The following is a 57,671-nucleotide window of genomic DNA, read 5'->3' as shown; positions in this document are numbered from 1 at the left end:
TTAGATTTGGTATCATTTAGTATAAACTCAATGCGTTCGTTTGGAAGAACATCATCGATTGGAACATATACGCAACCTGCCGCCAAAATACCCAATGCACATAATATGTATAGTTCAGACCTTTCTACTAAAAATGCAACATTATCCTGATTTTCAACACCGTTTTCTTTTAAACTCTTAGCAATTTTATCAGCAATAAATGCACCTTCGCCATAACTATAAACCATATCCTTATAGGATACAAGACTGCTATTCGGATATTTAGTCAGATTATCATTAAATGCATCCAATAAATCTTCATACATTAGAGGTTGCTCAGTATTATTATAACTGTTTAAAAGTTCTAAATCAGATTTTGAAAGATAATTAATTTCATTTAAATTATTAACTTTGATAAATTCGTGTAAAATCAATTTATATGATTCCATAAAGCGTTGAATCATGTCTTTGGAATATTTGTCAGAGTACATGATACTTAGGCCGTAATTTTCTCCTTTTTGAATAAGATTTACACTTAAATCTGTGATGAAATCTTCATTGTTTTCAATAAGCCCTCTAGTTGATGAAGGTTTATCATTTATTCCATTTTCACCACCACCCATCCAGTCAGGCAAGAATTGGAATAAAATACTTGAATCAACATCATACTCATTAGCTAAAACTCTAAATGGATAATAATTATACCTCATCACGTCATAAACCAAATCAGACATATACTCAACAAACGAAGATATTTTTTGGCATTTACAATCAACCAATAACGGCAAAGTATTTACAAACATACCTATGGCATTTAGATTATTGAATCTGTCACGACCATTTTCAATGATGTTAAATAGAACCTTATCACTGCCAACAAATCTAGATAATGTGTAAGCAAATACACTGGTGAACAATACATTCTCACTTATGCCTATTTTTTCTATGAATGATTTTAACAAATCAACATCCAAATTCATATCCATTACACTGATGCCCGGACCATCGGATTCTATGCTATCCAATAAAACACCAACATCCCCACAATCAACCAGCATTGACTCATAGAAGTTGCTTGCTTCACGATATTCATCAGTTTCACAAATTTGTTTTGTAAAGGCAGATACTTTTAAGAATGACTCATCAACATCCAATACATTACCTTCAAGGATAGAGAATAAATCTTGTTTAAAGATATCTTCAGACAATGCATCAAATACTATGTGATGGAAAACAGCTAATAATTCATAACCATCTTCATTTTCAACAATTAAGAATCTGCATAAACTTTCATAAAGATTAAATTGTTCAGTTAAAAATTCAAGTACAAATTCATCGTCAACATCTTTTTCAAGAATAATTTGCGGTTTAGATCCTTTTATTAAATATGGAACATCAAATTCGTCACTAACACACATGGATAAAATAGGATGAACGTTTAACATCTCATTTAATGCATCCAACAAATCATCGAATTCATAATCTTTAGGAATATCCAGCATATATGGAATGAGATATGAATCAACTTTATTGTTGGCTATAATGTCGAGATATACATTTAATTGAGATTCATTCAAAGGACAGCCACTTTCTAAAGTATAGATATCCAAATCGAGTGAAATAGCTTTAATGTTTTCTGCAATTGCTTTAGGAGTACGCAAGCTTAAAATATCTGCAGCAGAAATATTATAATCCCCAACATGAGATAATAATTTAATAGCAGTTAATGAATCTCCACCCAATCTGATGAAATCATCATGAATACTGATTTTTTCCTGATTAAATACTTTCTCAAAAGCTTCAACCAGTTCTTTTTCTTTTTCATTTGTTGGAGCAGCATATTCCATACGTAATAAATCCAAATCAACATCAGGCAATGCCCGTTTATCGATTTTACCATTGACTGTTAAAGGAATATCATCTATTTTAATTACAAATGATGGAACCATATAATCAGGTTTATTCTCATTTACATAATCACAAACAATGTCTTTAAGGTTATCATCATCCAAATCTCTAGACACGACAACATAGGCAATTAATTCGTTGTTTCCATCATTATTAACAGTCTGAACGGTTACATCATCTATTCCATCCATACTTCTAATTACAGATTCGACTTCAGACAGTTCAACACGGTTTCCTCTGATTTTAACTTGACTGTCACGACGTCCAACAATACCCAGTGTACCATCAGGTAAAAATCTTACCATATCTCCTGTACGATACAATATGTCATAATTTTCATCATGATTAAACGGATTTGCAATGAATGATTCATTAGTTTCATCATTCCTATTTACATAACCTTTAGACACCTGATAACCTGCCAGATACAATTCTCCAACAGCACCATAAGGTACACGTCTGCCCTCTGAATCCAAAATATATGCTTCAGAATTATAATTTAATTTACCTATTGAAGAGTAATCAATTTTATCTGAGTTATCAATTGAAGTGATGAAATTGTTTGTTTCTGTAGGTCCGTATTCATCAATTAAAGTATAATTATCCGGACTTTCAACTTCTCCCAGTTTCTCTCCACCGACAAACAGATATTTCAAGGAAGTTTCCCCAATGCTTTCCATGAACAGTTTACCTACCTGAGTAGTTATAATTGTATGAGTAACATTCTGACTAATGAAATACCTGTTTAATTCCTGCATGTTGAATCGAATATCATCAGGAACGATTGATAAACAGCATCCGGCATAAATAGCTTTGAACAGTGATTGACATCCTGCATCAAAACCGATGGAAGGATATAAAGCATAAACATCACTACGGGTTAATCCATATGTATCATAGTAATAGTCAGCTACATTAAGAATGGCTTTTCGGGTAATCATAACACCTTTAGGAACACCTGTACTACCACTAGTGTATAAAATACCCGCAACATCACCATAACAAACTTCCAACTTATCCAAAGTTCCGATTTCATCGGTAATGATGTCATATATATTTAAAACAATTGAATCTTCAAATAATTCTTTTGCCCGTTCATAGGTTTCATCAGTTACAATAACAGCCTTCACAGAAGCATTATTGACTATGAATTTTAAACGTTCATCAGGAAGCGTATCATCCAAAGGAACATATACTCCACCCATTGAAAGAATACCCAATACAGAGAACATGTAATTAGGTGAACGTTCAGTTAAAAATGCAACACCATCATTAACACCAATATCCAATTCGATTAGTTTTTTAGCAATTTTATCTGCAATATATGCTCCCTGACCATAAGTATAAACCTCATCATAACATGACACAAGATTGCTGTTAGGATACCTTCTTAAATTGTCATTAAATGCATCCAAAATATCATTATAAATCAAATCATGTTCTGTTTGATTATATTTATCTAAAAGTTTAATATCCTCATTGGAAATATAATTGATGTCTTTTAAATTTTCTTTATCTAAAAATTGCACCAGCACTTCATTGAATACTTTTACAAACCGCTCAGCAGTATTTTGACTGAATTTATCTGAATGACTAAGGCTTACAAGATATCCGTCATCCAAATCATTGACAACACATGAAAACTCAGAAACTACACTTACATCATCATTATATGATATTCCTTCATCAACATCAACATCATTTAAATCATAATTATACTCGAAACCGACATTATAACTTAAATCAAATTCTTTTGCAATAAATCTGAATGGATAAATGCTGTTGCTCATAGAATCCAAAATCAAATCAGACACATCAGTCAAATACTCTTTAACAGATTTATCCCGACAATCCACAATAATAGGAATGGTGCGTACAAACATGCCTAATGCATCTTGAGTGTAGGATTCGTGACGGCCATGTTCATTGAAATTATAGTAAACCTTATCATTGCCAGTGAAACGTGAATAGGTGTATGCAAAAATGGCATTAAGGAAATTACCCACAGTAATAGCATTTTCATGTGTGAATGCTTCAACAAGATCACGAACACCACGAATAGGAAGACTGACACTACCCCTAGAACCACCAATATCATTTAATAAATATTGAATATTATCAATATCTGCAAACTCCTGATTGAAGAATTCCCTTGCTAATTTATATTGTGTTTTGAATTTAGATTCGAATGAATCACGACTAGCATAAACAAAGCCCAAATCTAAATTATCATCCAATTTACCACTTAAAGCATCATTCAAGTCTTTGTTAATAATGGTAACACTTGTTGCATCATTAATAATATGATGCATATCATAGAATATGACCTTATTCTCATTATTTTCTATAATATAGAAACGAGCTAGAGATTTATTCAAATCAAATGGTCTAATTAAATCAGAATAATCATTTATAACTTTAATTGTTGGATAACTATCACATGCTAAAAGAGGAATTTCCTTATCAATAACACGGCCTTTCAAGATAGGATGTTTATCTATTAAACTATGAATTGCATTTTTAATCTCATCAATAGAATATTTGGAACCGCATTCAACAGTTCCTGGAGCAGAATAAGCTGTTCCCTTATCATTAACTTTTTCATCCAAATAAACACCCAATTGGGCTTCAGATAAAGCACAAACAATTGTATCGGATTCATAATCATTAAAGAAATCCAATTCCTCTTTAATGTTTTCAATAAATTCATCGAATTTATCTCCAATATAAGTATCCTTGGCATAATTACCACTGACAAAATAGGAATCTTCAATGCGAGATACATTCAAAGTAACACCATAAGCAACAGCATCACTTTCATTAATGCTGTCTTCATCATATTCAGACTTATCCAAATTATATGATTCAAATAATTCATTTTTAAATGAAAATTCAGTACTTAAAAAGTTGAAAGTAACGGGACTGTGTTTGAATTCCAGTTCACCGGTTGTATATATCAATGATTCATAATTCAAACCAAAGTTTTCAACATCTTTAAAGGCATTTTTAAGAGCATAGATATCATTCATTAATGATATTTCATCAGTTTCAGTACTGACATCAAGATAAATTGGGTATTGTGAAGTAAACCATCCTACAGTTCTATTTATATCAGCTAAACTTTCATCACGACCATGGGATTCGCGATTGAATATTATATCTTTACCATAAGTCTTTTTATAAGCTCTTGCAATTGCTAAAGCCCAATACTCCTCTTCGCTTAATCCCAGTAACTCATTTAAATCAGAAGAGGCATCCACAGCAAATCGATAATAATTTGCATATCCCTTAATGATAGAATCATCCAAGAACTTATCAATATCAATCCAATGTTGTTTTTCCTCACTGGAAATATTATCTACCAATTCTTTTACATTTTCTACCCAGTCTTTATAAGGATAAGGTCTTAAAAGATTAACTTCACCGTCGCCTTCCAATTGTCCATAAATATAGGTCAAATCATTGATTAAAATTGACCAACTTACACCATCAACGATTAAATGGTGAATTACCAATGCAACATAACATTCCCCATCATAACGGATTAAACTAACATCCATTAAATTATTCAGACTTAATGATTGAGTAGCTTGAGATATTATGGATTTAAGATTTTTGTTGAAATTATCTTCAATATTGAATTCATTTATTTCACAGATATGAGCGTTTAGAGGTAAAATTTCTTGAATTGGATTGCTGTTTTCATCAAATTTATAATTAGCACGCAGCATATCATGAGTTTTTACCAATTCATCTAATGCACTTTGTAAAATATCAATGTTTAAATCCTTATTTGCCTTTAAAATATAATACTGCATGAAATTATCAGCATTTATTTGATCAAAGAAATATTTTTGAATAGGAAGCAAATCAATGACACCTTCAACAGAACCATAAGAAATGTTTTCAAAGGATTTTACATTTTCTGCAATTAACATAGGTGTTTTATAATTTAATATATCTCTAGCACTGCAAGAAATGTTATTTTGCTCAAGCAATGAAATAACACGAATAGCCTTAATAGAATCTCCACCCAAACGGACAAAGTCATCATTTAATCCAATACCTTTTTGATTAAATACGCTTTCAAATGCATCTATGATTTGTCTTTCCACATCATTTGTAGGGGCAACAAATTCCTCATGTAAAATACTTGTATCAACTTCAGGTAAAGCACGTCTGTCTACCTTACCGTTAACAGTTAAAGGAATTGCGTCCAGAATAATGACAAATGAAGGCACCATATAATTCGGTTTACGTTCGGCCACATAAGAGCAAATTGAATCCTTAAGCTCATTTTCATCAAATTCTTTGTTTAAAACAACATAGGAAACTATTTCGTTATTATCGTCATGTTTTATGGTTTGAACAGTTACATCATCAACATAATCTATCTCACGAATAACATTTTCAACCTCAGGCAATTCCACACGGTTTCCTCTGATTTTAACTTGGTCGTCCTGACGACCGACAATACCTAATGAACCATCAGGCAATAGACGTACAACATCTCCTGTACTGTATAATCTGTCATAACCTTCCCTGTTGTCAAATGGATTGTCTGAAAATGATTTTGCGTTTTCTTCATAATCCAGGTATCCCTGTGCGACTTGATAACCTGCAATGTACAATTCACCGACTGCTCCGAATGGTACGCGCCTGCCCTCATTATCCAAAATATAAATTTTTACGTTGCAATTTAGAGATCCTACAGAGGAATAGTCTATTTTTTCTGATGTGATTACCGTATTGGTGAACATGAATGATTCTGTTGGTCCATAAACATCCACCAATATGAAATCTCTTGGATTTACATACTCACCTAACTTTTCACCACCCGTGAGTAAGACTTTAAGTGAAGTCTCATCATTATGATTTATAAATAGCTTGGCCACCTGAGTGGTCATAACGGTATGAGTGATGTTTTGTCTGATATAATACTTGTTTAATTCACCCATATTCAACCTAATATCACCCGGAACTACTGACAGACAGGCTCCGACATAAATTGCAGCAAATATTCCAAAAGTTGCCACATCAAAACCAATTGATGCATACAAACCATAGACATCATCACTGCATATATGATAAGTATCTTCATAATACTGTGAAATATTAACAATGGATTTTCTGGTGATTTTAACACCTTTAGGAATACCAGTAGTACCACTAGTATATAAAATACAAGCCAAATCGCCATAAACCACAGGCAAACTTGTCAAACTACCAATATCCGCATTAACAATATCAGAAATATTTAAAAGAACAGCATCATCAAACAAATTATCGGCACGTTCATAAGTCCCATCACTTACAATGACAATTTTAGAGTCTGTATCCCTTAACATGAATTCGATACGTTCATCCGGATGGTCATCATCTAAAGGAACATAAACAGCACCTATGGACATGATACCCAAAATACAGAACATGTATAAATCTGAACGGTCCACTAAAAAGCTGACACAATCCTGTGGAGCAATATTCAGTTCAGTTAATTTTTTGGCTACCCTATCTGAGATGAATGCTCCTTGTTCATAAGTATAAGAGACATCATTATAGGATACTAATTTATTGGAAGGATATCTCTCCAAGTTATAATTAAATGCATCCAGAATATCATCATATTTCAAAGGAAGTTCTGTATTATTAATACCATCCAAGATATCCAAATCAGATTCTGAAAGATAGTTGATATCCTCCAATTTATTAGCGCTGATAAAGTCATCTAAAATTAGTTTATATGATTCCATAAATCGTTGAATCATATCTTTAGAATACTTATCGGAATAGAGGATGCTTAATACATAATTATCACCTTTTTGAATAAGGTCAACACTTAAATCGGCTACAAGTCCGTTGATATTTCCAGAAATTCCACTATTTTGAGATTCCTCCTCTTCAAACCCTCCATTGTTATTAAACCATTCCGGCATGTACTGGAATAAAATGTTTGAATCAATATCATACTCATTAGCCAACTGTCTGAATGGATAATAGTTATACTGCATCGCACCATAAACCAAATTGGAGACATACTCAATAAATGATGAAATTTCCTGATTTTTACAGTCAACCAACAGTGGTAAAGTATTTACAAACATTCCTATAGCATTAAGATTATTGAATCTGTCACGACCATTTTCAATAATGTTAAATACTACCTTATCACTACCTACAAAGCGAGATAAAGCATATGCGAAAACACCAGTAAACAATACATTTTCACTAACACCAGATTTTTCCATGAATGATTTGAATAACTCTTTATTCAAATCTAAATTCATTGAACTGGCACCTGAACCATCAGATATCACACTATCCAATAAAACACCGGCAGATTCACTTTCAACCAACATTGATTCATAGAAGTTATGAGCTTCGGTATATTCTTCAGTTTCCTGCATTTGTTGGTTAAAGGAAGATACTTTTAAGAACGAATCATCTACATCCAATAATTTACCTTCAAGGATGGACAATAAATCCTGTTTAAATACATTATCAGACAATGCATCAAAGATAATGTGGTGGAAAACAGCAAATAAACTGTAATCATCGTCATTTTCAACTATTAAAAATCTACACAAACTATCATGCAAATCAAATTCTTTAGTTAAAAAGTCCGCAATATACTCATCATCAGCACTTGATTCGACAGTGATTTGTGCTTTAGATCCTTTAATTAAGTAAGGAACTTCGAATTCATCACTTACACACATTGACAAAATAGGATGAACTTCAAACATTATTTCTAAAGCATCGTATATCTCATCAATATAATATTTTTTAGAAATGACTATATCAAGAGGAATACGATAGGTATCCATTTTATTATTAGTGATAATATCTAGATATACGTTTAATTGTGATTCATTTAATGGACAACCGGATTCAATAGAATAAACATCCAAATCCAATGAAATATCTTTAATATTTCTTGCAATCGCATGGGCAGTATGTAATCTTAAAACATCGGCAACGGTGACATTATATTTCTCAAGATATGACAATAATTTAATTGCAGTTAAAGAATCACCACCCAAACGGACGAAATCATCATAAATACCTATGTTTTCTTGATTAAATACCTTTTCAAATGCTTCAACAATATCTTTTTCAACTTCATTTGTTGGAGCCACATATTCTGCACGTAAACTATCCAAATCTATTTTAGGTAAATCACTTTTATCCACTTTACCATTAACAGTTAGAGGAATTGCATCCACCTTAACAACAAATGAAGGAACCATATAATCAGGTTTAACCTCACCCACATAATCACAAATATGATTTTTTAAATTATTATTTCCCAGATATTCATTAATAACAACATAAGCCACCAGTTCATTATTTGTTCCATGTTTGACTGTTTGAACTGTGACATCTTCCACATAATCAATTTCACGAATAACAGATTCCACTTCTGATAGTTCTACACGGTTTCCTCTGATTTTTACTTGACCGTCACGACGACCGACAATACCTAAAGATCCGTCCGGCAATAGCCTTAGCATATCTCCTGTACGATATAATACACCATATTCTTCATCATCATCGAATGGATTGTCAATGAATGATTCTGCAGTTTCTTCATCCCTATTTAAGTATCCGTCAGCTATCTGAACACCTGCCAAGAATAATTCTCCGACAGCACCGATAGGAACACGTCTAAATTCATTGTCCAAAATATAGAATTTCATGTTTGGAATAATGCATCCAACTGATGATGTATCAATTTTTTCAGTGTTCTCTATTGTGGAGACAAATGCAAATGCTTCTGTAGGTCCAAATTCATCCATTAAACTAAAACTGTTAGGGTTTTCAAAGTCACCTAATTTCTCACCGCCCACAGATAAAACCCTTAATGAATCATTATCAACATTTTGAACGAATAGCTTACCAACTTGGGCAGTAATGGAAGTATGAGTTGCATCATGAGCTATTAAATATTTATTTAATTCGGACATGTCCAATTTGACATCTTCCGGAATAACAGCCAAAGATGCGCCCGAATATAAAACAACTGCCATTGATAATGATCCTATATCAAAACCAACTGATGCAAACATTGCATAAACATCATCAGTTCCAAATTCATATCTATTTGAATAAACACTTGATGCATTCAAAATAGCCTTTCGAGTAATTTTAACACCTTTAGGAAGACCTGTGGTACCGCTGGTGTATAATATACAAGCCAAATCACCATAAACAACAGGTAAAGTAGATAATGTACCTATATCTCCGGAAATTATATCAGAAATATTTAAAATTCTTTCTTTTGTTAATGTTTCAGCACGTTCATAAGTTTTATCACTAACAATGACAACTTTAGATTCAGTATCATCCAATATAAATTCTATACGTTCATCAGGCAAATTATCGTCGAGTGGAACATAAACTGCACCAGCAGAAAGGATACCCAAAACGCTTAACAAGTATAACTCTGACCTTTCAACTAAAAATGCAACATTATCCTGCTTGTCAACACCAACATCTATTAAGCGCTTAGATATTTCATTAGCAATAAACGCACCTTCAGCATAACTATAAACTATATCTTTATAAGATACAAGATTATTATCAGGATGTTTGGCGAGATTATCGCTAAATGCATCTAAAATGTCATCATACATTAAAGGATATTCATTTTCATTATAATTATTTAAAAGTTCCAAATCAGATTTTGAAAGATAATCGATATCCATTAAATTTTCAACACTGATAAATTCATGTAAAATTAATTTATATGATTCCATAAATCGTTGAATCATATCTTTAGAATATCTGTCAGTATACATGACATTTAAACTATAATTTTCTCCTTTTTGAATAAGATTAACGCTTAAATCAGTGATGAAATCATTAGTATCATCGATAATCTCATTGGAAGACTCTTCATTTTTATAGTCTTTTTGATTGTTATCAAACCATTCAGGTATGTATTGGAAGAGAATGCTTGAATCAATATCGTACTCATTGGCCAATAGTCTGAATGGATAGTAATTATACTTCATCACACCATAAACCAGACCGGACACATAATCCATAAATGAGGAAATATCCTGGTTTTTACAATCGACTAATAACGGTAAAGTATTTACAAACATTCCTATAGCATTAAGATTATTGAATCTGTCACGACCATTCTCAATTATGTTAAACAATACTTTTTCACTACCAACAAAACGAGATAATGTATATGCGAAAACACTGGTAAACAATGCATTCTCACTAACACCCGCCTCATCAATAAATGATTTAAATAAATCAGTATCCAAATCCAAATTCATAAAACTAATGCCCGGACCATCAGATTCTACGGAATCCAATAAAATGCCTACATCCTCATTATCAATCAACATTGATTCATAAAATTTAATTGCTCTATCATATTCTCCGGTTTCGCGTATCTGCTTGTTGAAAGCGGATACCCTCAAGAATGAATCATCAACATCCAATTCATTACCTTCAAGAATGGACAATAAATCATTTTTAAATACTTTATCAGATATTGCATCAAATATAATATGGTGGAAAACAGCAAATAAAGTATAATTGTCCTCATTTTCAACAATTAAAAATTTACATAAAGTGCTATACAAATCAAATGGATTATTTAAGAAGTCTAGTATATACTCTTCATCAGCATTTGATTCAACGACAACTGATGGTTTAGATCCATTAGTCAGATAAGGAACATCATGCTCATCACTAACACACATTCCCAAAATCGGATGAACCTTCATCATCTCATCTAAAGCGTCATTTATACTATCAATGCCATAATCTTTTGGAATTTCCATGGAAATAGGAATGATGTAAGAATTGATTTTATCATTTGCAACAATGTCAAGATATACATTTAATTGGCTTTCATTTAAAGGACAGCCACTTTCCAAAGTGTAGATATCCAAATCAAGTGAACTCTTTTTAATATCCTTGGCAATTTCATAAGGAGTGCGCAAATTCAAAATATCTGCTGCTGAAATATCATACTCCTCGAGATATGTCAATAATTGAATAGCAGTTAATGAATCACCGCCAAGACTTATGAAATCATCATAAACACCTACATCTTGATTGAATATCTCTTCAAATGCTTTTACAATGATTTTTTCATTTTCAGTCACAGGAGCAACATACTCTACACGTGAATCGTCAAAATCAACTTCAGGTAAAGAACTCTTATCCACTTTACCATTAACAGTTAAAGGAATAGAGTCTACCTGAATTACATGAGAAGGAATCATATAATCCGGTTTGTATTTAGCAACATAATCGCAAATATAATCATTAATGTTACCTATTTCTCCATATACTTCAACATAAGCCACCAATTCATTATTGCCATTATGGTTAATTGTTTGAACAGTTACATCTTCAACATGATCCATTTGAATAATAAGAGATTCTATTTCAGCCAGTTCTACACGGTTTCCTCTGATTTTAACCTGACTGTCACGACGACCTGCAATAGCTAAAGTTCCGTCAGGCAATACTCTGACCATATCTCCTGTTCTATACATTATGCTGTAGTCGTCATTTTTCTCAAATGGATTATTGATGAAAGCATCACTTGTTTGTGCTTCGTCATTTATATATCCATTAGCTATTTGATAACCTGACAGATATAATTCACCTATTGCTCCAATCGGCACTTGTCTTCTTTCGTTGTCTAAAATGTATGCTTTAGTATTGTAGTTTAATTTACCGATTGATGATGAATCAATCTTATTTTCCGCATTGATTGATGATATGTATGCGAATGTTTCTGTAGGACCGAATCCGTCGATTAATTCATAGTCATTTGAATTTTCAATTTCACCCAGTTTTTCTCCTCCGAGTGTTAGGACTTTTAGTGAGGTGTTTTTAATATTTTTCACAAATATCTTACCAACTTGGGCAGTCATCATAGTATGAGTAATGCCCTGATTAATCATGTATTCATTTAATTTATTCATATCAAGGCGAATATCTTCAGGAATTACTGACAAACAGGCCCCTGCATAAATTGTTTGACATATCGCTTGAGATGCTGCATCAAATGCAATTGATGCATATAATCCATAAACATCATCATTTCCAAAATTATTAGCATCAGCATAATCTTGTGAGAGATTAACAATAGCTTTACGAGTAATTTTAACACCTTTTGGAACACCAGTAGTACCACTAGTGTATAAGATACAAGCCAAATCATTATAAATCACTGGTAAATATGACAGGCTTCCAATATCTTCTTTAATGATATCCGAAATATTTAAAAGAGTTATATCTCCATCAGTTAAATCAGCAACGCGATTATAGGTTGCATCACTTACAACAATATGGGAAGCACTGCAATCCTTTATCATGAACATTATACGTTCATCAGGTAAATTATCATCCAGAGGAACAAATGTTGCCCCCAGAGACATGATTCCTAAAACAGAGAACATGTAATGCTGTGAACGTTCAGTTAAAAATGCAACACAATCTCCAGGTTTAACACCCAAGTCCATTAATCGTTTAGCTATTTTATCTGCAATATAAGCCCCTTCACCATAATTATAAACTTCATTACCATATGATACAAGATTATTATCCTGATATTGTGATAAATTATCATTAAATGCATCTAAAATATCAGCATATCTTAAAGGATATTCATTCTGGTTGTAACTGTCTAAAAGTTCAATATCCTCATTTCCAACATATCTGATATCGCATAGATTTTCTTTATCCAAAAATTGCATCAATACTTCTTTAAATACCTTAACGAATCTTTCCGCAGTATCCTGACTGAAATTATCTAAATGATTTACACTTACAAGATAACCGTCATCTAAATCATCAACAACACATAAGAACTTAGAAATTCTATCTGCATCATCGCTGAAGAGGATATCCTCACCATTATCATATATTTTATTTAAATCATAATTATATTCAAAAGCAACATCATTCTTTAAATTAAATTTGCTTGCAAGCAATCTAAATGGATAAATGCTGTTATCCATGGATTCAAAAATCAAATCAGACACATAATTTATATATTCATTAACAGACCTGTTTTGACAGTCCACAATAATTGGAATAGTGCGGACAAACATGCCCAATGCATCCTGAGTGTAATCCTCATGACGACCATGTTCTGTAAAAGTATAGTAAACCTTATCACTACCAGTGAAACGTGAATAAGTATATGCAAAAACAGCATTTAATAAATTACTTATAGTAATGTTATGTTCATATGCAAATGATTCAACAAGATTACGTACACCACGAATAGGAATGCTAACACTGCCCAAAGAGCCATCAACATCATCAAATAAATATCCTACATCGTCAATTTCACTAAGCTTATCATTGAAGAATTCTTTTGCAGATGCATACTTATAGTCAAATTTAGATTCAAAAGAATCGCAACTAGAATGAACAAAGCCTAAATCAATAGAATCACCCAATTCACCATTTAAAGCACTGTCCAATTCATCATTGATGATTGAACGTGAAGTAGCATCATTTATAATATGGTGAAAATCATAAAATACAAACTTACCTTCATCATTTTCAATAATGAAGAAACGTGCCAATGATTTATTTAAATCAAATTCTTTAATGAGATTTGAATAATCGTCAACCACTTCAATTGAAGGATAACTATCACAAATCAAAAGAGGCATCTTGCCTGTGTCCAAAATACGGCCTTTTAAAATAGGATGTTTATTAATTAAGGCATTAATTGCATTTTTAATTTCATCAATAGAATACTCGGATCCACATTCGAAGATTCCCGGAGCAGAATATGCTGTTCCTTTATCATGAATCTTTTCATCCAAATAAACACCCAATTGTGGCTCTGATAAACAGCAAACAACATCATCTCCAATTGAATAATTAGCTATGAAATCCAATTCTGATTTAATGTTTTCAATAAATTCTTCAAGTCTTTCACTGATATATGTATTATTTGCATAATCTCCATTAACACTATACAAATCATTCACATGAGATACATTAAATGTAATACCATGAGATTTAAAATCGACCCTACCAGATACAATATCATCTTTTTCAGATAAATAGAGACTAATAGCTTCAAACAATCTATTTTCAAATACAAATTCAGTGCTTAAGAAATTAAAAGTAACCGGAGTATGCTTAAACTCAATATCATGAGTAGTATAAATCAATGATAAATAATTTAAACCTAAATTTCTAACATCTTTAAACGCCTTTTTAATATTATAAACATCATTTACTAAAGAAATATTATCATATTTATTATTAGTTTCAACTAGAACAGGATATTGAGAAGTAAACCAACCAACAGTTCTGTTTAGATTTGCTAAACTTTCATCACGACCGTGGGACTCTCTATTGAAAATAATATCCTTACCATAAGTCTTTTTATATGCCCTTGCGATTGCCAATGCCAAATATTCCTCTTCAGATAACATTAAAAGATTATCAGTATCATATTTTACATCAATATTAAAACCAAATAGAATGGTGTCTCCTTCAATGTCAGATTCATCAATTAAATTATGAATGTCAACCCAATGCTGTTTTTCGTCATCAGAAATATTTTCAACTAATTCTTTCACATCACTAACCCAAGATTTATAAGGATATGGCCTTAATAATTCAATTTTTTGTTTTTCTTTTAAATTAAAGTAAATATAGCTTAAATCAACAAGTAAAGTATTCCAGCTAACTCCATCAACAATTAAGTGATGAAGAACAAACATCAGATATGCTTCATCATCATAATAGATTACATTTACATCGATTAATTTATTTTTAAGATTTATTGAATAAAGGGATTCTATAAAAATACTCCTTAAATTATTATTTAAGTTATCTGCGATAGTATATTCATTTATTTCACTAATATGAGAATTGACTGGTAAAATTTCCTGAATAGGATTGTTATTTTCATCAAACCTATAAACCGTTCTTAACATGTCATGGACATTAATCAATTCAAATAGAGCATCCTGTAAAATGTTTAAATCCAATTCCATCTTAACTTTTAAAATAAACTGTTGAGTATAATTATTTATATTAATTTGATCAAAGAAATAACTCTGGATAGGAAGTAAATCCACTTCCCCTTCACTAGCATCATAGGATTGAATCTCCACATTTTGACTAGCATGTTGTCCAATCAGATAAGGGGTTTTATAATTTAATATATCTCTAGCCTTACAAGAAATACCGTTTTTCTCAAGCAAAGAAATAAGACGAATTGCACTAATAGAATCTCCACCAAGACGAACAAAGTCATCGAATAAACTAATGTGTTTTTGATTAAATACTTCTTCAAAAGATTCAACTATTATCCTTTCAGTTTCATTTGTAGAAGCAACATAAGCAACACGTAAACTTTCCAAATCAACTTCAGGTAAAGCTTGTGTATCCACCTTACCGTTAACTGTTAATGGAATTTTATCTAAAGGAACAACAAATGAAGGAACCATATAATCGGGCTTATGCTTGGAGGCATAATTTGTAATCACTTTTCTAATGTCCTCTTCACCCAATTCTTCATTAACAACAACATAAGATACCAGTTCATTATTAGTTCCATTTTGTATAGTTTGAACGGTCACATCATCAACAAAATCAATTTCACGTATTGTAGCTTCAATTTCAGATAATTCAACACGATTTCCTCTGATTTTTACTTGGCTATCCCGACGACCAACAATTGCCAAAGATCTGTCCGGCAATAATCTGACCATATCTCCACTTCTATACATTACTGCATATTCATCATCACTATCAAAAGGATTTGGTAAAAATGATTCATTTGTTTCCTTTTCACGGTTTAAGTATCCTTCAGCTAATTGATAACATGATAAATATAATTCACCAACAGCACCAACAGGCACTTGCCTGCCTTCATTATCCAAGATATATGCTTTAGAGTTATAATTTAAGTAACCAATTGATGAACCGTTTATTTTATCGGAATTATCAATTGAAGAAATAAATGCAAATGCTTCAGTTGGACCGAATTCATCGATTAAATTATAGCCTCTTGGAGATATTACATCACCTAATTTTTCACCGCCAACAGATAAACTCTTTAAGGAGGTTTTATCGATGTTTTCTATAAAGAATTTAGCTACCTGTGTAGGCATGAACGTATGGGTAACATTTTCTTCAATGAAAAATTTATTTAATTCGATTATATTTAATTTAATATCTCCAGGAACTACAGATAAGCAAGCTCCTGCATAGATAGATTGGAAAATAGCTTGAGGACCTGCATCGAAACTGATAGGTGAAAAGAACCCATAAACATCTTCTTTACATAACCCATACTTGTCAACATAAAATTCAGCAAGATTACTAACAGATTTTCTGGTAATTTTAACACCTTTAGGCTTTCCAGTACTACCACTGGTAAATAAAATACAAACTAAATCACCATATTCAACAGGCAATCTAGATAACTGACCACTGCCTTCATCAATAACTTCAGAAATGTTTAAAATAATAGAATCAATATTTAAAGATTTAGCGCGTTCATAAGTTTCATCACTGACAATAATAACTTTAGAGTCTGTTTCTTCTAACATGACTTCAATATGATAATCGGGAAGTTTATTAATTAAAGGAACAAAAACTCCGCCTATTGACATGATGGATAAAATACTGAGCATGTAAAGCTCAGATCTTTCAACAAGAAATGCAATATTGTCTCCATTATTGACTCCAATATCCTTTAAACATTTGGCAATTTTATCGGCTATAAATGCACCTTCAGCATAGGTATACACCCTACCATCATATGATACAAGATTGTTTTCAGGCCACTTAGCTAGATTATCATTAAATGCATCTAAAATATCATTATATTTTAAAGGATGTTGAGTTTGGTTAATACTGTCTAAAATAGCTAAATCATCGTCAGATATATAATTGATATCAGACAATTCTTTTTTATCCATTATTTGAGTTAATACTTCTTTAAATACATTTAAAAATCTTATAATAGTTTCATTTGAATATTTTTCAGATGATTCTACACTAACCACATATCCATCGGACAAATCGTTTACTACACATAAGAAATCAGAAATCAGATTACTGTCCCGATTTGTAATAATCAATTCTTCATCTACAGCAGATACATCATTCAAATTGAAATTATATTCAAAAGAGACATTATTATTTAAATTGAAATCTCTGGCTAGTAGTCTGTAAGGATATGCACTATATTTCATTGAATCCAATATCAAATCAGAAGCATTGGTTAAGAATTCTTTAACAGATTTATTTTCACAGTCAAGGATGACGGGAATCGTACGGACATACATTCCCATAGCATTTTGATTATACTCTTCATGACGTCCATGTTCAGTGAAAGTATAATAAACTTTATCACTGCCAGTGAAACGAGAGTAGGAATATGCAAAAACAGCATTTAATATACTGCCTACAGTTACACTGCATTCATGGCTGAACAACTCAATTTGTTCACGGACATCATGAATGCTAATGCTGATTATATTGTTTGAACCGTCCATATCCGCAAAGAATGTACTGGTTTCTTCAATATCCTCTAAATAATCTTTAAAGAATTCATATGATTCGTCATAAATTTTTTCAAATTTGGAATCGAATGAATCCCTGCTATCATAAACAAAACCCAAATCAACATCTTCATCCAATTCACCATTTAAAGCAGCATCCAAATTCTCATTAACAATGACTCTAGTTGTAGCATCGCTAATAATATGGTGCATATTATGAAATATGAATTTACCCTCATCACAGTCAATGATATAGAAATGTGCTAAACATTTCTCCATATCAAACGGATGGATTAATTTTGAATAATCATTATGATTCACAACTTCGATTAAGGGATAACTATCGCAGACTAAAAGTGGAATATCCTCATCGACGATACGGCCTTTTAAAATAGGATGTTTATTGATTAATAACTCAATTGCATCTTTAATTTCATCAATTGATTTATTTGAACTACATTCGAAGATTCCTGAATTTGCATATGCAGTTCCCTTGTCATTGACTTTCTCATCCAAATAAACTCCCATTTGAGATTCATTTAATGCACAAATAACATTATCAAATTTGTATTCACCGATGAATTTCAATTCATACTTTATTCTTTCAATAAATTTTTCAAACTTATCTCCAATGAAAGTGTTGCTTGCATATTCACCACTAACCTCATAAAAATCATTTACACGTGAAACATTGAAAGTGACACCATAAGCAGTTAAATCCCTTTCAATTACATTATTATCTGATGAATCTAATCTGTATGATTCAAATAATTCATTTTTAAATGTAAATTCACCACTTAAGAAATTAAAAGTAACCGGACAATGTTTGAATTCTAATTCACAGGAGTCATAAATCAATGACCCATAATTCAAACCTAAATGTTTAACATCATTAAATGCAGTTTTAATACTATAAACATCATTAATTAATGAAATATCATCATGTCGACTATTAATATTAACCGGAACCGGATATTGGCTAGTAAACCAACCGACAGTTCTGTTAACATCTGCCAAACTATCATCACGACCATGGGATTCACGATTAAATATTATATTTTTACCATATGTCTTTTTATAAGCGCGGGAAATTGCTAAAGCCAAGTACTCTTCTTCAGTCAACATCAATAAATTATTTACATCAAAAGAAGAATCTGCATTAAAACTGAAAAGATTGGACTGGCCTTTAATTGAGGAATCATCCAACAAATTATTTATTTCAATCCAATGTTGCTTTTCATCATAGGACATGTCCTCAGCTAATTTTTTAACATCTCCAACCCATGACTTATATGAATAAGGCCTTAACAAGTCAGCTTCATTACCTTGTTCCAATTCTTTGTAGATATGAGTTAAATCATCGATTAAAATGCTCCAGCTGATTCCGTCAATAATCAAATGATGAATTACAAAGACAAGATAAGATTCATTATTATATCGAACAAGATTTATCCGTATTAGATTATCACTAATGTCCAGAGACTGAATGGATTTCAATATTATACCTTTAATATTGCCATCAAAATCATTATCAATATTAATCTCATTAATTTCACAAACACGAGTATCCAATGGTGAAATATTCTGGATTACATCATCTCCATCATATCTGAAAGAAGCTCTCAACATATCATGAACATTAGTTAATTCATCCATTGCATTTTGTAAAATACTTAAATCCAAGTCTGCATTTGATTTCAGGATAAAGCTTTGGGAAAACTCATTACTATTAACCTGATTAAAGAAATAACGTTGAATAGGAAGCAATTCCACTTCACCTTCAACAGCATCATAAGAAACATGACTGATATCACTAATATTCTGTGCAATTAGATAAGGAGTTTTAAAAGACAATATATCCTTTGCATTACAGGATACGGCATTTTTCTGAAGTATTGAAATAAGGCGAATTGCAGTAATTGAATCTCCGCCCAGACGTATGAAATCATCATATAAACTGATATTTTCTTGATTAAAGACTTTCTCAAACGCTTCTACAATGACTTTTTCTTTTTCTGTTGTCGGTGCGACATATTCTACACGCAATGCATCCATGTCAATTTCGGGCAAGGCACGTTTATCCACCTTACCGTTAACATTTAAAGGAATATTATCCAGTTTAATTACAAATGATGGAACCATATAATCCGGTTTATGATCAGCGACATAATCACGAACATAATCTGCCAATTCATTACCTTCCAAATTATTAGACACAACTACATAAGCCACTAATTCATTATTGATTACTTGAACTGTAATATCCTCAACAATATCAATATTTCTTATTGCTGATTCGACTTCAGTAAGTTCCACACGGTTTCCTCTGATTTTAACCTGGCCGTCACGACGACCTACAATACCCAAAGTACCATCCGGCAGGAATCTCACCATATCTCCTGTACTGTAAATTTGTTCATAGTCCTCTTCATCATCAAATGGATTTTTAAAGAATGCCTTATTATTTTCCTCATCCCTATTTAGGTATCCTGGAGTTAGTTGACAACCTGCAAGATATAATTCACCTACAGCACCTAAAGGTACTCTTCGATGTTCATTATCAAGGACATATCCTTTTACGTTGCTTATGAAATTACCAATACTGGAGTGGTGCATACGATCGTTTGCAAATATACTTGTGGAAACTGCTAAGTTTTCAGATGGTCCATAAGTTTCAAAAGGACCAATGGAATCAGGAGCATTTAACTCACCAAGCTTCATTCCACCGAAACATAGCAATTTGATAGTTGTCTGCATACCACTTTCAGCAAATAATTTACCTACCTGGCTGGTGATATAAGTATGAGTACAGTTATGTGCAACATAATAATCGTTTAAAGCCTTCAAATCCAATCTAATATCTTCTGGAACTACATATAATGAACCACCAGTAACAACTGGAGCGAATAAAGCAGCAGTGTGAATGTCAAATACATATGAACAATGCATACCGTAAACATCATCAGAAGTGAATTTTGTTTCTTTTACATACCATGAAACAAAGTTATTTACGGCTTTTCTTGTGATTAAAGAACCTTTTGGAGTTCCAGTAGTACCGCTAGTGTATAAAACACATGCAACATCATCCTCATCAACTTGAACGCAACCCAAATGATTTAAACTAGAGATACCTTCATCAAGAATGGCTGATACATTTAAAGCATCAATATTTAGATTATTATCACAAATTATTTTAAGAATTCTCTGTTCTGTTTCATCACTAACTATAACAACTTTAGATTGTGTATCCTCAAGCATCAGCATTATACGTTCTTCAGGATATGTAGTTTCAATAGGAACATAAATTGCTCCACATGATAAGACACCCATGCTTGCCAATAAGAACCATTCAGAACGGTTAACAAACAATGCAACATAATCTTGTTTTGAAACACCCAAATCAGCTAATCCTTTAGAAATCCTATCTGCAATAAACGCACTTTCACCGTGAGAATAAATCCTATCCCCATAACCAACCAGCCCATTATTCTCATATTTTACTAAATTATCATTAAATGCATCCAAAATGTCTTTGTATTCAAATTCATATTCTGTTTTATTATAACTATCTAAAAGCTCTAAATCAGATTCTGAAACATGATTAATATCATTCAAGCTATCCACAGCTATTATTTGTGATAAAATTAACTTGTATGTTTGTATGAACCTTTCAATTAAATCTTTAGAATATTTTTCGGAATAATTTATATTCAAAATATAATTACTTCCTTTTTGGAGGACATCAGCATTAAAATCAGCAATGAAATTCTCCATGTTTCCAACAATGTCCAAGGATGCAAATTCACTTTCATCAAATTCTTTTTTATCATTAACAACCCATTCAGGTATGAATTGGAACAAAATATTTGAATTAATATTATATTCTTTAGATAATAATCTGAATGGATAATAATTAAATTTCACAGCATTATACACTATATCTGACATATACTCCATGAAAGAACTGATATTTTGATTTTTACAATCCACCAATAAAGGCAAAGTATTAACATACATTCCAATGGCATCGAAATTATTTAATCTGTCCCTACCGTTCTCGACAATGTTGAATGAAACTTTATCGCTTCCTACAAATCTGGACAATGTATAAGCAAATACGCTTGTGAACAATACATTTTCGCTTATTGCATACTTATCTAAAAATGATTTGAATAAACTTAGATTTACATCCAAATCCATTTCACAAATGCCTATGCCGTCACTATAAACATCATCAAGCAACAGATTTGTTTCATCAATATCAGCCAGCATAGATTCATAAAAACTATTTGCTTTGTTATATTCATCAGTTTCATGTATCTGATTAGCAAAAGCAGATGCTTTTAAAAATGAATCGTCAACATCTAATGTATTGCCTTCAAGAATATCCAGTAAGTCCTTTTTAAATACACCTTTAGATAATGCATCAAAGATTATATGATGGAATACTGTAAATAAAACATATTTGTCATCATATTCGACAATTAAAAATCTTGATAAACTGTCATACAAATCGAAAGCCTTTGTTAAAAATTCAATGATAAATTCATCATCAATTTCAGATTTTATAATAATTGACGGTTCAGATCCTTTAACCAGGTAAGGTACTTCAAATTCATCGCTAACACACATTCCCAAAATTGGATGAACTTCCAATATCTTATCCAATGCACCATACAATTCTTCATACGAATACTTTTTGGAGATATTTATTGCACCGTGGATGAGATAAGAATCAAATTTATCATTAGCAACAATATCCAGATATACATTTAATTGGCTTTCATTCAAAGGACAGCCAGATTCCAGGGAATAAATATCCAAGTCAAATGAAACATCATATACACTATTGGCAATTGCATAAGGAGTGTGCAAACTTAAAATATCGGCTACAACAATGTTGTAGTCCCTAAGATGAGACAATACCCTAATTGCAGTTAATGAACCTCCACCTAATCTGATGAAATCATCGTAAATACCGATGTTTTCCTGATTAAATACTTTCTCAAATGCACTGACAATGTCCCTTTCAATTTCATTTGTTGGAGCAACATATTCTGCACGCAAATTATCTAAATCAACTTCAGGAAGAGCCTTCTTATCCACTTTACCATTGACAGTTAACGGAATCCTATCCAATTCAACAACAAAGGAAGGAACCATATAGTCAGGTTTAGATTTAGCTACATAATCACAAACGGACTCTTTAAGATTTTCCATTTGCTGAGATACAACAACATATGCAACCAGTTCATTGTTTGTCCTATTTTTAATTGTTTGAACTGTAACATCATCCACAAAATCAATTTCATGTATTACTGATTCTATTTCAGAGAGTTCTACACGGTTTCCTCTGATTTTTACTTGTCCATCACGACGGCCAACAACACCTAATGAACCATCAGGCAATACTCTCAGCATGTCCCCGGTTTGATACATTATTCCGCCATCAAATGGATTTTGAAGAAATGCACTATCTGTTTCTTCTTTACGGTTCAAGTATCCGTCAGCTATTTGGATACCTGCTAGGTACAGTTCACCAACAGCACCAACAGGAACACGTCTAAACTCATTATCCAAAATGTAGAATTTCATGTTTGGATTGATATGGCCAACTGATGAGGTATCGATTTTTTGTGAGTTATCTATTGAAGAGACAAATGCAAATGCCTCTGTAGGTCCGAATTCATCCATTAACCTGTAATTTTTAGGGTTTTCAAACTCACCTAACTTTTCACCACCGACAGATAATACTCTCAATGAATCATTGTCTGCATTTTGGATGAATAATTTACCCACTTGAGCTGTAATTGAAGTATGAGTAACATTATGGTCAATCAGATACTTATTCAGCTCAAACATGTCCAATTTGATATCTTCTGGAATAACAGCTAAAGAAGCTCCTGAGTATAAAACAACAGCCATTGAAAGTGATCCAATATCAAAACCAACAGATGCAAACATACCGTAAGCATCACCAACACCCAATCCATATTTAATTGAGTAGGTACTTGATGCATTTAGAATAGCTTTTCTGGTAATTTTAACACCTTTAGGAACACCAGTAGTACCACTGGTGTATAAAATACAAGCTAAATCACCATAGACAACCGGCAAACTAGATAAACTACCAACATCACCATGAACAATATCTGAAATATTTAAAAGAATAACATTATCATTTGTTAAATTATTTACACGAGCATATGTTTCATCACTAACTATAACAGCTTTAGATTCAGTGTCGTTTAATATGAATTCTATACGTTCATCAGGCAAGGTGCTGTCCAGAGGAACATAAACCGCTCCGGCAGATAAAATACCTAAAACGCTTAACAGATATAATTCAGACCTTTCAACTAAAAATGCAACATTATCCTGCTCATTAACACCTAAATCTGTTAAATTGTCAGCTATTTTATTAGCAATGAAGGCACCTTCCCCATAACTATAATCCAAATCATTATATGAAACTAAACTGTTTTTAGGATATTTGGCCAGATTATCATTAAACGCATCTAAAATGTCATCATAGAATAAAGGACATTCCGTTTTATTATAATTATCCAAAATTTCCAAATCAGAGTATGAAATATAATTAATATCACCCAACATGTCAACAGCAATCAGTTCATTTAAAATTAATTTATATGAATCTGTAAACTGCTTAATAAATTCATTAGAATATTTATCAGAATATGTTGCGCGTAAAATGTAATTTGCACCCTCCTGAATAACTTCAAAAGTCAAATCAGAAATTGAATCACCAAAATCATAAATCCAATCATTATCAACATTTACAGACCTTGTTTTCTTAAGCCATCCAGGTATGAATTGGAATAAAATATTGGACTCGAGATTATATTCATTTGCAAGTAATCTGAATGGATAATAATCATATTTCATCACATTATAAACCAAATCAGACATATAACCCATGAAAGTGGATATCTTTTGGTTTTTACAATCAACAAGTAATGGCAATGTATTTACAAACATTCCAATTGAATCCAAATTGTTAAATCTGCTGCGTCCACTTTCTATTATATTAAACAATGCATTATCATTTCCAACAAAACGGGACAAAGTATAAGCAAATACGCTAGTGAATAATATATTTTCACCAATATTATTTTTTGATAAGAATTCAGTTAACTCAACATCTAATTTAGTGGAATAAAAACCAGGACCATCAGCACCGACAGCATCCAATAATACGTTCACTTCATCACTGTCAACTAACATATTGTCATAAAATGATCTGGCTTCACCATATTCGTTTGTTTTTTGGATTTGTTGGTTGAATGCAGATACTTCTAAAAATGAACTTTCAAAATCAACAGAAGAACCGGCAAGAATAGATAATAAATCCCCTTTAAATATCATTTCTGAACTTGCATCGAATATAATATGATGAAAAACAGCGAAAAAGTCATAGTCATCATTATTTTCAATAATTAAAAATCTGGATAAACGGTCATACAAATCAAATGGTTTTGTCAGGAATTCTTTTATATAATCATCATCCACATCAGATTTAACAATAACTTCCGGTTCAGATCCTTTTACCAGGTATGGAACTTCAAATTCATCACTAACACACATGCCTAAAATAGGATGAACCTTCAACAATTCATCCAAAGCTGTTTTGATTTCATTGACATCATAATCCTTAGAAATATTCATAGATAAAGGAATAAGGTAAGCATTTTTCATATCATTAGCCACAATATCCAAGTATACATTTAATTGAGGCTCATTTAATGGACAACCAGATTCCACAGAATAAACATCCAAATCAAAGGAACTTTCTTTAATAGTTCTGGCGATTGCATATGGAGTGTGTAAACTTAAAATATCCCCTGCAGAAATATCATAATCCTCAAGATTGGATAATAACTTAATTGCAGTTAATGAATCACCACCTAAACGAATGAAATCATCATATATACCAATATTTTCCTGGTCAAATACTTTTTCGAATGCTTCAACAATTATTTTTTCATTTTCTGTTGTTGGAGCAACATACTCTGCACGCAAACTATCTAAATCAACTTCAGGCAAAGCATTTCTATCCACTTTACCATTAACAGTCAATGGAATCTTATCTAATTCAACAATGAATGAAGGGACCATATACGCAGGTTTATTTTTAGCTACATATTTACTAATGGACTCTCCAAGGTCACACATTTTCTTTAATGTTACAACATAAGCTATTAATTCATTATTACCATTATTTTCAATTGTTTGAACTGTAACATCCTCAATATAGTTTATTTCTCTAATTATTGATTCAACTTCAGACAATTCTACACGATTACCTCTGATTTTAACTTGTCCATCCCGACGTCCGATAATGGCTATAGAACCATCAGCAAGTAGACGTGCCATATCTCCAGTACGATATAAAACATTATAATCTTCATTATCATCAAATGGATTGTTAATGAATGATTTTGCACTTTCTTCTTCACGATTCAAGTATCCGTCAGCTATTTGATAACCTGCCAGATATAATTCACCTACAGCACCATAAGGCACGAGTCTTTGTTCATTATCCAAAATATAAGCCTTAACATTATTTAACAAGTATCCTACAGATGAAGAATCTATTTTATCCCCTTCAGGTATGCTTGTAACATATACACATGCCTCTGTTGGTCCATAAGTATCTACAAACCGATAACCCTCCAGATTATCTATTTCCCCTAACTTTTCACCACCAGTAACCAATTCAGTTAATGAAATATCATCAGCATCATTAATAAACAATTTTGCAACTTGTGTTGTAATGTGAGTATGAGTGATTCCATAACGTTTGAAATGATTATTTAGTTTATTCATATCTAATTTGATATCCTCTGGAATGATATTCAAGCAAGCACCGGAATAAATTGATGAGAAAATACCTTTTATAGCAACATCAAAACCAATAGAAGCAAATAAACCGTAAACATCATCCTTACTTATGCCTGACTCATTAACATAAAATTCTGTAAAGTTAAGAATAGCCTTTCTAGTAATTTTAACCCCTTTAGGAACACCAGTACTACCACTTGTGTATAAAATACAAGCTAAATCATCATAAACAACCGGCAAACGGGATAAATTACCCACATCACCATTAACAATATCTGAAATATTTAAAAGAATTATATTATCATCAATTAAATTATTAACACGATTATAAGTGTTGTCACTAACAATAACAACTTTAGAACCAGTATCATTCAACATTAACTCGATACGATTATCCGGATATTCATCATCAAGTGGAACATAAACTGCTCCGAGAGATAAAATACCCAAAATACTAAACATATACAATTCAGAACGCTCAACTAAGAAAGCAACAGACTCTTGATGACCAACACCCAAATTAATTAACTTTTTAGCAATCTTATCTGCAATAAATGCTCCCTGACTATAACTGTAAACTCTTCCATTATAGGATACAAGATTATTGTTAGGATATCTACTTAAATTACAATTAAATGAATCTAGAATATCACTATATTTCAAAGAATGTTCCGTCTGATTAACAGTACCTAAAAGTTCCATATCAGATTTTGAAATATAAACAATGTCTTTTAATTCATTTTTATCCAACATTTGAATTAGAACTTCCCTAAATACATTTAAAAATCGTATAATAGTCTCATTTGAGTATTTTTCACAAGACCCAATTCTAATTAGATATCCATCATCCAAATCGTTAACTATGCATGAAAACTCTGAAACCAAGTCCCTTTCAATATCTTCAATGATTAACTCATCATCTATATCTGAGACATCATTTAAATCAAAATTATATTCAAATAATATATTCTTGTTTAAATTAAACTCTCTTGCAAGCAATCTGTATGGATATACACTATATTTCATTGAATCCATGATTAAATCAGATACATCAGTTATAAACTCTTTAACAGTTCTGTTTTCACAGCCAATAATTATCGGAATAGTGCGAATATACATTCCCAATGCATTTTGATTGTAGTTTTCATGACGACCATGTTCTGTATAGGTGAAATAAACTTTATTATCCCCAACAAAACGAGAATAGGAATAAGCAAAAATTGCATTAAGTAAATTACCCACAGTAATTCCGTTTTCACGGCAAAATTTTTCAACATTTTGGCGAACTCCACGAATTGGAAGTTGAATAATATTTTTAGAACCGTTTAAATCACTTAACAGACTATTGACTTCATCCATTCCTGAAAGATTATTTTCAAAGAATTCATGTGCTTCATCATAAATATTTTCAAATTTGGAGTTAAATAAGTCATTGCTATCATAAACAAATCCTAAATCCACACCATCATCAAACCTGCCTTCCAATGCCCCAATCAATTCATTATTAATTAAATTGGTACTTGTTGCATCATTGATTACATGATGAATATCGTAAAATATGGATTTTTCACCATTATCTTCAATAATGTAAAAACGTGCGAGAGATCCATTCAAATCAAATGGTCTAATCAATTCGGAATAATCAGTATCATCTACAACTTCAATGGAAGGATAGCTATCGCAGACTAAAAGAGGAACCTCTCCATCAACAATACGACCTTTTAAAATTGGATGTTTATCAATTAAATAATCAATGACATTTTTAATTTCAGTTACAGATGTATTAAAGCCACATTTGATAATTCCTGTTGTTGAATAAGCTGTACCCTTATCATTAACCTTTTCATCTAAATAAACACCCATTTGGGATTCGGACAATACACAAACCATATCTCCAGATTCATATTCACCAATGAATTTCAATTCATGCATAATATTTTCAATAAATTCTTCAAATTCATCTCCAATATATGTATCTCCAGCATAATCTCCAGAAATCATATATGAATCATCAACACGAGAAATATTGAAAGAAATACCATAAGTAACTGAATCTAATTCTTCAGAGTTATTTTTATCATTTAATAATAATTCTTTTTTAACTGATTGGAACAATTCATTTTCATATGCGGATTCAGTACTTAAAAAATTGAAAGTGACAGGACAGTTTTTGTATTCCATTTCATGTAACTTATAAATTAAAGACCCATAGTTCAAACCTAAATGTTTAACCTCTTTAAATGCTGTTTTAATAGAATAAACATCATTCATTAAAGAAATATCATCAGCAGCAGCACTAATACCAACATAAACAGGATATTGAGTTGTAAACCAACCAACTGTTCGGTTCACATCTGCTAAACTTTCATCACGACCATAAGTTTCGCGATTAAATATAATGTCCATTCCATAAGTCCTCTTATAAGCACGAGAAATACTTAAAGCCAAATATTCCTCTTCACTTAACATTAATAAATTGTCTGCATTGAAACATGATTTGATATTGATATTGAATAAATTGGACTTTCCTTCAATAGAAGAATCATCCAATAACGAATCCATTTTATACCAATGCTGCTTTTCATCATCAGAAATATCTTCAGCTAATTTTTCAACATCTCCAACCCAATATTTATAAGGATACGGTTTCAATAAATCAATTTCTTTTTCTTGCTCCAACAGGTTGTAAATATAGGATAAATCATCGATTAAAATACTCCAGCTAACACCATCAATAATTAAATGATGTATCACAAAGACAACATAACATTCATCATTATAATGAATAAGACTAATTTTAATTAAATTACCATCAATATCAAGAGATTTCTTTGATTCAACAATAACATCCTTAAGAGATGTGTTTAAATCATCTGTGGTTAATTCATTAACTTCACAAATCCGAGCATTTAATGGTAAAATCTCCTGATAGACATTATCGCCTTTTTTAAATGTTGCTCTCAGCATATCATGAACATTAGTTAATTCATCGAATGCTTTTTGTAAAATGTTTAAATCCAAATTAACTTTTGATTTTAATATAAAATCTTGAGAATAATCATTTTCATTGATTTGATCAAAGAAATAACTTTGAATAGGGAGTAAATCAACTTCCCCTTCTATAGCTTCAAATGAAGTTTTATGTATCCTTTCCACATTTTGTGCAATTAAATATGGAGTTTTGTAACTCAATATGTCTCTTGCATTGCATGAAATATCATTTTTTTCAAGCAAGGAGATTACACGAATAGCAGTGATAGAATCTCCACCCAAACTGATAAAATCATCATTTAATCCAATAGTTGTTTCATTAAAGACTTTATTGAATGCATCAACAATAATCTTTTCATTTTCAGTTTCAGGAGCAACATATTCTGCACGTAAAGTTTTTAAATCAACACCAGGTAATGATCTTTTATCCACTTTACCATTAACAGTCAGTGGAATCTCATCTAATTCGACAATAAATGAAGGAATCATATATTCCGGTTTATTTTTAGCTACATATTCACAGACAGATTCTTTAAGATTATCAATTTTACTTACTGTTACAACATAAGCGATTAATTCATAATTACCATTATTTTCAATTGTTTGAACAGTGACATCATCAATATAATTAATTTCCAGTATTACTGATTCCACTTCAGATAATTCTACACGATTACCTCTGATTTTAACCTGATTGTCTTTACGTCCTACAATCGCCAATGATTTATCAGGCAATATCCTGACCATATCTCCGGTACGATACAATACATTATAATCATCATCATTTTCAAACGGATTTTCAATAAATGAATCAGCAGTTTCTTCTTTAAGGTTTAAGTAACCATCAGCTATTTGATATCCCGATAAGAATAATTCACCTACAGCACCAACAGGAACACGCCTAAATTCATCATCCAAAATATATGCTTTTGTGTTGTTGATTAAATAACCTATGGATGAAGAATCAATCCTATTTTCAACATCAATAGTGGCAACTTCAACATAAGCCTCTGTAGGCCCATATCCATCAACAAATCGGCAGGAAACATCTTCATTAAATTCACCTAATTTTTCACCACCCGTAAATAAAACATCTAATGAAATATCCTCAATTTGACTAATTAATAACTTGGCAACCTGTGTGGTGATATCAACATGATTTATACTATGTTTGAGGAAATGGCTATTTAAATCATTCATATTCAATTTAACATCATTTGGAATGACATCCAAACAAGCTCCAGCATAAATTGCAGTAAAAATAGCTTTATACGCAGCATCAAAACCAATAGATGAATATAATCCGAAAACATCCTCACTAGTCAATTCATATGTCTTAATATAAAAATGAGCAGAATTAACAATAGCCTTTCTAGTAATTTTAACACCTTTCGGAATGCCAGTAGTACCACTGGTGTATAAAATAGCTGCTAAATCCCCATATACAACAGGTAAACTAGCTAAAGTTCCAATTTCCTCATTTACAATATCTGAAATGTTTATTATACAATGATTATTTGATAAATATTCTGCACGCTCAAAATTGTTATTATCAACAATAATCACTTTGGCATCGGCATCATTCAATATGAATTTGATACGTTTATCAGGAAGTGTATCATCAAGAGGAACATAAACCGCTCCAGCAGACAAAATACCTAAAACACTTAACAAGTATAATTCAGACCTTTCAGTTAAAAATGCAACATTATCCTGAGATTTAACACCTGCATTTTTTAAACGAATAGCTATCTCATCGGCAATAAATGCGCCTTGAGAATAGCTATAAAATCTATTATCGCAAGATACGAGATTATTATTTGGATATTTTGACAGATTATCATTAAATGCATCCAGAATATCGCAATAATCTAAAGGATATTCAGTTTTATTAATAGTATCTAAAAATTCTAAATCATAATCTGAGACATAATTGATGTCAGACAACTTATTAACATCAATCATTTCCTGTAAAATTAAATTATATGATTCCATGAAATGTTGAACCATGTTTTTAGAATATTTATCTGAATATGTAATACTCAATGTGTATTCTTCACCATTTTGGATGACATCCACACTGAAATCTGAAATTAAATCATCCCTTATGCCGATTATCTCATCATATATGGATCTATTGTCATATAACTTATTATCCAATTCAATCCAATCAGGCAGATACTGGAATAAAATATTAGAATCAATATCATATTTATTGGCCAGTAATCTAAACGGATAATAATCATATCTCATCACATCATACACTAAAGTTGACATATACTCCATGAATGATGAGACATCCTGGTTTTCACAATTAACCAACATAGGCAACGTATTTACATACATACCTATGGAGTCCAGATTATTAAATCTGCTACGTCCGTTCTCTATTATGTTGAATAATGCTTTATCGCTTCCAGCATATCTGGATAATGTATAAGCAAATACACTTGTGAACAATATATTTTCATTAACTTGATATTTATCTAAAAATGATTTAAATGATTTTAAATCAAAATTCAAGTTGATATGTTCAATTCCATGTTTATCAGAATCTACACTATCCAATAAAATACCTGCTTCATCACTATCAGCAAGCATTGATTCATAGAACTTACCCGCATCAACATATTCATCAGTTTCCTGAATTTCTTTGGCAAACGCAGATACCTTTAAGAATGAATCATCAATATCAAGAGATTTTCCACTAATAATATCTAATAAATCCTGTTTAAAGACATTTTCTGATAATGCATCGAATATAATATGATGGAAAACAGCAAATAGATTATACACATCATTATTTTTAACAATTAAAAATCTTGATAAACTATCATTCAAATCAAAAGGTTTAGTTAAAAAGTCCAATATGAATTCATCATCAGCATCAGATTTGACAATAATTGCCGGTTTAGATCCTTTGATTAAATAAGGCACTTCATAATCATCACTAACACACATTCCTAAAATAGGATGGACCTTAATTATTTCATCCAAAGCATTGGTTATGGAATCAATATCATATTCTCCGGAAATTTCCATGAGAACAGAGAGCAGATAAGAGTCAATTTTATTGTTGGTTACGATATCCAAATACACATTTAATTGAGATTCATTCAACGGACAACCGGATTCCACAGAGTAGATATCAAAATCAAATGATTCATCTTTAATATTATTTGCAATTGCATAAGGAGTATGCAGGCCTAAAATATCCGCTGCGGCAATATTATAATCTTCAAGATAGGACAGCAATTTTATTGCAGCTAAAGAATCACCACCAAGACGGATGAAATCATCATAAATTCCAATTTTATCATTACGGAAGACTTTTTCAAACGCTTCAACTATAATTTTTTCTATTTCATTTGTTGGAGCAACATATTCGACATTTAAACTATCTAAATCAACTTCAGGTAATGCACGTTTATCTACTTTACCATTAACATTTAAAGGAATATTGTCTAAACCTATTACAAATGATGGAACCATATAATCAGGTTTACGTTTAGTTACATAATTACAAATTGAATATTTAAGTTCATCAGCTCCAAATTCTTTGTTTACAACCACATAAGAAACTATTTCATTATTATCATTATGGGTTATGGTTTGAACTGTTACATCTTCCACATATTCTATTTCACGAATAACACATTCAATTTCTGATAATTCAACACGGTTTCCTCTGATTTTAACCTGACCGTCACGACGACCCACAAGACCTAAAGAACCATCCGGCAGCATGCGTACCATATCACCAGTACGATACAATACACCATACTCATTATCATCAAATGGATTGCTGATAAATGCATTTTTTGTTTCTTCTTCACGGTTCAAGTAACCATCAGCAATTTGATAACCTGCAAGACATAACTCACCAACAGCCCCAATAGGAACCTTTCTTCTTTCATCATCTAAAACATAAGCTTTTGTATTATAATTTAAAAATCCTACTGAAGATTCATGGATTTTTTGTGAATTGTGTATGGAAGACATGAAGGCAAATGCTTCTGTTGGCCCAAATCCGTCAACCAACTCATAATTCTCTGGACTTTCAACTTTACCTAATTTTTCACCTGCGACAAGTAAAACATCCAATGACGTATCCTCAACGCTTTGCATGAATAGCTTACCTACCTGAGTAGTTATAAATGCGTGTGTAACACCCTGTTTGAGGAAATAGCTATTCATTTCAGCCATGTTGAGCCTAATATTTTCCGGAATTACACTAAGGCAAGCTCCACTATATAGAACAGCACCAATTATGAAATTGGATACATCAAAACCAATAGCTGAAAACAATGCATAAACATCATTGCTTCCCAAGCCATATTTCTCAATATAAAATTGAGAAACATTCACCATAGATTTACGTGTGATTTTAACACCTTTAGGAACACCAGTAGTACCACTAGTATACAAAATACAAGCTAAGTCACCATAAACCACAGGCAAACCAGATAAAGTGCCAACATCATCATCAATAAGGTTCGATACATTAAAAACAATGCAATCATCACCCCAATTAGATAAACGGCCATAAGTCTCATCACTGACTATAACAACCTTGGATTCCGTGTCACTTAATATGAATTTTATTCGCTCATCAGGCAAATTATCATCTAAAGGAACATAAACGGCACCCATGGACATGATACCCAAAACACAAAACATATACAACTCTGAACGTTCTACCAAAAAGCCAACACGATCTTGCGGCTTTATGCCCGAATCAATTAGTTGTTCAGCAATCTTATCTGCGATGAATGCTCCTTCTTCATAGGTGTAAGAAATATCATTATATGTTACCAGTTTATTAGAAGGACATTTTCTTAAATTATCATTAAATGCATCCAAAACATCATCATACATTAAAGAATGTTCAGTTTGATTATAACCGTCTAAAATATCCGAATCAGTATCTGAAATATAATTTATATCAGACAAGTTATTCTTATCTAAAAACTGAGTTAATATTTCTTTAAATACATTAACAAAACGCTCAGCACTATTTTGACTATACTTGTCCGAGTAGTTTACATTTACAATGAAATTATCATCAAAATCATTTACAACACATGAAAATTCTGAAACTGAATCAGCAGAATCACCAAAGACAATTTCATCTTTAATTTTACCCATGTCATTTAAATCATAATTATATTCAAAGATAACATCATTATTTAAGCCAAATTCATTTGCAAGTAACCTAAATGGATAATCACTATTGCTCATTGATTCTAAGATTAAATCAGAAACATTGCTTAAATAATCCCTGACAGATTTATTTTCACAATCAACAATAATTGGAATAGTGCGAATGAACATTCCCAAGGCATTTTGACTATAGTCTTCATGACGTCCATGTTCTGTAAAATTATAATAAACCTTATTGCTACCTATGAAACGGGAATATGCATATGCAAAAACTGAATTCAAGAAATTACTAACTGTAATTCCCATTTCATTGACAAATTTCTCAACATCATTTCGCACATCAAGAATCGGGAGACTGACACTTCCTGCACACCCATCAATATCCTCCATGAGATAATGAACATCTTCCATGTCAGCAAATTCTTGATTAAAGAATTTTTCACTAGTTCCATACTCCACTTTAAATCTAGATTCAAATGAATCATTACTAGCATAAATAAATCCTAAATCAATAGTATCATCATATATTCCATCTAATAATTCAGTTAACTCATTGTTAATTATTTTACGGCTGCTTGCATCACTTATTGTATGGTGCATGCAATAGAATACTGATTTAGCATCATTGTTATCAACAATGTAAAAACGTGATAATGATTTATCCAAATCAAAAGGATAAAGCATTTTGGAATAATCGATTTCATCAACAACATCGATTGAAGGACAAGAATCACAGATTAAAAGAGGCAAATCCCCATTATCAACAATGCGTCCTTTTAAAATAGGATGCTTATTAATTAACAGATGAATTGCATTTTCAATTTCTTCAACTGATTTATCAACACCACATTTAACAATATCCTTAACAATGTAGGCAGAACCCTTGTTGTGAACTTTTTCATCCAAATAAACTCCCAATTGAGATTCAGATAAGCAGCAGCCAATAAAATTATTTTCAATTGAATAATTATCGATTAATTTTAGTTCTGATTTGATATTTTCAATAAATTCATCAAATTTCTCGCCAATAAATGTATCTTCTGCATAATTTCCGTTTACAACATATGAATTATCCATACGTGAAATATTTATGGAAATTCCATGACAGACAGATTCCCCATTATTTTCATCTTTAATGAAAAGATTTTGGTTAACTGATGTGAATAATTCATTTTTAAATTCAAACTCTGTACTTAAGAAATTGAATGTAACCGGACAGTTCTTATATTCGAATTCATTGGTTGTGAAGATTAAAGAGGAATAATTCAAACCTAAATGATTAACATCTTTGAGTGCAGTTTTAACATTATAAACATCTGCCATCAATGATATGCCATCATCATTAATTCCAACATCAACTGCTACTGGATATTTGCTGGTAAACCAGCCGACAGTTCTTGAAAGATCTGCCAAGCTCTCATCCCTACCATAAGATTCCCTATTATAAATGATATTATTACCGTAAGTCTTTTTATAAGCACGTGCAACAGATAATGCCCAATATTCCTCTTCAGAAAGCATTAACAAGTTATCAGTATTAAAGGATGCATCTATATCAAAAGAATAATAATTGCTTTTTCCTTCAATATCCAAATCGTCCAATAAACTGTTAATTTCAATCCAATGCTCTTTTTCTTCTTGAGAAATATCATTTACGATTTCATTAATATCACTGACCCATGATTTATAGGAATAAGGTATAGATAAATCAATTTCTTTTTTATTTTCCAATTGAGAATAGATATATGACAAATCATCAAGCAGAATATTCCAGCTAACTCCATCAACAATTAAATGGTGAATAACAAAAATGATATAACATTCACTTTCGCAATGGACAAGATTAATATCAATTAACTTATCATTAATGTTCAGTGATTTTTTAGATTCTAAAACAATATCATTAAAAATTTTATTTGAAATGCTTAATACATTATATTCATTGACTTTACAAACACATGTATCTAGAGGTAAAATTTCCTGTATTGCTTTTCCATCTTCAATTTTATATGATGCCCTCAGCATGTCATGAATATTTGTTAATTCATTTAGAGCATTTTGTAAAATACCGCAATTTAAATTTTTACTTGATTTTAAAATATATTCCTGCGTATAATCATTATCTTTTATTTGATCAAAGAAATACTTCTGAATAGGAAGTAAATCCACAACACCTTCAACATTTTTATGTGAAATTTTTTCAGTGCTTTTAATATTTTGTGCAATTAAGTATGGAGTTTTATAATTTAATATATCTCTTGCACTGCAAGTAATGTCATTTTTTTGAAGTGATGAAATAACACGAATAGCCCTAATAGAATCTCCACCCAAACGGACAAAGTCATCGAATAAACTAATGTCTTTTTGATTAAATGCAAGTTCGAAAGCTTCCACAATATATCTTTCACTTTCAGTTACAGGTGCAACATAATCAACATGCAAAGTGTCCAAATCAACTTCCGGCAAAGCCCGTTTATTTACTTTTCCATTAACATTCAAAGGAATTTCATCCAGTTTAACGACAAATGAAGGAATCATATATTCAGGTTTAAATTTATTTACATAATCACAAACATTTTCTTTAAGATCATCCCTATCCCAGTCTTTAGATAAAACAATATAAGCAACCAACTCATTGTTGGTCCCATTTTCAATAGTTTGAACTGTAACATCATCAATATAATCCATTTCCCGGATTACAGATTCAATTTCTGAAAGCTCGACACGGTTTCCTCTGATTTTAACCTGACCGTCACGACGACCGACAATACCCAAAGTACCATCAGGCAACATACGTGCCATATCACCAGTACGGTATAATTTAGAATAATTCTCACCAGCATCAAAAGGATTGTCGATGAATGACTTGAAAGTCTCCTCATCACGATTCACATAACCTTCAGATACTTGATATCCTGCAAGGTACAATTCACCGACAGCACCTATCGGTACCCTTCTTTGTTGTGAATCCAAAATATAAACTTTAGAATTATAATTTAAATAACCAATAGAAGAATAATCTGATTTATCTGAGTTATTAATGGATGAAATAAAGTTATTGGTTTCTGTAGGTCCATACTCATCAACCAGAATATAATTATTAGGACTTTCAAATTTTCCTAATTTTTCACCACCAACAAACAAATACTTCAATGAAGTATTGTCAACAGTTTCCATAAACAGTTTACCAACCTGAGTGGTAATAATTGTATGGGTAACATTTTGGTCAATGAAATAATCATTTAAGCCAATCATATTCAACTTCATATCTTCAGGAACTATTGATAAACATGCACCTGCATAAATGGTTTTGAATATAGACTCACAACCTGCATCAAAACCAATGGAAGGATAAAGCGCATAAACATCACTGCCGGTTAATCCGTATGTATCAGCATAATATGCAGCAACATTCAGAATAGCTTTTCTGGTGATTTTTACACCTTTTGGAACTCCAGTACTACCACTGGTATATAAGACACTTGCTACATCACCATAAACAACATCCAAATGATTTAAATATCCCATATCTTCTTTAAGAATTTCTGAGATATTTAAAACAATAGAATCATCAAATAAACTTTCAGCCCTTTTGTAAGTTTCATCACTCCCAATAACAACTTTTGCACCGGTATCTTCAGCCATGAATTTGATGCGACTGTCAGGGTGAGTATCATCCAACGGTACAAAAACAGCACCAATGGATAAAATAGCTAAAGTGGAAAACATGTACAATTCGCTACGTTCAACTAAAAAGGCAACACAATCTTGCTTTTCAACACCTAAATCAATTAACTTTTTAGCAATCTTATTTGCAATAAATGCACCTTCACCATATGAATAAGAAACCTCATTATAAGACACTAGATTATTATCAGGGAAATTTGCCAAATTATCGTTGAATGCATCCAAAACATCTTTGTAATCCAAGTCATGTTCTGTAGCATTGAAATTATCCAAAGATTTTAAATCTGAGTAACTGGTATAATTAATTTGTGATAATTCATTGACTTGCATCATTTCTTTTAAAATTAACTTATATGATTCACTGAATTGTTCAATGAATGATTTTGAAAATTTATCAGAATATAAAATCCTAATCCTCAATTCATCTTCACCGACATCAAAAATAAAGAATGACAAATCTCCCTGCACATCCTCTTTTAGGTCTTCAATTTCATAACCAAATTCATCTTTATTTGATGCATTATAGAATAGATTGTGTGAATATTGGAATAGAATATCTGAATTTAAATCATATTCATTAGCCAAAATACGGAAAGGATACAAATCATACTTCATCACCGAATTAACTAAATGACTTGAATAATCTAAAAAGGAATTGACACTTTGATTTTCACAGCCAATAAGGACGGGCAATGTTCGAACAAACATTCCTACAGACTTGGATAAATCAATATGACCCCTACCATCTTCCAAAAGATTAAATAGAACTTTATTTGAACCTGTGAATCTTGATAATGTGTATGCAAATACGCTGGCGAAAAATTGATTATGAGTGATGTTGTGATCTTGTAAAAATGAAGATAAGTAATTTTTATCGATGCTAAAGGTATTTAAATACTCAAATTCGTTACCATCCCCATCGATAGATGGCAATATCTCATAAGTTTCGTCTTTATCTGCCAACATTCTATCCATGAACTGTTTAGCGCTGTCAATGTATTCCGGATATATGTTTTCTTCAAATGAAATCTGTCTTAAAATACCATCATCAACAAAATCCATAGCCTCATTATTCAAAATAGACAATAATGTGGTCAATAGGATGTTGACTGATGTACCGTCGAAAATCATATGATGAATATCTAAACATAAGCTAGTTGAATTCCCATCTTCTACAATTAAAAATCTAGACAAATATTTATCCAATTCAAAAGTTTTGACAAAAGATTTAACATCATTTGGCATTCCCTTTTTGATTTCAGGTTCGGCATCAAAAATACACTTAGGTGAATTCTCTTCAATTATAACCCTTGATTTTAAAATAGGATATACATCAAACAATTTAAACAATGCATTTTCAATTTCCTCAACAGAAAACGATTTTTTAAAGTTGATTTTAAATGGATTGTTATATCCGCTGTTCATTTCATTAACACTTTCATCAAGATAAACATTCAATTGAGATTCCAATAAAGGAGATGATTCATTGAAAGTATAATCAACACAAACTTTTGAATGAACATTCAAATTGTATTTAATATGATTGGCAATATTTACAGGAGTTGAAAGCTCAATTATTTCACTGGAATAAAGATTTACATCCAAATTTTCTTTTAATATCAGTTGTAGATTCATTGCAGATAATGAGTTCCCACCCAATTCTACAAAATTATCATCAATTAAAACATGATCCCTATTTAAAATATTCTTAAATGCATCAACCACAGTTTTAAGAACTTCATCACCAATAATCATTTCAGATTTTTCTTTAAAAATCTCTTTAATAGCAAATTTATCTATTTTACCATTCATGTTTAAAGGTATTTCATCCAATTCAACAAAAAGTGAAGGAATCATATATTTTGGCAATTCGTTTCTCAAAGCTTCTTTAACATCTTCAATATCAATTTCATCAGTGGTTGTGTAATATGCAATTAAATTATCATAATCAACATCCAAATAGACTTCTGAAATCTCTGAGAAGTTATTCATAATGTTTAAAATTTCCTCAGATTCAATACGGAAACTCCTTACAGACAATTGATTGTCTTCACGTCCAATGATTTCTATTTCACCATCAAAATTATAGTAAGCAATGTCTCCAGTAGAATACAATCTCCTATTGTCTTCACAGTCACAGTACGGATTGTCTAAATATGCCTTATCTGTCAGTTCAGGATTACCATAATATCCCGGACTCATATAATCTCCGGAAACATATATTTTACCTGGAACCCCAAATGGAGTTGGTTTGTAATTTTTATCCAAAATGTATACCCAAGTGTTGTCCATTGGTTTACCAATAGGTATAACATCCCTATCCACATGCAAAATACCTGATACAACCATCAGTATTTCTGTTGTTCCATAAAGGTTGAGCAATTTAGTATTGGTGTCCTTTTTAGGCAGGTTATTGGTTTTTGATCCCGCAACTGTCATATAGTTTAGATTTATTTCGTCGTTTTCTATGATTGGAAGCCCAACAGCAGGAGGCAATATTGAATCGTTTAAAGGTTGATTTTTAAGTGTTTGAATTAAAAGCAAACTGTCATTTCGTTCCTTTTCATTGAATATCCTACATGATTCAGCGAAATACAATGAAAAGAACATCCTGAATGATGCTGCAAAACTGAAACTGGCATAACATCCTGAAAAATCTCCCGGTGATGAGCCATACATGCTTTTTACAGCTCTTCCAACACCGGCAATTTGCTTATTGGACATCATTACTCCTTTAGGAAGTCCAGTTGTTCCTGATGTAAACATTATTGCAAATAAATCTTTTCCGTTACCTAAGCATTCAAAATCAACATTACTAGTATCATTTAAATCTTCAATATAGATTAAATCAGTGTTTAAATCCTTTGAAATTTCATATTTCTTAGTAGTGATGATATATTTGGATTTGCTGATATTAAGCATATGCTGCATACGCTTTAATGGATATTCTGAATCTATAGGTACAAATGCAGCCCCAATCTTATTCAATGCCAATACTATTTCTGGAAAATGGTAATCCCTTGGAAGTATTACGGCTATAACATCACCCAAACCAATACCATAGTCATTACTTAAATCATTGGCAATTGAGTTACTTGACTGTTCCAAATCACTATATGTTTTTTGACAAATTCCATCATCAATAGCAATTCTATCAGGATGTTCAATAGCATTTTCACGAAATGCCATAGACAATGTCTTATTCTTATCAACTTCAACAGTTGGGCCTTTTAAAAATTTGAAAATTAACTCTTTTTCCTTATCAGATATAATATCGATTTCTTTGCATTGTTCATTAGGTAAATCCAAAACATTATTTATCAAATGATTAATATTAGCCACCATATTCTCCATGTATTTATCAGAGAACAAATCATCATTATAAACTAATTCCAAATAATTATTGTATACATTTAGGGTTAAAGCAGAATTTATGCCTGTAATAACTTTTACATTCTCCAAATTTGTAAAATCATGAACTGAATAATAGGATAAATCCTCATCAATATAATTTTCAATATCCACTTTAGTATGTTCATCTACAGTATCAAAAACACTTTTAACATTATCCATATAATCGATAAATGATTGCTCATCCCCACATCCTATTTTTAGTATAGTGTTTCTATCCAACTTATCGTCATCAGATGATATGCTTGTTTTTAAAAGACATCCCTGCGTACTATCGATTCTGGATAGATATAGGGAAAATATTGAAGTTATGAACTCAAATTTTGAAATTTCATATTCCTTTAAAAAATTTGAAAACATATTAGGAGCAATAGGAATTTTTATAGTTTTATAATCTCCTGATTGGATATTGAAGAATTTAACATAATCTCCCATATCCAACAGATATTTTTTCCAAAAAACAGAGTCTTTATCAAAATCCTGTGAATTTAAATATTCTTGAACATATTTATGATAAGATAAAAGGTTATTTTTAAAAGATGGGTCAATTGAGTTATAAAATAAGCCATGAAACTCATTAATTGATGTGTAGTCAAATATTGATGAATGGATAATAGCTAATATTGTTATTTTATCATTATTTTTTAAAACCATAAATTTATACAAAGGCACATTAATAATATCCTCAAAAGTAAAATCGAAAAAGGAATTTATTATTTTTTCTATGCTTAATGATGTTTGACCTGAAACATCCCTAAATCTATAGATTTCATTATTATTTTTCAGAAATGCAATATAATTCTCATCAAATTGTACATTTAGACAATTTCCAATTTTTTCAAATAAATTATCTATTTGCGGTTTATCAACAAGTTCAATATCGAATGAAAATTTAATTTCATGACCATTCATATTTAACACATCAAAAAATATATTAAAGTGTTCATTTAATCAATATTATTAAATTATATCTTTAAAAATATATTAAAATTTTTCGGACCTTTAAAAATCTTTCAAAAAACTTGTGCGATTTTTTCTTTTTCATTTTTATGTTCCAATGATTTAATTTAACATAAATATCACTTTTTTCAAAACTCTCCTTTGTCATCAGATAATTTAATGATAATTCATCAGCTATAAAGCCATGATTTAATATACCTATTAATTGAAAAATAATTTTTCCAAAAGCATTTGTGAGTAATATTATTCAAATACCTTAAATCACTCCAACATTCAGAGGTCGAGGTAGTTCAACTAAGTAGAAAAACACAAATAATAACAGTTTAGTAAACTATGGAGTGGTTAAACAAATTAGTTTTAGGAGATAATACATTAGTTCTTCGTATGTTCAAATCGTACTTTACTATTTTTAATTTTGTTCATTAAACCATAGTTTTACGAAAACAGGAATATATTAATCTGGGAAAAAACTATTTAAACAAAGAATAACAAACAAAAATATGCTATTTTTAAAAAAAAAATTATATGGTAATTAATAAATTAGGAGGATTTTTTTATTTCTATAACCAATCTCGATACTGAAAGATTTAAACAGGGTAGAGATGGGAAAAAACCTGACGGAGGAATTGATAATAGTCCGCGATTGAAAGTGTATAAATTACATTTTATTGCATTGATTATATTTATTATTTCAATGTTCATTGGAGTTAGGGAAATTAAAATAACAGACAACGTCAGTTTTCTATTACTGCCCATAACATATTCCATAGTTCTGGGAATAGCTATCTATTTGTCAAAACATTTTAAATGGATCAGTGACGAAGAAGGTAAAATTGCTGAAGAAATCATGGCTATACTTCTTGGCGTGATAATATCCAAACTGGCTATTTCAAGTGGAGAGTCTATCTATATGATTTTTAATGTAGGTCCTGCCTTGATTTTACAGTTATTAGGGGATGTATGTACTGTTATAGCATTGCCTGTTGCTTTACTTTTAGGTTTTAGAAGAGAAGCTATTGGTATGACAAGTTCAATATGTCGTGACCCCAATGTAGCATATATTATTGACAAATATGGGGTTACATCTCCAGAGTCACGCGGAGTTTTATTTATTTATATCATAGGAACCATCATTGGCGCCATATATATGAGTTTCTTTGCAAGCCTGTGTGTCTCACTCCTACCACTACATCCATATGCATATGCAATGGCAACCGGTGTAGGAAGTGCAAGCATGAACGCCGCAGGATTAGTTCCTTTAGTGAATTTATACCCTTCCATGGGTACTCAGTTAGAAGCTTTTGCAGGATGCAGTAATGTTCTTTCAAGCTCTTTTGGTATCTACCTGTTCATATTTATTGCATTACCCCTTACAGAAAAATTATATTCATGGTTATCTCCGGTTTTATGCAAAAGTAATGGCTTTGAGATTAATGATGACATCAGTCAGGATAAAGACGATGGAGATAATCCATTTGGATTGAAAATAGATAACCTTTATAATATTTTGAGCGTGCTTTTAGTATTTTCAGTAATTGTTGCTATCGGAAATGTTTTTTGCAATCATGTTCCATTTGTTGATTCATTAATTGGAATGCTTATTATTGTAGCCATTGCATTCATAGGCCTATGGCTTGGAGAAATCATTCCAGTTATACCATCAATCATCCTAATATGTTTAATTGGTATGTTTCTTGCAATTCCAGGAGTTCCAACCGCCGATTTTGTGATTCATTACGCTTCTCAAATTGATTTAACTACAATCTGTGCAGCATTTTTAGTTTATGTCGGTATAGCAATGGGTAAAGACTGGGATGAGTTTAAAAAAATTGGTTGGAGGGGAATTATTACTACTTTATTTGTAATTACTGGAACTTACCTTGGTTCTGCAATAATTGCACACGTAGTCTTAGTTTTATCAGGATCAATCTAATTGATTCATTTCCGTTTAATACTTAAAAAATGAAATCTTAATTGAAAAAATGAATTGAAAGTTTTCCAACAAAAGAAATATATTTTAATGTATTATTAACTTTGAAAACCACCCATAATCAACCATATATCGTGATTTAGAGTAAGTATAAAATATTTATATCATCAAGAGCATATTATAATATACTTTTTATATCTTAGCGAGATATAATGTTGATAATGAACGAATATCTTCATTGAGTTCAATCATATGAAAAAAAATCGCTTTATCATAGTATAATTGAAAATGGGGAAAATTAATGAAAAGAATAATAAATAATTGGTATAATATATCCGTTTATATTTCAGTAGCCATTTTTTTAATCGTTGCCTTTTTTGTAACGGATTCACTGCAAAAAGTTCTTTTATTATTAGCTGCAGTGCTATTTTTACACTTTTTTGAAGAATTTGGCTGGCCCGGTGGATTTCCATATTTGGGAATGAAAGTGATGATGGGAAGTGACGAAACAGATTCCACCAAATGGAACTGCAATAATCTCAATTCCATGTTTGGAAATTGGTTAGCAGGAACCCTAATATACATTTTACCTGCTTTTTTACTCAATATTAAATTTATGACATTAGGAGCAATCCTTTTATCAGTTGCAGAATTAATTATGCACTTAATAACATTTAATGTAAAAGAAAAAACATTGTATAATCCTGGAGCTATAACGGCAATTTTTGGACTTACTCCGATTGCATGCTATTACTTCTTAAACATATATGATGCTAGCCTTTATATGTGGTATGATTATGTGTTAGCAGTTTTATGGTTTGCTATAATTTTCTGGTTCTGTTACCGTTCCCCACTATACTGGAATCTTGGAAAAAAAGAGGGATATCCTCTAAGCGAACAATCAGCTTATGGTTTTGATAAGCCTGAAGAATAGCACATGATTGAAATCTCTTGATATTCAATTTAATCAAAGCAATTGTAAGTTTCAACAGCAAAACACTGGAGATATTGTACTTTATGGTAGTGATGTTAATGTCATTTGTTAAGAAAATTACTTTAATAATATTATTATGTTTATTTACTTGCTCCGCAGTTAGCGGTGCAGACATAGGAGATGATCACATTATACTCAAAATAGATGATACAGTATTTAATGTAAGATTAGAAAATAATTCTGCTACAGAAGAACTGATTAAAATATTGGAAAAAAGAAATATAACCATCAATGCAACAGATTATGGCAATTTTGAAAAAATAGGTGAATTAGGTTTTACCCTTCCAACAAATGATGAAAATATAAATACTAAATCCGGAGACATCGTATTATATCAGGGAAATAAAATATCCCTATTTTACAATCCCCATTCATGGAGTTATACAAAAATAGGAGAAATAGAAAATATCAACTCCACTCAGCTTAAAGAAACATTAGGAAGCGGAGATGTTACATTTGTTTTAAGTTTAAGATAACGCTTATAGATTCAGAAATTCATTGTAAAAGTTTGCTACCCACATGCTATACAAAATATAATGACTTTTTGCTCTACAGGCAAATAATAAAATCAAAAACAAATATCCAATAAATAATGTTAATAATGTCCAAATTCAGAAGTTAATTTCTTTTTTTCTTTGGTGCCGGAAGTTCTTCATACATTGCATCAAATAATTCCCTTAACAATTCCCTGTTTTCCACTTCATCAACAAGCAACATTTTCTTTGCACCTTCATATGGCAATTCCATATCCGCATTAGGCATCATTGATATTGCGGATTTTACAGGTTTGACTAAAAAACGGTCATCATAAATGCCTCCAATAATCTTGCCGCGATAGTAAATAATATATTCTCCCATCATTGACCTATATGATATATCATCCAAGTCAGATAACTGTTCCAATATATATCCAAATATCCCTTACTTGATGCCATATTTTCCTCTTAAACTTGTCATTAGTTAACTTTGAACTTCCCCTCTGTGTAGACGACGGGGATTCGCAAACCATATTATAGTATTTTATTTTGAATTTTTACTGCATCGTCGTTCCAACGATTTTTAACCCTTCATTTAAGATATTTATACTATCATTTATGTCTCTATCGTGATGGGTATTGCATTCTGGGCATATCCATGTTCTTATTCCTACATTTTTTATTCCTTTTATATTAATGTTTTGTTTTTTGCAGTTGCTGCATATTTGTGTGGATGGGAATTCTTTTGGGACTTTGATAAATGTTACATTATTCCATTTGCATTTATATTCTATTTTGTCCATGAATGTTCGTGGTGCGTTTAATTGTAAGTTGTGTGATATGTATTTATTTTTTTCCATAGTATGATGTTTTCATTTTGTACTGCAATAAAAGAGGAATTTTGAACAATAAAAGTAGTTATTTTATTATAGTAGTCGGTTCTTTTTTGTACTAGTTTTTTCATCCATTTTTGGTAGAGTTTTTTTGCTTTTTGGTATCTGTTTGAGTTTTTTCTTTTGTGGCTCATTATTTTTTGGTAGTGGATGATTTTTTCTGTTTATTTGGTTAAATCAAGATTGTTTATCTCTTGTTTATTGGAGAAAACAGCTAGTTTTCCGCATTCGATGTCTATTCCGATTTGTTGTTTTGGGCCAAATATTTTATCGGGAATGTGTATGCATTCGATGTTAAAAACAGCATAGTACTTGTTGTTGTCTTTTTTAATGGTTATGTGTTTGATTTTTGCTGTGGGGTCATTTTTGTCTGTTGTTTTTTGTAGTAGTTCTCGGTATTTTTTGCTGGTTTTTAATTTTACTAATCCCAGTTTGGCCAATTTTATTTTATCATATCCATATTTATCCTTTTGAATACGAACATTATTGGGACAAATGAAAACATTTTAATATTCATTAAAAAGAAAATAATGGATTATCAGGTAGATTACCTGAATTCATCCATATTTTGCTGTTTTGTTGGAATTAAAGCAGTTATATCTAATTCTTCGAGATATTACAAATTTGCTAGTGTTGAATGATTGTATCCCCGCTAATTTTTATGGGTTTAATTTGTAAATTAACGAGGATTTGATTCATTAATGCAGGAATTTGATAATGATTCGTGAGATTTTGAACTGCATTAACCTCGCCCAATATTCAGAAGATTTCTAAGGAATCTTTGTACCACCAGATCTGTGCTCGTATCCTCAACAATGCTTGATTCACTATTCCCAATAACTGACCCATCTTCACCAAATAGCTGGTTTAATTCCGTTTCGGATACAGAGATCGTATCGTCTGATTGCTCCCCAAGTATTATTGAGAACTCCTCAACATCATAAAATCCAATTCCATAACATCCGAGATATCCTCCTAATTCACCAGTTATTATTCCTACTGAAACAAAACTTATAGTACAACTCAATCTATCGAAATTAACATCATAACTGGATTCAATAGTTTCAGCGGCAGCAAAAAGACCAAAACAAGCACCAATAGACGCACCTACGGCCATACCAATTCCTGGATTACAAGTAAATACAGTAGTAAGAAAACCGGTAGCAAAAGCACCAACACCAACGACTACTCCTATCAAAGTCATATCCGTTACAGATATGCTCTTTGTAAAGTAAACAGGGCCGAAATCACCTGTGAGGTTCATACCGTTAAACTGTATCAGTCCTCCGTCACCGACACAGACATTATCGCCTTTTCCATATGCCTTATTTCCCTTGAATGTGCAGTTGTTAAGTGACAGGAAACCCTGATTAAAGATTGCACCACCGTTTTTGGCGTAATTATTTGTGAAACTACAATTATCACACATCACATTACCAGTGTTTATAATTGCTGCACCCCAATCTCTTTCAATTATATAGTCCATACGATTATTATCAAATCGAACATTGTTTAAATAACAAGTTCCTGCAAAACATTCAACCGCAGTATTGAAGTTTTTAACAGTCAAATCATAAGCCGCAAATATGGTATTAGGGTCACCATTCATTTCAACCCATTTTTCCTCATCACGGTCATTTTTGGCATCACCATATATTGTTGAACCATGACCCATTATGAGAATAGAATTAAAACCCTTTTTATTTGTTTTCCAGCTTCCAATAGATAAAATATCTATTTTATCTGTAAAAATAACTTTTAAATTATTTATAAAATTTTTGGCATCTTTATCTGTGTCAAACCAGTGCCCGCAGGATTCAGTCGAAGAAATCAGATTATAATCCAATAGATTATTAACATAACCGATGAGATTTTGCGTAAGGGTAATTTCATAGTTTTCATGAAGTACACAGTCAAAAACCTGATTGAAATCCGTTATGTTTGAAAAAGACATTGATTTAAGATAATCCAAACCCATGCGAAAAATAGTGCTCGAAAATTCGTTGACAGACATATATTGAGATAATTCATCATATGCCGCAAAATTCAAAATGAATACACCGGTTTCATTAAAATATTGGGCAAAATAATTAAAATCATCACTAATATTATTTACACCACCGGTTATGATGGATTTATATATTAAAGGAATAATATCCAATGTATAACCCTTTTCTGTTGATATATTACCCCACACAGGAATTTTATATGAATAGAAAAGATAATCAGCATCAATATTAGATTCAGCACCATCAATAACCGAAATTTTATTATTAAAAGCATCATTAACAAACCTGATTTTTTCACAACTGCGGTCTAAATATATTGCTTCTCCGGTTAGCTGTGAAGTTGAATTAACAAAAATACACCATGAAACGGTATTGTTCACACCACCAATATATAGTGCACCGCCAACTCCTCTTGCCGTGTTATTGATAAACATGCAATTCTCAATTGTTCCGTTGTTTCCTGTCCATGTCATTGCACCGCCGTTTACAGCACAATTGTTGTAGAAATTACAGTCTTTCATGGTTCCATTGTTGCCCTGCCAGCATATTGGACTGTTAATCCTTTCAAAACGGTGCCCATCAATAGTTGGACCGGGTATACAACTTGGCACACTATTGGCAAAGGTTAAATTGCTGATTGTTACATTATTTCCAGATATTTTAAATATTGCGAAGTTCTGAGAACCACCAGCATCAATTGCAAAACCATTACCGTTAATAATAATATTATCCTGATTAATTGCAATAATACGATCCTGCAATAATAATGTCTGACCATTACCATCAAATATATAATCCCTTGTAAAATTATAAACATCACCAGAATGCAAATTCTCAATATCATCCTTCAAATCATCATATGAACCGGGCACACCACCATTTGCTGATCCATTGTCTTTTATATTATTTTGAATAGGGTCTTTCAAATTTATCTGGCTATTAGCATTTTTATCTACTTCCATAATATTAAAATTATCAATGTTTATTTCATGATTTTGTCCATCCGCAATAATATTATCACTGATTTGATTTGAATCGGCTGCAAAAGCACCTGATACAGTTATTAAAAGACATGCACTCATTATGACCAAAATCATTAATCTTTTTAGATTCAACATTAAATACCACCAGAGTTATTTCATCAATGGCAAAATATATTGGAAGATATTCTCAAAAACACAGTTGATAGTTTTCATCAATGTAAATTACTTTTTACATTACTATCTAAAAATTGAATTATATAAATATTTTCGCAACAAAGTACTTACTTGCATACCTTTTTAAAAAAAATACACACCCATCATATCTGTGCTGAATCTAGTCACAATAGCAAAAAATATTGTTAATTAATATTAAAAAAAAGCTAAATTAATAAAAATAGACCCATAAATCTTATTTAATCAAAAAAAGTATTAAAAATGAATTTTGCCCGTACAGATACAACATATTTAGTACTTTTAGCATGAAAATTTTTTACTCTTTTCTAAACTAGAAAACTTTATATATCTTTAAGTTTATAATTTACCTAACGAACGGTAGGTAGGTAATGATGAATACCAAAGAAAAAATATTTAATGTATCTCTAGAATTATTTTCAAAAAAAGGTTATGATTCAGTTTCACTAAGAGAAATCGCTGAAGAGGTAGGAATCAAAAAAAGTTCTATTTACAGTCATTATTCCTCAAAAGAATCCATACTGATGGACATATTTAATCAGTTTACAAGCAGTTTTGAACTAGATGATGAAAACATAGAATTAAGCGACAATAATCCCCTATTGGAAAATCCAGAAGCGTTTTATCATGCTGGATCTGAAGCAATGAAAAACATGCTTTTTCAGGAAACAAACCTTAAAATCTGGAAGTTGATTCTCATACAAATGCATCATAATGAAACAATTAGATTGTTCTTCCAAAATGAGATATTAGTCAAGCCATTGGAATTTTGGAAAGGGCTATTCACAATTTTAAAAGAAAAAGGAATTATACACAAAAATTGCAACCCCGAACTACTGGCAAAGCAGTATTACAGTTTTCCAATCTATTTGCTCCTGGACATATGCGCAAAATACGATGACATCCCTGAAGAGGCATTGGAGAAATTATTTGACGAAACAGAACAGCATGCAAAATTTTTATTTGAAAGCGTGAAGGTGAAATGAATGAATGACAAATTTAATATTCAAGAATATCTCGCTGAAGGAGTGGAATACATCATAAAAGACGCCATCAAGGCATCCATAAAAAATCCTAAAGAAATTTTATTCTTACACAAATTTTCCAAATATGCAAAAAAAGCTACTGAAATCAGACAAGAATATGATAAAAATGGTCAAAACATTCCAGTCTTTCTAATTTCAAGCATTACAAGTAGTTGCAATCTTCATTGCACCGGTTGCTACTCTAGAGCCAATAACTCATGCAGTGATGATGATCCCTCAAATCAGCTTTCGGCTGAGGAATGGGAAGAAATTTTCAGCCAAGCAAAAAAGCTTGGAATAAGTTTCATTGTTCTTGCAGGCGGAGAGCCTCTTCTTAGAGAAGATGTTATAAAAAAAGCCACTAATTTTCCAGAAATTCTATTTCCAATATTTACAAACGGAACCATGTTAAATGATGATTATTTAAAACTATTCAACAAAAACAGAAACATCATACCAATCATTTCCATTGAAGGAGATGAAAAAATCACCGATTCCAGAAGAGGAGAAGGTGTTTATAGCCAGCTGGTTGATTCAATGAATCTAATGAGGAAAAACAATATAATTTTTGGCGCTTCACTAACATTTACAAAAGGAAACTTAACATCATTAATTTCAAAGGAATTTATTGACACATTATATGATTTAGGATGCAAAGTTGTATTTTTCATTGAATATGTCCCGGTTAACGAAGAAACTTATGAAAAAGCTCCAAGCGACAATGAAAGAGAGTTATTATTGGATAATCTGGAATGCTTGCGAAAAGAATATGATGGCATGCTGTTCCTGTCATTTCCAGGAGATGAAAAGACTTCCGGAGGTTGCCTGGCTGCCGGAAGAGGATTTTTCCACATCAATTCACATGGGGGTGCAGAACCTTGTCCAGCTTCACCATACTCCGACATCAATGTCAAGGACACATCTCTACTTGAAGCTTTGAATTCAAAATTATTTAAGAGCCTCAGAGATGGAGGCATTCTTATGGATGAACATGAAGGGGGATGCGTATTATTTGAACATAAAAAAGAAGTGGAAAATTTATTAGAAAAATAGTAAAAATGCATCTTTTTCAAGACATTATTTAGAAGAAAATATTAATAAATCCCAACTATCATTTTTTATTATAAAATTGAATTAAAAATAAAATCAAAGCAAATATCCAATAAAATAATGTTAATAATGTACAAATTCAGAAGTTAATTTCTTTTTTTCTTTGGTGCTGGGAGTTCTTCATACATTGCATCAAATAATTCCATTAAAAATTCCTTGTTTTCCACTTCATCAACAAGTAACATTTCTTTTGCACCTTCATACGGCAATTCCATATCAGCATCAGGCATCATTGATATTGCGGCTTTTACAGGTTTGACTAAAAATCGGTCATCATAAATGCCTCCAATAATCTTGCCGTGATAGTAAATAATATATTCTCCCATCATTGACCTATATGATATATCATCCAATTCAGATAACTGTTCCAATATATATTCCAAATATTCATTACTTGATACCATATTATCCTCTTAAGCTTGTCATTTGTTAACTTATATATAAATAAAAACCATTTTCCTTATTATTTAATTAGATATATAATTTTAAAAAATTTTTGCCCATATACTATACAAAATATAATGTACTTTTAGCTCCCAAACTATACTATTAAATGAAATAACAATACTATTAAAATAAGCCCCATTAAATGATATCAATTTTCATATTCAGTTATTCCAGTAAGTTTTTCAATTTCTGAAAAGCTCCAATACTTATTTTCCCAATGGAAACAAACATCTTTTCTTTTCTTAAATATTCTAAATGTAACATTTTGTATTGTCATAGATATAGACAATATCACAAATTTCAATTAATTCAGGAATTAATTTAAGCACTTTTTGATATCCTGATTTTAATATAATGGGATATTATAATAATTTTGTTATGGTGGGAATGGTCTTTGGCATATTCTGTGGATGCTGCGGATATTATGCAATAGATAGGGTTTTCCATTTGAAATAAGTTCATTTGAGGTAACGCAAAGTTTTTCATATGAATTAAGTTCAATTGCTGAAGGAAGTGAAGTTTCTAGTATTGGTGGTAATATAGAGTCATTAATATCTGGTGTTTAGGAATCATTCAATTACTTAATTAGTGGTTTTTTACCACAAACTATGATTGGATTTAGCTAAACTAAGTGATATTTAAGGCCGTTCGGTTAGAGAGTGATTATTATCACTCTTTTTTTATTTTTCATGTTATTTTGGATTTTTGCATCTGGTCTTAATTATATCTATCTTAATTTTAATTGTTTTAATGTATTCATGAATCATTTAATCCATTTTTTAGTTTTTAGATATTGAATGTGTTAATTTATATAGTTATTTTTTAAAAAAACGGCATGCAAGCAAGTAATAACTTGCAAATATATTTATATATTAGTTTTTAGATATTTGAAAAAAGTAGTCATATTTCATGAAATATATATAATCCCCATAAAGTTAAAGCATTATTTTTATTAATATGTTCATGATATTTAACATTATTATGTTCTTATTCAATTAATGAAATAAATGATGAAAATGCTTTTAATAGTGTCATTTAATATATGTTTCCACTACTGTTATTAGAATAGTATTTATTATACTTTCTAAAAGAGATAAATCGTCAATTGGATTTTTGAGGGTTTTATTTCTCAATAAATTTTCCCCGGAAATAAAAACTCAGGAGGTGTTAATGTGAATCTAAAAAAATTAATGATTTTGGTAATAATAAGTGCATGCCTTTTAATAAGCATGTCTTGTACTTTTGCAGCCGATTCAAATCAAATCAATGGCAATGTTACTGCAAATGGACAAAATCATGAAATAAACATTGATAATTTTAATGTTGAAGAAGTAGAAAATAATAATGTAGACAAAATACTTGTTAATAATGACATAAATCTCAAAAATTCTATTCAGAAAGATATTGTGGACAATAAACAGACTAATAGTACTGTACCAGGCACATATGATGATCTAAAGAGAGATATTGAGAATTTGCATTCTGGCGATGTTTATAATTTTACAAAAAATTATATATTTGACGGTGTTAATCAGACACTTGTCTTGGAGAACCGTATTATTGTAATTGACCAGGATAATCTTGTTATTAACGGTAACGGTTTTACTATTGATGCCGGAGGATCTCAAAACTTTGCAATATTTAAAGTCCTATCAAATAATGTAACAATCAGCAATTTAACCTTCGCCAATAGTGTGCCAAGTTGTATACCAGGTCCAACTATTGATGGACACCGTTTTGAAAGAATTAACAGTCCAATATGCTGGAGTGGTATCAACGGAACTATAAAAGACTGTAATTTCTATAATAATTGTGCTGTAAATGGTGGTGCAATGACATGGACAGGCGACAATGGTTTAATTGTGAATTGTAAATTTATTAATAACACTGCTAGAGGAGTAGGTGGTGCACTCTATCTTGGCGGTGCGAATAATACTGTTATCCAATGTAATTTTATTAATTCCTGTTCACAGTTAACCAAAGAAGCAATATATACTGATCGTAAATGTGAAAAAATCAGACTAGTTAATAATACTTTTAATAATAACCTTCCGTTTATTGAGGGTTCCCTATTTAATATTGATGCAGATTATCTTTTCTATTCATATAAGATTCCTGTCTGGGGTAATCTAACTGCAGAGAAGAGTAATAATTTGGATATTATTCCTTTAATATATAAATCTATAGTGGCCGGTGGTTTAAATAATATTAGTAATGATTTAAATTGTTTTGCCCAATATTTTAATGAAACGGGTTTATTCATTTTGAATTTTGCTGCATATGAAGATGTATATGATTATATTTATATGGACAAATATTCCAAAGCTATGATGGACTTTACTGTAGACTGGATTGAGTCATTTCATCTTAATCCAATAAGCCAAACAATTTCTCACTTGGGTTTTGATTATCTCAAATCAATTTCTTTTTCAAATATAACTGATTTTAATCAGGTTTTTGATTATGTACTTCATGGGAACTATGAAGTTAGCCTCACACAAAATCTCATCGGTTTTGTTCATGATGTCTATGATTATAATGATATCCATTCGATTAAAGGCTGGGGTTACTGGTTTGATGCAGATAAAGGTGCTGGAAAATTTGTTAATAATCTTAAAGTTATTTTCACAGATAAAATAAATGCTGAATCCGATGATACATGGAGACCAAATATCTCCGGTTTTGATTCCATACTTATAATGGGTAACGGTTCAACAATTGACGGTTATGCTAAGGACGACCATGATGAAAAAAAATGGGTTGAAATGGGCGGCGATAGTAATACCTATTTTGCGGCTTATGATTTGACTGTTAAAAACTTCAATACTGCAGTTGAATGCCTTGCAGGAACTTGTTATTTCAATAATATTCGATTTGATAACAATCGTATGGACTATACAATTGAAAGAGATTGGGGTGCTGCAATTTTAAATACTGGTAATGTAATATGTGATAATTGTAGTTTTACCAATAATTATGCTAAAAATGGTGCTGCAATCTTTAATCAAGGCTTTTTGTCAATTAACAACTGTGCATTCGAGGGAAATAAGGCATATGGAGAAGGTGATGATATCTGTGTTGGTGACGGAGGACGGGTACAGGTTGGCGATAAATACGTCACAAGTGATACTAAAAATGTTTACTTTGCAGAAAGCGTATCTATGTCGGATATGACTTTGATGGCTGTAGTCGCTGGTGTCGGTGCATTTGCTGCCGGTTTTCTTACAACTGTCTTTACCTGTAATCCTGCAATTGGTGTAGCTGTAGGTGGAGCTATTGGCGCCGCTTTTGGTCTTTTTGCTGCAGAAAGAAGTATTGAATGCAATTATGATGTTAATTTTAACAGAATAACTTGTTGTGGAATTTTTGTTGGAGTCGGAATGATATCTGGTATGTTAGGAGGATATTTTGGACTTTATGGATTTAATGATAAGATTATTGCGTATTATGCTGAACTTGATCCGGAGTGTACACAAACTGTTGTAGGAAGCAGTGTCTCCTCAGAGGGAGGTCATTTATGCATATAATAATAGTCTAGATAATGATTAGACTTTGGCATGATAGATTCTAAAGCAACAATGTTTGGAGTGATTATTTATCACTCCTTTTTTCTTTTTTTTGAGTATGTAAAATTTTATAGGATTATTTAATTTTTAGATAGCTATTTACTAAATTAAAACTTTTTTGATTGTTTTTTTAATTTTTAGTGCTATTTGTTATCAGTTTCTTGTTCACTTATACACTTTTAGTTCCATTAATCTATTTTTTTAACATTTACATTCAGCATCAGCTATTTAAAACTTAATTTCTGAAACCCTTTCATATATTATCACAGTAGAAAACCAAATTGAGTCGTGAAACAGCAATCGTTAATGTTTCCATCAAATATTCTTCCATGCAATCAATCCATAGATTATAATAGATTAAAGTAGAATAAAATAAAAATATTGTTTTATTTATTCTCTTTTTTAATTCTGGCTAAACAGTGACCCCTCATCCAAGGTTCTTATTTTGAAAACCACTTTTCTGGTTAATGGATAGAATATCAGTTCGTACAGTACCTTGAACACTATCTGACAGCAGATCATGGTCAAAATCAAATCATTCGGCAGAACTCCA

Annotated in this window: 14 protein-coding genes and 1 pseudogene (1 of these 15 running past the window's edge); 7 read left to right on the top strand and 8 right to left on the bottom strand. The window is 31.2% G+C overall.

The annotated features are described in order from the left end of the window. Positions 1-43,445: the 5' portion of a non-ribosomal peptide synthase/polyketide synthase gene (locus ACKI5C_RS00205; protein WP_407430840.1), read on the bottom strand. It extends 14,068 nt beyond the left edge of the window; 43,445 of the gene's 57,513 nt are visible here — the first part of the coding sequence; the start codon lies at positions 43,443-43,445; the stop codon falls past the left edge of the window. A gap of 742 nt (positions 43,446-44,187) precedes the next feature. Here ACKI5C_RS00205 and ACKI5C_RS00200 point away from each other — a divergent pair. From ACKI5C_RS00200 to ACKI5C_RS00190, 3 genes are all read left to right on the top strand, one after another. Next, complete coding sequence (locus tag ACKI5C_RS00200; RefSeq protein WP_407430838.1) at positions 44,188-45,426, top strand: DUF3100 domain-containing protein; 1,239 nt, start codon at positions 44,188-44,190, stop codon at positions 45,424-45,426. Positions 45,427-45,724: 298 nt separating this feature from the next. Next, positions 45,725-46,357, top strand: a complete 633-nt coding sequence (locus ACKI5C_RS00195) for an HXXEE domain-containing protein (RefSeq protein WP_407430836.1) — start codon at positions 45,725-45,727, stop codon at positions 46,355-46,357. A gap of 98 nt (positions 46,358-46,455) precedes the next feature. Next, entirely contained in the window at positions 46,456-46,893 is a 438-nt protein-coding gene (locus ACKI5C_RS00190; RefSeq protein WP_407430834.1) for a cyclophilin-like fold protein, read from the top strand. Between the two features lie 142 nt (positions 46,894-47,035). Here ACKI5C_RS00190 and ACKI5C_RS00185 read toward each other — a convergent pair. The 4 genes and pseudogenes from ACKI5C_RS00185 to ACKI5C_RS00170 all read right to left on the bottom strand — a co-directional run bounded on the left by ACKI5C_RS00185 (position 47,036) and on the right by ACKI5C_RS00170 (position 48,226). Further along, positions 47,036-47,352: pseudogene (locus ACKI5C_RS00185) on the bottom strand (TfoX/Sxy family protein). Between the two features lie 98 nt (positions 47,353-47,450). Next, on the bottom strand, positions 47,451-47,696 hold the full coding sequence (locus ACKI5C_RS00180; protein WP_407430832.1) for a zinc ribbon domain-containing protein: 246 nt from the start codon (positions 47,694-47,696) through the stop codon (positions 47,451-47,453). A 17-nt stretch (positions 47,697-47,713) separates the two neighbouring features. After that, on the bottom strand, positions 47,714-47,920 hold the full coding sequence (locus ACKI5C_RS00175; protein ID WP_407430830.1) for a hypothetical protein: 207 nt from the start codon (positions 47,918-47,920) through the stop codon (positions 47,714-47,716). A 30-nt stretch (positions 47,921-47,950) separates the two neighbouring features. Beyond that, on the bottom strand, positions 47,951-48,226 hold the full coding sequence (locus ACKI5C_RS00170; protein ID WP_407430828.1) for a hypothetical protein: 276 nt from the start codon (positions 48,224-48,226) through the stop codon (positions 47,951-47,953). 30 nt (positions 48,227-48,256) lie between these two features. Between ACKI5C_RS00170 and ACKI5C_RS00165 the strand changes: the two genes are divergently transcribed. Beyond that, on the top strand, positions 48,257-48,427 hold the full coding sequence (locus ACKI5C_RS00165; protein ID WP_407430826.1) for a hypothetical protein: 171 nt from the start codon (positions 48,257-48,259) through the stop codon (positions 48,425-48,427). 101 nt (positions 48,428-48,528) lie between these two features. Here the strand turns inward: ACKI5C_RS00165 and ACKI5C_RS00160 are convergent, their stop codons facing one another. Next, on the bottom strand, positions 48,529-50,913 hold the full coding sequence (locus ACKI5C_RS00160) for a right-handed parallel beta-helix repeat-containing protein (protein WP_407430824.1): 2,385 nt from the start codon (positions 50,911-50,913) through the stop codon (positions 48,529-48,531). 431 nt (positions 50,914-51,344) lie between these two features. On the opposite strand from ACKI5C_RS00160, the gene ACKI5C_RS00155 reads away from it, so the two are divergent. Both ACKI5C_RS00155 and ACKI5C_RS00150 read left to right on the top strand, forming a co-directional pair. Beyond that, the gene (locus ACKI5C_RS00155) at positions 51,345-51,956 is read left to right on the top strand and encodes a TetR/AcrR family transcriptional regulator (RefSeq protein WP_407430822.1); all 612 of its coding nucleotides are present in this window, start codon (positions 51,345-51,347) and stop codon (positions 51,954-51,956) included. Then, positions 51,957-53,048: a radical SAM protein gene (locus tag ACKI5C_RS00150; RefSeq protein ID WP_407430820.1), complete on the top strand. Its 1,092-nt coding sequence runs from the start codon at positions 51,957-51,959 to the stop codon at positions 53,046-53,048. 143 nt (positions 53,049-53,191) lie between these two features. On the opposite strand, the gene ACKI5C_RS00145 is transcribed toward ACKI5C_RS00150, so the two are convergent. Continuing rightward, positions 53,192-53,509, bottom strand: coding sequence for a TfoX/Sxy family protein (locus tag ACKI5C_RS00145; protein ID WP_407430818.1), 318 nt, complete (start codon positions 53,507-53,509; stop codon positions 53,192-53,194). 191 nt (positions 53,510-53,700) lie between these two features. Continuing rightward, complete coding sequence (locus ACKI5C_RS00140; RefSeq protein ID WP_407430816.1) at positions 53,701-53,829, bottom strand: hypothetical protein; 129 nt, start codon at positions 53,827-53,829, stop codon at positions 53,701-53,703. Between the two features lie 895 nt (positions 53,830-54,724). Between ACKI5C_RS00140 and ACKI5C_RS00135 the strand changes: the two genes are divergently transcribed. Beyond that, entirely contained in the window at positions 54,725-57,079 is a 2,355-nt protein-coding gene (locus ACKI5C_RS00135) for a hypothetical protein (RefSeq protein WP_407430814.1), read from the top strand. The last annotated feature ends 592 nt before the right edge of the window (positions 57,080-57,671 follow it).

It is taken from the genome of Methanobrevibacter sp., assembly GCF_045646045.1.
Classification (GTDB): Archaea; Methanobacteriota; Methanobacteria; order Methanobacteriales; family Methanobacteriaceae; genus Methanocatella.
This window is presented reverse-complemented; position numbering and strand designations above follow the sequence as displayed.

Excerpts from the sequence above, each read along its gene's own strand:
- ACKI5C_RS00160 (WP_407430824.1), bottom strand. The coding sequence starts at position 50,913 with ATGTTGAATCTAAAAAGATTAATGATTTTGGTCATAATGAGTGCATGT.
- ACKI5C_RS00145 (WP_407430818.1), bottom strand. The coding sequence starts at position 53,509 with ATGGTATCAAGTAATGAATATTTGGAATATATATTGGAACAGTTATCT.
- ACKI5C_RS00155 (WP_407430822.1), top strand. The coding sequence starts at position 51,345 with ATGAATACCAAAGAAAAAATATTTAATGTATCTCTAGAATTATTTTCA.
- ACKI5C_RS00190 (WP_407430834.1), top strand. The coding sequence starts at position 46,456 with ATGTCATTTGTTAAGAAAATTACTTTAATAATATTATTATGTTTATTT.
- ACKI5C_RS00175 (WP_407430830.1), bottom strand. The coding sequence starts at position 47,920 with ATGAGCCACAAAAGAAAAAACTCAAACAGATACCAAAAAGCAAAAAAA.
- ACKI5C_RS00150 (WP_407430820.1), top strand. The coding sequence starts at position 51,957 with ATGAATGACAAATTTAATATTCAAGAATATCTCGCTGAAGGAGTGGAA.
- ACKI5C_RS00180 (WP_407430832.1), bottom strand. The coding sequence starts at position 47,696 with ATGGACAAAATAGAATATAAATGCAAATGGAATAATGTAACATTTATC.
- ACKI5C_RS00195 (WP_407430836.1), top strand. The coding sequence starts at position 45,725 with ATGAAAAGAATAATAAATAATTGGTATAATATATCCGTTTATATTTCA.
- ACKI5C_RS00200 (WP_407430838.1), top strand. The coding sequence starts at position 44,188 with ATGTTCATTGGAGTTAGGGAAATTAAAATAACAGACAACGTCAGTTTT.
- ACKI5C_RS00140 (WP_407430816.1), bottom strand. The coding sequence starts at position 53,829 with ATGACAATACAAAATGTTACATTTAGAATATTTAAGAAAAGAAAAGAT.